General features: G+C 36.8%; 59 protein-coding genes and 1 riboswitch. Of the genes, 25 read left to right on the top strand and 34 right to left on the bottom strand.

Going from position 1 to position 57,310, the window contains the following annotated elements:
* Window positions 1-268 precede the first annotated feature (268 nt).
* Both FFS26_RS18005 and FFS26_RS18010 read right to left on the bottom strand, forming a co-directional pair.
* Complete coding sequence (locus tag FFS26_RS18005) at window positions 269-1,381, bottom strand: 5-(carboxyamino)imidazole ribonucleotide synthase (RefSeq protein ID WP_137905721.1); 1,113 nt, start codon at window positions 1,379-1,381, stop codon at window positions 269-271.
* Window positions 1,382-1,405: 24 nt separating this feature from the next.
* Window positions 1,406-1,957 carry a DUF1543 domain-containing protein gene (locus tag FFS26_RS18010; protein ID WP_110010201.1) on the bottom strand — a complete coding sequence of 184 codons (552 nt, stop codon included), beginning with the start codon at window positions 1,955-1,957 and terminating at the stop codon, window positions 1,406-1,408.
* Between the two features lie 97 nt (window positions 1,958-2,054).
* On the opposite strand from FFS26_RS18010, the gene FFS26_RS18015 reads away from it, so the two are divergent.
* Entirely contained in the window at window positions 2,055-2,885 is an 831-nt protein-coding gene (locus tag FFS26_RS18015) for a sulfite exporter TauE/SafE family protein (RefSeq protein WP_076597404.1), read from the top strand.
* Complete coding sequence (locus FFS26_RS18020) at window positions 2,885-3,268, top strand: DUF1634 domain-containing protein (protein ID WP_110010102.1); 384 nt, start codon at window positions 2,885-2,887, stop codon at window positions 3,266-3,268. The genes FFS26_RS18015 and FFS26_RS18020 overlap by 1 nt, the downstream gene beginning before the upstream one ends.
* A gap of 4 nt (window positions 3,269-3,272) precedes the next feature.
* On the opposite strand, the gene FFS26_RS18025 is transcribed toward FFS26_RS18020, so the two are convergent.
* The gene (locus tag FFS26_RS18025) at window positions 3,273-3,650 is read right to left on the bottom strand and encodes a VOC family protein (protein ID WP_110010103.1); all 378 of its coding nucleotides are present in this window, start codon (window positions 3,648-3,650) and stop codon (window positions 3,273-3,275) included.
* Window positions 3,651-3,683: 33 nt separating this feature from the next.
* Window positions 3,684-4,124 (bottom strand): nuclear transport factor 2 family protein, encoded by a 441-nt coding sequence (locus tag FFS26_RS18030; RefSeq protein ID WP_110010104.1) that lies wholly within the window; start codon window positions 4,122-4,124, stop codon window positions 3,684-3,686.
* A gap of 150 nt (window positions 4,125-4,274) precedes the next feature.
* Between FFS26_RS18030 and FFS26_RS18035 the strand changes: the two genes are divergently transcribed.
* Window positions 4,275-5,315: an endonuclease/exonuclease/phosphatase family protein gene (locus FFS26_RS18035; protein ID WP_228406507.1), complete on the top strand. Its 1,041-nt coding sequence runs from the start codon at window positions 4,275-4,277 to the stop codon at window positions 5,313-5,315.
* A 39-nt stretch (window positions 5,316-5,354) separates the two neighbouring features.
* Here FFS26_RS18035 and FFS26_RS18040 read toward each other — a convergent pair whose 3' ends face one another.
* The 10 genes from FFS26_RS18040 to FFS26_RS18085 all read right to left on the bottom strand — a co-directional run bounded on the left by FFS26_RS18040 (window position 5,355) and on the right by FFS26_RS18085 (window position 15,292).
* The gene (locus FFS26_RS18040) at window positions 5,355-6,413 is read right to left on the bottom strand and encodes a diphosphomevalonate/mevalonate 3,5-bisphosphate decarboxylase family protein (RefSeq protein ID WP_137905723.1); all 1,059 of its coding nucleotides are present in this window, start codon (window positions 6,411-6,413) and stop codon (window positions 5,355-5,357) included.
* Window positions 6,414-6,539: 126 nt separating this feature from the next.
* Window positions 6,540-8,306 carry an AMP-dependent synthetase/ligase gene (locus FFS26_RS18045; RefSeq protein WP_137905724.1) on the bottom strand — a complete coding sequence of 589 codons (1,767 nt, stop codon included), beginning with the start codon at window positions 8,304-8,306 and terminating at the stop codon, window positions 6,540-6,542.
* Window positions 8,303-9,316, bottom strand: coding sequence for an NAD-dependent epimerase/dehydratase family protein (locus FFS26_RS18050; RefSeq protein WP_137905725.1), 1,014 nt, complete (start codon window positions 9,314-9,316; stop codon window positions 8,303-8,305). Before FFS26_RS18050 ends, FFS26_RS18045 begins: the two co-directional genes overlap by 4 nt.
* Before the next feature lie 258 nt (window positions 9,317-9,574).
* Complete coding sequence (locus tag FFS26_RS18055) at window positions 9,575-10,579, bottom strand: MvdD family ATP-grasp ribosomal peptide maturase (RefSeq protein WP_110010109.1); 1,005 nt, start codon at window positions 10,577-10,579, stop codon at window positions 9,575-9,577.
* Window positions 10,572-11,528 carry an MvdC family ATP-grasp ribosomal peptide maturase gene (locus FFS26_RS18060; protein WP_137905726.1) on the bottom strand — a complete coding sequence of 319 codons (957 nt, stop codon included), beginning with the start codon at window positions 11,526-11,528 and terminating at the stop codon, window positions 10,572-10,574. The genes FFS26_RS18055 and FFS26_RS18060 overlap by 8 nt, the downstream gene beginning before the upstream one ends.
* Window positions 11,529-11,599: 71 nt before the next feature.
* Window positions 11,600-11,824, bottom strand: a complete 225-nt coding sequence (locus tag FFS26_RS18065) for a microviridin/marinostatin family tricyclic proteinase inhibitor (RefSeq protein ID WP_110010111.1) — start codon at window positions 11,822-11,824, stop codon at window positions 11,600-11,602.
* Window positions 11,825-11,872: 48 nt separating this feature from the next.
* On the bottom strand, window positions 11,873-12,109 hold the full coding sequence (locus tag FFS26_RS18070) for a microviridin/marinostatin family tricyclic proteinase inhibitor (RefSeq protein WP_110010112.1): 237 nt from the start codon (window positions 12,107-12,109) through the stop codon (window positions 11,873-11,875).
* A 116-nt stretch (window positions 12,110-12,225) separates the two neighbouring features.
* Complete coding sequence (locus FFS26_RS18075; protein WP_110010113.1) at window positions 12,226-13,005, bottom strand: alpha/beta fold hydrolase; 780 nt, start codon at window positions 13,003-13,005, stop codon at window positions 12,226-12,228.
* A gap of 123 nt (window positions 13,006-13,128) precedes the next feature.
* Entirely contained in the window at window positions 13,129-13,848 is a 720-nt protein-coding gene (locus tag FFS26_RS18080; RefSeq protein WP_110010114.1) for a pyridoxine 5'-phosphate synthase, read from the bottom strand.
* Window positions 13,849-14,023: 175 nt separating this feature from the next.
* On the bottom strand, window positions 14,024-15,292 hold the full coding sequence (locus FFS26_RS18085; protein ID WP_110010115.1) for a mechanosensitive ion channel family protein: 1,269 nt from the start codon (window positions 15,290-15,292) through the stop codon (window positions 14,024-14,026).
* A gap of 248 nt (window positions 15,293-15,540) precedes the next feature.
* Between FFS26_RS18085 and FFS26_RS18090 the strand changes: the two genes are divergently transcribed.
* The 3 genes from FFS26_RS18090 to FFS26_RS18100 all read left to right on the top strand — a co-directional run bounded on the left by FFS26_RS18090 (window position 15,541) and on the right by FFS26_RS18100 (window position 17,825).
* A complete protein-coding gene (locus FFS26_RS18090; protein ID WP_228449459.1) occupies window positions 15,541-16,728 on the top strand; it encodes a carboxypeptidase-like regulatory domain-containing protein in 1,188 nt (395 codons plus the stop codon).
* A 79-nt stretch (window positions 16,729-16,807) separates the two neighbouring features.
* Window positions 16,808-17,299: a DUF456 domain-containing protein gene (locus FFS26_RS18095; RefSeq protein ID WP_110010116.1), complete on the top strand. Its 492-nt coding sequence runs from the start codon at window positions 16,808-16,810 to the stop codon at window positions 17,297-17,299.
* A 16-nt stretch (window positions 17,300-17,315) separates the two neighbouring features.
* Window positions 17,316-17,825, top strand: coding sequence for a hypothetical protein (locus tag FFS26_RS18100; protein ID WP_110010117.1), 510 nt, complete (start codon window positions 17,316-17,318; stop codon window positions 17,823-17,825).
* On the opposite strand, the gene FFS26_RS18105 is transcribed toward FFS26_RS18100, so the two are convergent.
* From FFS26_RS18105 to FFS26_RS18115, 3 genes are read right to left on the bottom strand one after another with little or no spacing between them, the layout of a single operon-like run.
* A complete protein-coding gene (locus FFS26_RS18105; RefSeq protein WP_110010118.1) occupies window positions 17,812-18,453 on the bottom strand; it encodes a uracil-DNA glycosylase in 642 nt (213 codons plus the stop codon). The genes FFS26_RS18100 and FFS26_RS18105 overlap by 14 nt on opposite strands.
* A 36-nt stretch (window positions 18,454-18,489) precedes the next feature.
* Complete coding sequence (locus FFS26_RS18110) at window positions 18,490-19,494, bottom strand: acyltransferase family protein (protein WP_110010119.1); 1,005 nt, start codon at window positions 19,492-19,494, stop codon at window positions 18,490-18,492.
* A gap of 39 nt (window positions 19,495-19,533) precedes the next feature.
* Window positions 19,534-20,061, bottom strand: a complete 528-nt coding sequence (locus FFS26_RS18115; RefSeq protein WP_137905727.1) for a GNAT family N-acetyltransferase — start codon at window positions 20,059-20,061, stop codon at window positions 19,534-19,536.
* Between the two features lie 157 nt (window positions 20,062-20,218).
* On the opposite strand from FFS26_RS18115, the gene FFS26_RS18120 reads away from it, so the two are divergent.
* Window positions 20,219-22,366 (top strand): endonuclease MutS2, encoded by a 2,148-nt coding sequence (locus FFS26_RS18120; protein ID WP_110010121.1) that lies wholly within the window; start codon window positions 20,219-20,221, stop codon window positions 22,364-22,366.
* Between the two features lie 62 nt (window positions 22,367-22,428).
* Here the strand turns inward: FFS26_RS18120 and FFS26_RS18125 are convergent, their stop codons facing one another.
* Complete coding sequence (locus tag FFS26_RS18125) at window positions 22,429-23,475, bottom strand: GEVED domain-containing protein (RefSeq protein WP_317129468.1); 1,047 nt, start codon at window positions 23,473-23,475, stop codon at window positions 22,429-22,431.
* A 454-nt stretch (window positions 23,476-23,929) separates the two neighbouring features.
* Between FFS26_RS18125 and FFS26_RS18130 the strand changes: the two genes are divergently transcribed.
* From FFS26_RS18130 to FFS26_RS18140, 3 genes are all read left to right on the top strand, one after another.
* Complete coding sequence (locus FFS26_RS18130) at window positions 23,930-24,592, top strand: ATP-binding cassette domain-containing protein (RefSeq protein WP_137905729.1); 663 nt, start codon at window positions 23,930-23,932, stop codon at window positions 24,590-24,592.
* A 30-nt stretch (window positions 24,593-24,622) separates the two neighbouring features.
* On the top strand, window positions 24,623-25,423 hold the full coding sequence (locus tag FFS26_RS18135; RefSeq protein ID WP_110010123.1) for a hypothetical protein: 801 nt from the start codon (window positions 24,623-24,625) through the stop codon (window positions 25,421-25,423).
* Between the two features lie 34 nt (window positions 25,424-25,457).
* Window positions 25,458-25,639: riboswitch (cobalamin riboswitch) on the top strand.
* 115 nt (window positions 25,640-25,754) lie between these two features.
* A complete protein-coding gene (locus FFS26_RS18140; RefSeq protein WP_002977578.1) occupies window positions 25,755-26,138 on the top strand; it encodes an acyl-CoA thioesterase in 384 nt (127 codons plus the stop codon).
* 58 nt (window positions 26,139-26,196) lie between these two features.
* On the opposite strand, the gene FFS26_RS18145 is transcribed toward FFS26_RS18140, so the two are convergent.
* From FFS26_RS18145 to FFS26_RS18155, 3 genes are read right to left on the bottom strand one after another with little or no spacing between them, the layout of a single operon-like run.
* The gene (locus FFS26_RS18145; RefSeq protein ID WP_137905730.1) at window positions 26,197-26,787 is read right to left on the bottom strand and encodes an HD domain-containing protein; all 591 of its coding nucleotides are present in this window, start codon (window positions 26,785-26,787) and stop codon (window positions 26,197-26,199) included.
* 1 nt (window position 26,788) lies between these two features.
* The gene (locus FFS26_RS18150) at window positions 26,789-27,199 is read right to left on the bottom strand and encodes an XAC2610-related protein (protein WP_410493558.1); all 411 of its coding nucleotides are present in this window, start codon (window positions 27,197-27,199) and stop codon (window positions 26,789-26,791) included.
* Window positions 27,200-27,205: 6 nt separating this feature from the next.
* A complete protein-coding gene (locus FFS26_RS18155; protein ID WP_137905732.1) occupies window positions 27,206-27,487 on the bottom strand; it encodes a hypothetical protein in 282 nt (93 codons plus the stop codon).
* Between the two features lie 523 nt (window positions 27,488-28,010).
* Here FFS26_RS18155 and FFS26_RS18160 point away from each other — a divergent pair.
* The 5 genes from FFS26_RS18160 to FFS26_RS18180 all read left to right on the top strand — a co-directional run bounded on the left by FFS26_RS18160 (window position 28,011) and on the right by FFS26_RS18180 (window position 32,597).
* Window positions 28,011-28,340, top strand: a complete 330-nt coding sequence (locus FFS26_RS18160) for a PadR family transcriptional regulator (protein ID WP_002977573.1) — start codon at window positions 28,011-28,013, stop codon at window positions 28,338-28,340.
* 11 nt (window positions 28,341-28,351) lie between these two features.
* Window positions 28,352-30,073 (top strand): PspC domain-containing protein, encoded by a 1,722-nt coding sequence (locus FFS26_RS18165; protein WP_137905733.1) that lies wholly within the window; start codon window positions 28,352-28,354, stop codon window positions 30,071-30,073.
* 315 nt (window positions 30,074-30,388) lie between these two features.
* Entirely contained in the window at window positions 30,389-30,985 is a 597-nt protein-coding gene (locus FFS26_RS18170; protein ID WP_110010128.1) for a 1-acyl-sn-glycerol-3-phosphate acyltransferase, read from the top strand.
* Window positions 30,986-31,047: 62 nt separating this feature from the next.
* Window positions 31,048-31,476 carry a PaaI family thioesterase gene (locus FFS26_RS18175; RefSeq protein ID WP_002977570.1) on the top strand — a complete coding sequence of 143 codons (429 nt, stop codon included), beginning with the start codon at window positions 31,048-31,050 and terminating at the stop codon, window positions 31,474-31,476.
* A 152-nt stretch (window positions 31,477-31,628) separates the two neighbouring features.
* A complete protein-coding gene (locus FFS26_RS18180; protein ID WP_137905734.1) occupies window positions 31,629-32,597 on the top strand; it encodes a chorismate-binding protein in 969 nt (322 codons plus the stop codon).
* 474 nt (window positions 32,598-33,071) lie between these two features.
* Here the strand turns inward: FFS26_RS18180 and FFS26_RS18185 are convergent, their stop codons facing one another.
* The 11 genes from FFS26_RS18185 to FFS26_RS18235 form a co-directional block, all read right to left on the bottom strand.
* Entirely contained in the window at window positions 33,072-33,272 is a 201-nt protein-coding gene (locus FFS26_RS18185) for a hypothetical protein (protein WP_110010130.1), read from the bottom strand.
* Window positions 33,273-33,277: 5 nt separating this feature from the next.
* The gene (locus tag FFS26_RS18190) at window positions 33,278-33,880 is read right to left on the bottom strand and encodes a MarC family protein (protein ID WP_062674416.1); all 603 of its coding nucleotides are present in this window, start codon (window positions 33,878-33,880) and stop codon (window positions 33,278-33,280) included.
* A 44-nt stretch (window positions 33,881-33,924) separates the two neighbouring features.
* Window positions 33,925-35,664 (bottom strand): BatD family protein, encoded by a 1,740-nt coding sequence (locus tag FFS26_RS18195; protein ID WP_137905735.1) that lies wholly within the window; start codon window positions 35,662-35,664, stop codon window positions 33,925-33,927.
* Window positions 35,664-36,407, bottom strand: a complete 744-nt coding sequence (locus tag FFS26_RS18200; RefSeq protein WP_137905736.1) for a tetratricopeptide repeat protein — start codon at window positions 36,405-36,407, stop codon at window positions 35,664-35,666. The genes FFS26_RS18195 and FFS26_RS18200 overlap by 1 nt, the downstream gene beginning before the upstream one ends.
* A 99-nt stretch (window positions 36,408-36,506) precedes the next feature.
* Window positions 36,507-37,514 carry a vWA domain-containing protein gene (locus FFS26_RS18205; RefSeq protein WP_137905737.1) on the bottom strand — a complete coding sequence of 336 codons (1,008 nt, stop codon included), beginning with the start codon at window positions 37,512-37,514 and terminating at the stop codon, window positions 36,507-36,509.
* A complete protein-coding gene (locus FFS26_RS18210) occupies window positions 37,514-38,506 on the bottom strand; it encodes a VWA domain-containing protein (RefSeq protein ID WP_110010134.1) in 993 nt (330 codons plus the stop codon). The genes FFS26_RS18205 and FFS26_RS18210 overlap by 1 nt, the downstream gene beginning before the upstream one ends.
* On the bottom strand, window positions 38,499-39,395 hold the full coding sequence (locus tag FFS26_RS18215; protein ID WP_051934306.1) for a BatD family protein: 897 nt from the start codon (window positions 39,393-39,395) through the stop codon (window positions 38,499-38,501). Before FFS26_RS18215 ends, FFS26_RS18210 begins: the two co-directional genes overlap by 8 nt.
* A gap of 56 nt (window positions 39,396-39,451) precedes the next feature.
* Window positions 39,452-40,315, bottom strand: coding sequence for a DUF58 domain-containing protein (locus FFS26_RS18220; protein ID WP_076597442.1), 864 nt, complete (start codon window positions 40,313-40,315; stop codon window positions 39,452-39,454).
* Between the two features lie 67 nt (window positions 40,316-40,382).
* Window positions 40,383-40,841, bottom strand: coding sequence for a GNAT family N-acetyltransferase (locus FFS26_RS18225; protein ID WP_110010135.1), 459 nt, complete (start codon window positions 40,839-40,841; stop codon window positions 40,383-40,385).
* Window positions 40,841-41,845 (bottom strand): AAA family ATPase, encoded by a 1,005-nt coding sequence (locus FFS26_RS18230; RefSeq protein ID WP_110010136.1) that lies wholly within the window; start codon window positions 41,843-41,845, stop codon window positions 40,841-40,843. Before FFS26_RS18230 ends, FFS26_RS18225 begins: the two co-directional genes overlap by 1 nt.
* Before the next feature lie 272 nt (window positions 41,846-42,117).
* Window positions 42,118-43,425: a hypothetical protein gene (locus tag FFS26_RS18235; RefSeq protein WP_137905738.1), complete on the bottom strand. Its 1,308-nt coding sequence runs from the start codon at window positions 43,423-43,425 to the stop codon at window positions 42,118-42,120.
* 235 nt (window positions 43,426-43,660) lie between these two features.
* Here FFS26_RS18235 and FFS26_RS18240 point away from each other — a divergent pair, with 235 nt between their 5' ends.
* The 8 genes from FFS26_RS18240 (at window position 43,661) to FFS26_RS18275 (ending at window position 53,021) form a co-directional block, all read left to right on the top strand.
* Window positions 43,661-44,995, top strand: a complete 1,335-nt coding sequence (locus tag FFS26_RS18240; protein ID WP_110010138.1) for a peptide-N-glycosidase F-related protein — start codon at window positions 43,661-43,663, stop codon at window positions 44,993-44,995.
* A gap of 248 nt (window positions 44,996-45,243) precedes the next feature.
* Window positions 45,244-45,717 carry a DinB family protein gene (locus FFS26_RS18245; RefSeq protein ID WP_110010139.1) on the top strand — a complete coding sequence of 158 codons (474 nt, stop codon included), beginning with the start codon at window positions 45,244-45,246 and terminating at the stop codon, window positions 45,715-45,717.
* Between the two features lie 113 nt (window positions 45,718-45,830).
* A complete protein-coding gene (rlmB, locus tag FFS26_RS18250) occupies window positions 45,831-46,580 on the top strand; it encodes a 23S rRNA (guanosine(2251)-2'-O)-methyltransferase RlmB (protein WP_062674398.1) in 750 nt (249 codons plus the stop codon).
* Between the two features lie 3 nt (window positions 46,581-46,583).
* Window positions 46,584-47,705: a serine hydrolase domain-containing protein gene (locus FFS26_RS18255; RefSeq protein WP_137905739.1), complete on the top strand. Its 1,122-nt coding sequence runs from the start codon at window positions 46,584-46,586 to the stop codon at window positions 47,703-47,705.
* A gap of 15 nt (window positions 47,706-47,720) precedes the next feature.
* Window positions 47,721-48,770, top strand: coding sequence for a DUF6263 family protein (locus FFS26_RS18260; protein ID WP_110010141.1), 1,050 nt, complete (start codon window positions 47,721-47,723; stop codon window positions 48,768-48,770).
* Between the two features lie 63 nt (window positions 48,771-48,833).
* The gene (locus FFS26_RS18265; protein ID WP_110010142.1) at window positions 48,834-49,064 is read left to right on the top strand and encodes a hypothetical protein; all 231 of its coding nucleotides are present in this window, start codon (window positions 48,834-48,836) and stop codon (window positions 49,062-49,064) included.
* A gap of 31 nt (window positions 49,065-49,095) precedes the next feature.
* Window positions 49,096-51,636 (top strand): YfhO family protein, encoded by a 2,541-nt coding sequence (locus tag FFS26_RS18270; protein ID WP_110010143.1) that lies wholly within the window; start codon window positions 49,096-49,098, stop codon window positions 51,634-51,636.
* Window positions 51,637-51,719: 83 nt separating this feature from the next.
* Window positions 51,720-53,021 carry a glycosyltransferase family 4 protein gene (locus FFS26_RS18275; RefSeq protein ID WP_137905740.1) on the top strand — a complete coding sequence of 434 codons (1,302 nt, stop codon included), beginning with the start codon at window positions 51,720-51,722 and terminating at the stop codon, window positions 53,019-53,021.
* 54 nt (window positions 53,022-53,075) lie between these two features.
* On the opposite strand, the gene FFS26_RS18280 is transcribed toward FFS26_RS18275, so the two are convergent.
* Entirely contained in the window at window positions 53,076-53,717 is a 642-nt protein-coding gene (locus FFS26_RS18280) for a hypothetical protein (RefSeq protein WP_137905741.1), read from the bottom strand.
* Window positions 53,718-53,847: 130 nt separating this feature from the next.
* On the opposite strand from FFS26_RS18280, the gene FFS26_RS18285 reads away from it, so the two are divergent.
* A complete protein-coding gene (locus tag FFS26_RS18285; RefSeq protein ID WP_137905742.1) occupies window positions 53,848-54,819 on the top strand; it encodes a YpdA family putative bacillithiol disulfide reductase in 972 nt (323 codons plus the stop codon).
* 77 nt (window positions 54,820-54,896) lie between these two features.
* Here FFS26_RS18285 and FFS26_RS18290 read toward each other — a convergent pair whose 3' ends face one another.
* On the bottom strand, window positions 54,897-56,078 hold the full coding sequence (locus tag FFS26_RS18290; RefSeq protein ID WP_137905751.1) for an MFS transporter: 1,182 nt from the start codon (window positions 56,076-56,078) through the stop codon (window positions 54,897-54,899).
* 296 nt (window positions 56,079-56,374) lie between these two features.
* Here FFS26_RS18290 and FFS26_RS18295 point away from each other — a divergent pair, with 296 nt between their 5' ends.
* A complete protein-coding gene (locus tag FFS26_RS18295; protein WP_110010147.1) occupies window positions 56,375-57,253 on the top strand; it encodes an AraC family transcriptional regulator in 879 nt (292 codons plus the stop codon).
* The last annotated feature ends 57 nt before the right edge of the window (window positions 57,254-57,310 follow it).

The raw sequence follows: 57,310 nt of genomic DNA on the forward strand, positions 1-57,310 counted from the left end.
AGAAGTGAGGACATTTCTAAAGCACAATATACTTCCTGAGTTATTTAGCCAAAACTGTTCTCTCACCCCTTTTGCTTTGTATGTAAATTTATTCTTTTGCAAACATAGGAGCCGAAACCTAAAATTAAGTTTTTGATAAAGCCATTTAAATAGATAATTACTACTCTCAGGATTATAGCCCGTTCCTATTGAATGAGTTCAAAAATAAAATAAAAGGGAGCTGTTTTAACTTCAAAAACAGCTCCCTTTTATTTATCTTACACTGATATTACTCAGCAATTACTCTTACCATTCCTTTTACCTGTACAAGCTTTTCCATAAGCTCTTCTCTGGAATCTGCAAGAACGTTGATATGTCCCATTTTTCTTCCAGGTTTGGTTTCCGTTTTTCCGTATAAGTGGATGTATGTTTCGGGAAGCTTAAGAACATCTTCCATTCCTTCATAGACTACTTTTCCGGCATATCCTTCTGCTCCAACCAGATTCAGCATTCCACTGTAAGTGATGGCGTCAGTATCCGCTAACGGTAAATTTTTAACCACGCGGTACATTTGCTCAAATTGGGAATTGGTATTTCCTTCCTGGCTCTGGTGTCCTGAATTGTGCAGCCTTGGAGCAGTTTCATTTACCCATACTTTTCCTTCTTTATCAAGGAATAATTCGATGGCAAATAATCCCGGAGAGTTCACTGCAGCCAGAAATTTTTCAGTAATGGAATCAATCTGGTTCTGAACATCTTCCGTCAGAAGAACCGGACATACATTGAAGTCCAGAAGATTCAGCTTTGGATCAGCTACCATTTCCGTTACCGGAAAAATATTGGTTTCTCCTTTTTCATTTCTTGCGACAATGACAGAAAGTTCTTTTTCAATATCTACAAGGCTTTCAATGACAGAAGCTTCGGTCCACAGATGCTGATAATCTTCTTCTGTTTTAATCACCTGTACTCCTTTTCCGTCATATCCTCCTGTATTCATCTTCTGAACAAATGGCAATGGCATGATGATCTTCTCATCACTGTTCCATACCACCTGAAATTCCGGACTTGGAATATCATGAGCTTTATAAAATTCTTTCTGAAGGATCTTTTGCTGAATTGTTTTGATAATATTGGCATTGGGAACCACTTTTATTCCCTGCTTTTCAAGTTCTGCCAGTGCATCAGCATTCACGTGTTCTATTTCAATGGTTACAACATCTTTATCTTTTCCGAAGTTTAAAACCGTATCATAATCATTGAAATTTCCCTGTGTAAAATACGAGATATTATGACATGGCGCATCAGAAGCCGGATCCAGAGTATAAAACTCATCATCATACTTCAATGCACTTTGTATTAACATTCTTCCCAGTTGTCCGCCTCCCAGAATTCCTATTTTCATTTTTTTATTTTATTAGATTTACTCTTATTGAATTTTATCGATTTTTAAATAGCCAAGCCCCATTGGGTTCTCCTGATTTTCTTCATCAGACTTATGAAGAACGATAGAATATTTTTCTTTCATAGAGGCAGGAAGGATATCACTTACATTGAAAATATCATCAATATCCACTCCATGCTTATCATCAATATGGCTTACAGCACCTTCAAACCCCATGGTCTGATAGAATTCGGTAGCTTTTGCTCTCTTCACAATTTCACCCATAGACTGCCCTACCATCAGGTGCTGCTCATGAAATTCTTCAAAGAAACCAGGTTTGTAGCCGCCTAAATTCAGAAAAAATAATTGATCTTCTGAAGATTTCTCTCCCTTTTCTACAATCTCCACCTTGTACCCATCCGCAAATTTCACTTCCTGATAACAGTCCAGGTGAATTTTTCCTTCTGCTTCCTTCCAGAAGTCTTTCATATCGGGAACCAGATCCTTAAGACTTTCCGCGATTCCGAAGAAAACATCGTGCTGTTCAATATTTCTTCCTTTGGGTGTTGCCCCAAGGATGACATAAAATAATTTCATTACATTTTTCATGCATACAAAAATACGTTAAATTTATCTTTTTCAAATGTTTGGCAGACTATCACAATAATTTTATATTTGTAGTATTATTTGTAGTATGTCAGAAATCATCATACTCTTCCTTGGCGCAATTTCGGCGGGTCTTTTAGGTTCACTTACGGGTTTAGGAGGAGGAGTTATCATCATTCCTTTATTAACGCTGGGATTCGGCGTTCCAATGCATTACGCTATCGGTGCTTCACTTATTTCTGTGATCGGGACCTCTTCCGGTGCGGCTGTAGCCTTTGTAAAAGAAGGTTTTACCAATATGAGAATCGGAATGTTTCTCGAAATAGCTACCACAGCAGGTGCTATTATTGGAGCCCTTGTTTCAGGAATGCTTAACCCAAATACAATCGGAATTATTTTCGCAAGTATCCTTCTTTTAACAGTTATTTTAAATCTTAAAGGGAAACCTGATCACCAGGAACCTTTGGTAAAAGGAAGTCTGGAGGAAAAACTGAAATTGTACGGAACATTCCCTGATAAAGGGGTATTGAAAAGCTATTCTGCAAGAAATACAGTTCCCGGATTTTTGATGATGATGTTTGCAGGAGCCATGTCCGGACTTTTGGGAATAGGTTCCGGTGCATTGAAAGTATTGGCGATGGACAATATGATGAAGCTTCCTTTCAAAGTATCTACAACCACCAGTAATTTCATGATCGGAGTAACGGCAGTAGCCAGTGCCCTGATCTATTTCCAGAGAGGTGAAATTATTCCTGTGATTGTAGCTCCTGTACTTATTGGAGTTGTGATCGGAAGTTTTATCGGTTCAAAAACGCTGATGGTATCAAAGACCAAAAAATTGAAAGTATTTTTTGCCATCGTGATTACCATTCTTTCCATTTATATGATGTATAACGGTATCAACAAAAGTTTCAGATAATGAAAAAGAATTTTACAGATGTAGATCTGAACCGTTCGGTAGGAAATCTTCTGAGACTGGGTGTTATTCTGTCTGTGGCTACATCATTGATTGGTTTTGTCAAGTTATTTATTGAAGGTTTTAAAATGCCTGAAAAATATACAAGCCTTGTGGTAGGTACTTCTTCTGAAAAAGTATGGGGACATTTTTGGGATTCCCTGTGCAAAGGAGAAGGAATGGCTATTATTCAGCTGGGTATTCTTTTGCTGATCTTCACTCCTCTTATGAGAATTGTTTTCGCTTTAATAGGCTATTTAAAAGAAAAAGACTACGTATATGTAGTCATTTCTTCTATTGTTTTAGCGATTATGGCGGTGAGTTTCTTTGCCGGTTACGCGCACTAATTTTTTACATTTCATAAAACTCTAACGGCAGCTGGTCTGGATCCTGGGTAAAGAAAAATTCTTTTCCGGTGAATTCGTCTATGCGGATTTCTTCACAGCTTAATCCTTTTCTGATCAGTTCATTTCTTTTTTCCGTAACATTTTCTACCGAGAAAGCAAGATGCCTTAAACCACATGCTTCGGGACGTGACGGACGTTGGGGAGGATCGGGAAAGGAAAACAGTTCGATCACATAGTGATCTCCTATAGCAAGATCAAGTTTATAAGACTGTCTTTCTTCGCGGTATACTTCACGGATGATATTCAGATCTAAAATTTCCGTATAAAACTTTTTTGAAACGGCATAATCTGAACAGATGATGGCAATATGGTGAATCTTCATTTTTATTTTAACCTGATTTTCAATTGAACTTTATTATTGTATTTCTTTACAGTTATCCTTTCTTCTCGTATCAATAATATACTGGATCTTCCATTCATTATTCTGTTTTACCAGCTGAAAACTATTTGCCCCGCAGTGTGATAATTTTCCTTTTAAATAAAAAGAATAAGGAGTAAACACAGTTGCAAGATTTCCATCCGTATGAATGGCTTCCACTATAATTCTTTCATCCAGATCTCCTTTTGTAAATTTTGAAACCGAAGTGATGAAATCCGAAATACCATCACTTTTTACAGTACCGTCCTTGGTGATGGTTTGAAGTACTGCATTCTCTGCAAAAGCGGATTTTACCAACTCAGGATCTGCATTTTTCATACCAAGGAACAGGTTTCGGATAGGTTTTTCAATATCTGTATTCTGCTGGCCGAAGCACGAAATACTAATCAGAACAAGAAATGCCATTATTTTATTCATAGTATAGATTTAGATAATTAAAAATAGATAAAATAAAATTTAAATTGATTAACAAATTTTAAAATTCATTTTCCTTAAATTGTAACCCAATTATTTCAGAGCTATTATATGTGGATTATTTATCTGATTCTGGCCATACTTCTTATGGTCATGACAATACTGCCGAAAATTCAGCATTCCCACTGGATATTCAGAGTTCCTGAATTTGCTAAAATACAGGTTACCTACCTTATCTTCTTTACTTTTTTATTAGGCTTTTTCACAGATTCTACAGAATATTTCTGGTATTATCAGGGCCTTCTGCTGATCATGTTTATTCATCACGGTCAAACACTCATCAAATACACCCACTTTTATCCTGTAAAAAAACACAGACAACTTCACAGGTCTTCTGATAAACTGCATTTTATTTCGGCCAATGTCTATCAGTTCAATAAAGAGCATGAGAAATTCATCGGACTCGTTAAAAAGTACAATCCCGATTTTTTCATGACGATGGAAAGCAACAGTGACTGGGAGAAAGCAATGAGACCTCTGGAAAAAGAATATTCCTACCAGCATAAAGTGACTCTTGAAAATACCTATGGGATGCATTTTTATTCAAAAGTTGAGATTAAGGAAGCGAAAACCCATTATTTCGTTGCTGATGACATCCCGAGCATTGAGATCCATATGAAAACCGCTGATGGTTTTTCTTTTGTTTTCTTTGGGGTTCACCCGCCGCCACCAAGTCCTACGGAAGAAGAAACATCAAAGGAAAGGGATGGCGATCTTTTGAGTACTGCCAAGCGTGTAAAAGATATTAAAAAGCCTGTTATTGTCGTGGGAGACTTCAATAATGTTGCATGGTCGAGATCATCTGTCTTGTTCAGAAAAACAAGCCATCTGATAGATCCGAGAATCGGACACTCTTTTGTTTCTACTTTTCATGCCAAATACCGTCTTTTAAGATTCCCGATCGATCTGATGTTTCACAGTGAGGATATTTTTATCCAACAGCTGAAAACATTGGAAAATTTTGGGTCAGACCACCTTCCAGTATACTGCGAGTTTTTCATAGATCATCACAACGATGAACAGGAAGAACTGATAGAAACGGCAACTGCTGAAGAGAAAGCTGAGGCTGAAATCATGATCGAGGAAGGAAAGAAAGAAGATGGAGAACGCGAAGCTGTTGTTACTGAGGATTAAAAAAGTGGGCTTTAGCCCACTCCTATTGATTTTTTAAATTTAAAATTTCATCACATCCTTCACTACTCCATTATTCTGGGTGTGTTGTAATAATTCAGCTTCAATGAAGGTTTTAATCTGTTCTTCAGATCCGTTACTCGGGAACAGAAGGTGAACATTCGCTCCGGCATCCAGTGTAAAGAATAATGGAAGACCGGTTTCTCTTCTGAAATCCCAGATTTTATTGATGACTTCCAATGTTCCTGTTTTCATCAGGATAAAAGCAGGATCACTCATCATCATCATGGCATGCAGGGTAAGTGCTTCATGTTCTACCAGCTTGATAAAACGTTCCATATCTCCGCTTTTCAGGATATCTTTTATGGGGACAAAGTTTTCCCTCGCTTCCTGAAATCTTCCTTCTGCATAAGGATTCGTCTTCATCAGGCCGTGTCCTACTGTTGAAGAAACACTTTTCTGCCCTTCATGGATCAACAGAACCCAATCATTAAAATTTTTGAATACTTCATGAATTTCAGCATCGGGATACTGTACTCCGAATAAATCTGAACTTCCTTCTACCTCATCGGTTTCACCCCACACCACAAGTCCATTATATAGACTTCGGCATGCGCTTCCACTTCCTAATCTTGCTAAGAATGAAGCTTTTCTCAAAGATTCTTCTTCAGAAGTTTTTCCTGTAAATGAAACATCCAATGCCATCAGACATTTTGCAATCGCTCCAAATCCTGAAGCAGAACTTGCGATCCCGGAACTATGCGGGAATGTATTCTCTGTTCTGATTATATATTTCCCTTTTAAAATCCATGGAAGATACTGTTCTATATTTCTGAAATATTTTTCAATTTTTTCGGCAAACTTCACTTCTTCATTTCCAGCCAGAAAAGTTTGTACTGAAAAAGGCTCATTCGCAGTAAATTCCATTGAAGTATTGGTCTTACAATGGTTTAACGTGTAGCTGATGCTTGGGTTAGCAGGAATCTGATCAGCATATTTTCCCCAGTATTTAATCAGGGCAATATTAGACGGACAGCTTTCCGAAACCGTTTGGGTATAAATATTGAAATTTTCTTTTCCTATAAAATCCTGTGTTGTCATAGTTTACTTTAAGTCATTATTTTGAACCACCCCGTCAAAAATTCTTTGAATTTTTGCCACCCCTCCAAAAGAGTGGAATTTTCAAATCTTCAATTGTAATTGACATGAAAAGGGAGGTTAAAATTTTTAATACATCTTCTCTATAATATCCGCATATTTTTTGATCACCACATTTCTTTTGACTTTCAGAGTGGGAGTAATTTCTCCTGTGTTGATGTCAAATTCAGCCGGCATTAACGTAAATTTCTTCACTTTTTCATAATCTGCCAGGTGGCTCTGTAATTCTTTGATCTTTTCTTTGTAAAGATCGATTACTTTCTCATTTTTTACAGCATCTTCCCATTTGGTAAAAGGAATATTATTTTTCTTAATATAATCCTGTAAAAATTCGAAATTAGGAACAATCAGTGCTGAAACAAACTGTCTTCCTTCCGCAATCAGCATAATCTGCTGGATAAAATTATTATTGGTCAGAAGGTTTTCAATCTGTTGCGGAGCAATGTATTTTCCGTTGGAAGTTTTCATCAGGTCTTTGATTCTGTCTGTAATGATCAGGTTTCCTTTCTCATCAAACTTTCCGGCATCACCGGTTTTGAACCATCCGTCTTCTGTGAATACTTTTTGGGTTTCTTCAGGTTTATTGTAGTATCCTTTCATGATTCCGTTCCCTTTGGACTGGATTTCATCATTTTCTCCGATACGCATTTCTACTCCCGGAAGAGGCTTTCCACTGGTTCCATGCTCAAAGTGAGTTAAAGGGAAAAGGGTCAATGTTGCCGTAGTTTCCGTTAATCCGTATCCAACAGTCACGTGAATGCCCACTGATTCAAAGAAACGGGTAACCTCTGGCGACAATGAAGCTCCACCGCAAGGTAAAAACCATAATCTCCCACCCATTTTATTTTTAATTTTACTGAAAACCAACATATCAGCTACAGATTCTTTGAATTTTAATCCAAAAGGAACCGGTCTTTCATTTCTTCTTAATTCTGCGGTTTCCCATCCGGTTTTAAGCGCCCAGTCAAAGATTTTCTTTTTCAGAGCTGAACCTTCTTCCGCTTTTTCAAGAACTCCGGCATATACTTTCTGGAAAAATCTTGGTACAGCACACATGGCAGTAGGTTTTACTTCTTCCAGTGCTTTGGCAACATTTTTCGGATCTTCAAGGAAATACACACGGGCACCACCGTACAAACAAAGTAAACTCCAGCTTCTCTCAAAAACATGGCTTAAGGGTAAGAATGCCAGTGAAAGTTCTTCTTCAAAGTTTTTAAACTTAAAAAATTCAAAATGAGAATCGAATGCCTTGATGAAATTTCCATGGGTAAGCATTACTCCTTTCGGGATTCCGGTAGTTCCGGAAGTATAGATCAATGTGGCCGTATCATCATTTTCTTTCTTACAGATCTCCAGCTCCGGCGAGGCTTTTGCGATAAAATCTTCAAGATAAAAACTATTGAACTCTTTCTTGATCCACACTGCTTTTTTAGAAACAATAATGGTTTCAAGATTGTTTTCTTCTTTATGTAAAAACTCAAGACAGGCATCATATTGCATCTGGTTTCCTACCAAAACGGCTTTAGCACCGGAATCGTTGATGATATGTTCTGCCTGTTCAGCATTATTCGTGGAATAAATGGGTACTGTAACTGCCCCGATAGCCATTGAAGCCAGATCCATGATCATCCATTCTGATGAGTTGTCTGAATAAATCGCGACTCTGTCATTCTCCTGAACACCGGATTCTTTTAAAGCATTGGCTGTTTTAAAAATAATTTCACTGAATTTTTTCCAGCTCAGCTCTTTCCAGGCATCTTTCTTTTTAAATCCGATGGCCGCTTTTATAGGATGTTTTTCTACATTTTTAAGGATAATTGCCTCTGCAAGATTCATTTCTTCAGCTTTTTGTCGTTAATATAATTATTCAGGTGAAAGTCTATACTTTCTTTTACGGGAATAAACTGATAGTTCAGTTTTTCTTTGACTTTGTGATTGGAAATGGTGTTGAATGAAGAGATGGCCTCAATATTTGATTTGGTTACCATCCTTAGTTTGGGAATCAGCCATCCGAAAAGGGTGTTGGCTATTCTTCCGATATTGAGTACAGATTGTGAAAGAATTCTCGCATCTTTAAGCCCCAGACGGGTTCTTACCTGTTTGGCAAGGTCTGCATATCTGTTATTTTCAGCAACAATAATAAAGCGTTCTCCGAAAAGGTTATTTTCCATTAATCCTATAGCTGTATTGGCTACGTCCCTTACGTCGACATAAGCAGAGCCTCCTGAAAAGGTAAAGCTATTGTCTTCAAAGGTTGAGAAAAGCTCGCCGCTGCTTTGGTTCCAGTTTCCGCTTCCTACGATCATGCCGGGATTAATGATCACCACATTCAGTCCTTCTGCTGATGCTCTCCATGCCTCCATTTCGGATAAATGCTTAGAGATGGCGTAGGCAGAATGTTCCAGTTTTGGATTAAAGTCAGAATCTTCATCCAGTTCTCCTTTTTCATTAAAATTATCAAGAACGGCGACAGAACTTACATGGAGAAATTTTTTAACCTCCGATCCTTCACAGGCAAACAATAGATTTTCCGTACCCTTAATATTGGTATGGTACATTTCTTTTTCATCTTTCGGATGAAAACTTACTTTGGCAGCACAGTGATACACCTCATCTACGCCTTGCAGTGCAGTTTTTAAAGAATCGAGATCATCAAAATCTACGTTTACCCATTCAATTTTATTGAAAAAATCGTCAGGATTCTCCGTATAAAAGCTGTATGAATGCTTTACTTCGTTTAAATTGCTGCCCGGCCGTTTGGAAGCACGTACATTTTTCCCTCTTTTAAGAAGTTCCAGTACAATTATTCTTCCCAGAATTCCGGTAGCCCCCGTTACAAAAATCATTAATTATTTTACTTGATTGCTGACTAAAATATAACAATATTTTCTATCCGGCAATGCTTCCGGATCGGTAAAAATTATTTGGAAAAACCGTTTTTGCAAATTTGCGATTTTTAAAGCATAATTCAACTTAATTTAACCAATATTATCATTCGAAGCGCAACAAAGCTGAAAATTTCAACTTCAACAGATTACCGAACTGAAAAGTCCTGAAAGAATTAACAACTTTCAGGACTTTTTGTATTTAAAATTCTTTATTGCTTACGCCATTACCTCATTATTTCTTCTTGGCGCTTTGTCGCAGAGAACATCTGCAATGCTTTTGGAAATAAGATTTCCTTCTGTAAGATTATCCAGCCAGAAGAACTCTCCTGCCGCATTGATCTCGATAAAATAATATTCGTCTTCAGGAGAAACAATCATATCTATGGCTCCATAGTCAACATTATAAATATCAAGCAGTTCAAGCAGTTTTGCTTCTACATCTGCCGGAAGTTCTGTTCTGCTCCATTTATCAATCAAATTAACGCCGTCTTTTCTCCAATCAATTTTGGCATCTTCAGACTGCTGGGAATCTATTTCGAATGCATACACATCTCTTCCCACAATGGTAATACGAAGTTCTTTTTTCTTCTGAATCATCTGCTGGAACTGCATCGGACAATACAGCAATGAATCCAGTTCTTCCAGTTTATCTTCGCCAACAACGTTCGTAAACACTACATTTTCCACTCCATCTTCATAAATGGCAAAACCAGTCTGCATTTTAGCCACTACATTCTGATGTTTTACAATAAATTTCCTTGCTTCATCAGGATTATTGGTAAGACAGGTTGCCGGAATAGTGAGACCTAATTTATCTGCAATTTTCAATTGTTCTTCCTTGCTGTCGAGTCTTCTGTAAACACTTGGTTTTCCCAGAGAATAAGCATCCACAGATTCGAAGAAACCAAAAAGGGTATTTCTGATCTCTCCCATAGCCGCACCGTAAAATTTAGAGTCCATTTCTTCCTTTAATCCTTTTCCGATATTGTAGGCTCTTCTGTACCAGATGGCTGAAATATCATCCAAACGATGTTTTGTTTCAGGCGTTTCAAGGTAGCTTACCCATTCTCCATCCTGGAAAATAGTAGACAGTTTGTTTTGTAATGGATAAACGTCTACATCAAAGCGAATGACTTCACAATTATTTTTTTCAATGTATTCTGTTACTTTTTCAATGGAAAAGTTATCTGCGGTATGGGTAATTATTAAAATTTTATTCATGGAAATTAATTCTTTTGATAAGGTTATCGGCAATTTTTTCTGCAATGGGAAATCCCAGTTCTTTCTGAAGCATACCCCATTCTCCCTGAGGATTGACTTCAAGGAAATAATACTCCCCGTTTCTTCCTTTGATCATATCAATAGCTCCTATATAAAGTCCCATTTCTTTCATCATGGAAGTGAGATTGGCTCTAATGGCATCAGGCAACTCGTAGGCTTCCCAGAAATATCCTTCGCGGGCTACTCTCCAGTCCGCATTTTCACTGTTATTGATTTTTCCTGTGAAAAACTCACCATCTACATACACGATTCGTAATTCATATTCTTTTTCAATATAGGGCTGAAAAATCATCGGACAGTAAGCAATATCTGAAAGATGCTCCAGAGATTCTTCCTCAATGATGGTAGTGGAAATCATATTTTCCCCTGACATTGTTTTTGCGGTAACTCCATGAAGCTTAGCAATGGCTTTTCCCTGGCAGTATTGATAGAAAAATGTGGTTATTTTTTCTGCATCATTGGAAAAAATGGTTTTGGGAATGGTTAAGTTATTTCTTTGTGCAATTTTCAGCTGAAAGATCTTGTTTCCATCAACTTTTTTTTCGTTTTCATAAGGGTTGATCCAGGGAATATGTTCTAAAGCCGTTATCAGATTATACCTCAGGCTTCCATATTCGTTGAGAAAGATTTTTTCATAATCCTGATCCAGTTCTTCGGGAGCACTGATCTTCCAGGCTTTTCTGTGCCATACGCCTTTGATATCATCAGAATGGATGGTATTTCCTGCTTCGTCAGTCAATTCAAATGAATCTTCATGAATACTGATTTTCTGAAGATGGTTCAGGCGGTCAGAATTCAGTCTGAAAAAAGGAATATTTTTGGAGCTGAGATATTGGAAAAAAATGTCAATATTATAAAAATCCTTTGAGTGGGTGATGCAGAGAATCATTTGCCGGTTTTATTAAAAAGGGAAACTTACTATTTAAGTTTCCCCTATTATTTTATTGAATATTCTACTTATTATAGTGGAATAGTGATTGTATCATCATCACCGTCAGATGGATATTTCAGCGTGTGCATCATATCATCTTTTGGAGAGGTTACCGTGTCTATTGTCGGCTTTGTAATCAAATCTGTTTCAGCAAGTGTGATGTCACTTCCTCCTTTTACTGTTTCTGGATCCTTCACCTGTTTTTCCAGGAATGATGCGAAAAACGGCTTCTTCTTTGAGTTGTTGCTTTTCATAATGTTTTAGTTTTGGTTGGATTATAATTTAGGTTATGCTTGACATTATCATACTTCTAAAACATCCTCATCACCGTCAGAAGGATATTTCATCGTTACATTATCATTATCAGGCTTGGTAACATTATCCTTAAGAGGAGTCGTGATCTGATCCTGCAGGGATGTAGTAATCTGATCTGCCAATACGGAAGTAATACCTCCACCTTTTACTGTTTCAGGATCTTTAACCTGTTTTTCTAAGAATGATGCAAAAAATGGCTTCTTTTTTGAATTTTTGTTTTCCATAAGTTAATATTTTTATTGTTTTTTGAAAATCCAAAGTACAAAAATTTCAACTCATGGAGAAATAATATATATTTTTAATAAAATTTTAACACTATGATGAAAATCAAAGTATAAAATTAATTTAAACTAAGAAACTCTTTAACAACATTTGCAAAATCAACCGGATTTTCTGCCTGTACCCAATGTCCGGCATTCTTTACTGTTACTATTTTAGCTTTAGGAAATTGCTGCCTGATACCGAATTCATCCTGTGGCAGGATGTAATTGGATTTTGCCCCTGCTATAAACAAGGTTTCACCTTCAAAAACTCCGAATTTAATGGCATTGGAGACAAATTCAGTATATCTTTCAGATAATGTTTTAAGGTTGAATCTCCAGCCCAGTTTTTTATTGTCATCCCAATACAGATTTTTCGTCAGAAACTGTACGGTAGATCTTTCGGGAATATATTGATTCAGGACAGCTTCCACCTCGTTTCTTGAAGTTACCGTATTGAAATCAACCGTTTCCAGTGCTTTGATAATCCCTTGATGATGTGGTGGATATGCTTTAGGTGAAATATCTACAACAATCAGTTTTTCAACACGTTCAGGGTATTTTATGGCAAACTGCATGACTGCTTTTCCGCCTAAAGAATGCCCTAATACATGAGCTTTTTGAATTCCGTAATGATCCATATAACGGGCAATATCATCTGCAAGGTCATCATGAGACATACTTTCTGAGTGAAAACTTCTTCCGTGGTTTCGAAGATCGATCAGGTGTACCGGAAGATATTCTCCCAGATCCTTCCCGAAACTTCCCCAGTTGTCGAGCATTCCGAATAATCCGTGAAATACAAGAAGCGGCGTATTGGTCACATTTTCGCCGAATATTTTTGAGTTTAAAATTTCCATATTTTTAGAAGTTAGATGTGAGAAACTAGAAGTTAGATAAATCATGCATAATCTGTTTATGCTATTTTTAACATGATTAAAGTTGTACTAACTTCTCATCTCTAACTTCTGATTTCTTGTTAATTACCATTTTGCCAGTCTCTTCAGATAAGCCTGAACTGTATTTTCCAATCCCATATAAAGTGCTTCAGAAATCAAAGCATGCCCGATAGATACTTCCAGAAGGTTCGGAATAGTATCTGAGAAATACTTCAGGTTTTCTAAGCTCAGATCATGTCCTGCATTAATTCCCAACCCGAACTTTGTCGCTTCAACAGCAGTGTCGTAATAAGGTTTTATAGCCTGTTCTTTATTGGTAAGATAGTTTTTTGCATAAGCTTCAGTGTACAGCTCTATTCTGTCTGCTCCTGTTTTGGCCGCATATTCTACAAGCTCCGGTAAAGGATCCAGGAAAACAGAAGTACGGATTCCCGCTTTTTTAAATTCTGCAATGATTTCTGTAAGGTAATCGAGATGTTTTTTGGTATCCCAGCCGGCATTGGATGTAATGGCATCATCAGCATCCGGTACAAGCGTCACCTGTTCAGGCTTCACTTCCAATACCATATCAATAAAATCCTGATGAGGATTTCCTTCAATATTAAACTCAGTCGTAACCAACGGCTTCAGATCATAGACATCTTTTCTTGTGATATGCCTTTCATCAGGTCTTGGATGGATGGTAATCCCCTGCCCTCCGAATTCCTGAATTTTTACAGCAGCTTCTGTCACACTTGGGGTTTCTCCTCCTCTTGCATTTCTTAACGTCGCAATTTTATTAATGTTTACGCTTAGTTTTGTCATTTTTTATTGTAGATGTTAGATATAAGATGTTGGAAGCTGGAAGCATGGAGCTGGAAGTACATCCAGACTTCGTACTTTATTGGTCTTCCACATTTATGATCATTTAAAAATTTAATTTAAAATTTGGGTTAAAAGAGACTGGAAATATCCACTTCCCTTTTCAATCTTTCTGCTTCTATACTTTCACACTGATCTGCATCACCTGAAGTTCAAATTCTTTTGAAGCTACCAATAAATGGTCAAAAATATCGGCCTGAATCTGCTCAAAACGTTCCCATTTGGAATCATTGGTAAAGCAGTAAACTTCAAGGGGCAGCCCTTGCGGAGTAATGTCCAGCTGGCGGACCATCCGGGTTCCGTTTTTATCAATATCAGGATCATTTTCAATATATTTCTGTGCATAATACCTGAAAACACCAATATTGGTAAGCTGCCTTCCATTCACAATTTTATCTTTATGTACAAGGCTTTCCTTTTCTTTTTTGATCTCTGATGTCCTTTCATCCAGATAATCTGAGATCAGATTAATCTCCTTTAGCCGCTCAACATCTTCATCCGTCAGAAACTTAAAAGAATTGATATTAAAGTAGATTGATTTTTTTATTCTTCTTGTATTGGATTCAGACATCACCTGCATATTCTTGATCTCAGTGGTCATCAGATCATAGGTTGGAATTGTGGAAACCGTTTTATCAAAATTGGTGATTTTAGTTGTCAAAAGGTTGATCTCCGTGATATTCCCTTCAATACTGTATTTGGGAATACTTACCCAATCCCCGACTTTTAAGTTTTTAGAAGTGGCAACGTGAAGACCTGTGACAAACCCGAGAATAGTATCTCTGAAAACCAATACCAGAACAGCTGTAATAGCCCCCAGACTTCCTACAATGGTGGTTCCTTTGATCCCGAAAATCACACAAAGACCCACCACTGTAAATATGAAGAGTCCTAAAATCTTTACAGTTTCTGAAATGGCATTAAGTGCCATTATTTTGTAGAAATCCTGTTTAATACTGAAATAATTCCTGAAAGCGGTCAGCGATCTGTAGAGCATTCCCGCTACTATCAATACCAATCCTAGATTGATACATCTTATAATAAAAATAGTGGTCTTCGGCAGTGCATTTTCCGGAAATATAGATCCCTGTATCCCCGCAACCGCAATCAAAGCAGCAAAATGGGCTACAGAATTGGTGATTTTCGACTGATAAATAGATTTTACGATCGCGAACTTCTGTTCATTATGAAATAACCTGAATACTGAATTGATAATGAATTTAAAAATAAAATCAGTGATTAAAAACAGGACAAGAAGTAAGCTCAGTTTGACAATGATATGAAAAACCCAGTCGAGCCCGGCTGGTGAAATCCGGGTGATATAGATGTAAAGCTGCTCGCTCAGCTCCTGTATAAAGTTTTTGGTTTCTTGTAACTGGTCATTCATTACAGCAAATTTATGAAATTAAGAATCATCATTTTACTATTCACAATCAATTTTCATCCCAAAAGGTATTCATCAGAAAATATTTAATAAAAATTATAAATCTTCTACAGCCCACCATTACAATTGAAAAATAAACCACAAATAACATATTTAAGTAAAAAAAATTAAAATAAATTTCAATTTTAATGAATTAATATTAAAAATTCATTAAATTTGATTAAAACTAAACCCATCAAAATCAATTAAATATGAAACAAAACTACCTGTTGATCATGCTATGCAGTCTTTTGCTCTTAGCTAATTGTAAAGGAGACGACTCTGCTACTCCCGAAGAAAATCCCACTAAAGTAATATCCACAGGAACAGTGGAAGGCAGAGTATTTGCAAAAAACGGAACCAAACCGATTGGAGGAGCTCTTGTATTTACTACTGACAGCCAGAGCAATATTTACCATACCTATTCCAATGCTGACGGAAGTTTCAGCTTAACAGCTCCTGAAGGCAAGACAACCCTTCACATTCAGACAGGTGACGGTAAAAATTTCAGAACAGAACTTCCTCTTACCATTAAGAAGAATGAAACAGTTACTGTAGCTGCCACAGATTCAAAATTGGATCAGATAGCAAAAATGGCTTATATAAAAGGAAGCTATGATGAAATTGAAGCCATTATAACCTCTCTCGGATATACTGCCACTGAAATTACGTATCAGGATTTAAAAAATATCAATACAATTTCCCAGTATGACATTATCTTCCTGAACTGCGGATCCCGTACTTACGCACAAACAGGAACTTCAATGCCGAGCAATGACAACACTGTATATTCCAATCTTTCTACTTTTGTAACCAATGGTGGGAGCCTTTACAGCTCAGACTGGGCTTCGGCTTATCTGGTAGGAGGAAATACCAATACTGAAAACTGTAATGCTCCGGGAGGTTTTATCAATGATAACCTTCTTTGTCTGCAGGATACAGGCACAGCCACTACTTATATAGGCTGTAACGTTTCAAACACGGCTTTGGCAACTGCATTAGGATTTAATACCCTGGACATTCAATATGATATGGGCGCATGGGAAAAAATTCAAAACTATGATCCTTCATTCTGGGATGTTCTCGTAAAGAAAGGCAATGAACCGCTGATGATAAGAACAGGACATTATACCAATCCTTCTGCCCCACAAACTCCTGTAGGAACTTCTTTAAACAACAATCACATCACCATCTGCCATCACACAGCCAGTGGAAATAACATTACCATTACCATCAACCAGAATGCCTGGAACTCCCACCAGGCACATGGAGATACCATGGGATCCTGCACAGGAAACTCTACCAGCGGAAATATCTACTATACTACCTTCCATAACCACGCAAGCGGAAATATCGGTAAGGCAGGACCGATTCTGGAATACGTAATCTTAAATTTGTAATAAAATTTTATAACTCAGTTCTCAAAGTGGCTTTTTATAAGGCCACTTTTTTTATATTGCATCTTTAATTTTTAAAAGAATGGATACAACGATTATTAATATTTTCTGCCTTATTTTATTATTTATAGGAATATTGGGAACTTTTCTTCCTGTATTACCTGGTCTTTTACTGAGTATCTGCGGACTGTTGATCTATAAATTCGGGACAGATGCGGATCTTCCGATGATTTATATCTGGGCCTTCGGAATTCTTACGGCAGCTTCTGTAGTGTTAAGCTATGTGATTCCGGCAAAGACCAACAGAAAATACGGGGGCACACGTTGGGGAAGCATTGGTTCTGTTATCGGAACCATTGTGGGAATATTTATTCCGATTCCATTGGGATTTCTGATAGGAATGTTTGCAGGGGTATTTATTGGTGAATTACTTCACGACAGTAAGGATATGAATAAGGCCTTACAATCTACCAAAGGAGCGCTGATTGGATTCATTTATGGAACCGGATTCAGCTTTGTGGTAGGAGTGGCAATGTTTTTGGTAGTATTACTTGATATGTTTAACGTCATTTAATTAAATATAAGAAACTATGTTCCATAAAGCTATCATACTCAGTCTGGGGATATTTGCATTAACAGGATGCGATGCCCAAAAGAAATCCAGAATTAATACAAAAGCCCCTGAAATGTCTGCAGGCACAAAATCAACAAATCCTGATAATCAGAAAGATGGTATTATCTACCTGAGTGAAGGCGAGAATAAGTTTTTAAGAGAATACCAGATGAATGTTACATTTAAAGGGGTTTCTGAAGACAGCCGTTGTCCTGAAGGAGTCAATTGTATCTGGGCGGGCGTTGCTCTTGCTCAGGTGGAAGTTATGGGAACTTCTACCCGGCCAATGATTCTGAACCTCGCCAGCGGAGATTTTCCGGCAAGAAATTACCACCAATCGGCAGAATTTAATGGTTACACTATTACATTACAGGATATTGCTCCGTATCCGAAATCACAGGACGGAACAAAAGCACTAGCCGGAAAATATAAAATCGGAATTACAATAAAAAAGGCTGAACCATCAGCTGATTCTACCACGAAATAGGCTTCTTCCCTTTGGAAACAAGATATTCATTAATTTTTGAGAAAGGCTTGCTTCCAAAAAAACCTCTGTGCACAGAAAAAGGTGAAGGGTGTGCCGATTTCAGAATAAAATGTTTAGCCGGATCTATGAGTTCGGCTTTTTTTTGTGCAAAAGCGCCCCACAATACAAACACTACATTCTCTTTTTTATCTGAAATCTCCTTAATAATAAAGTTGGTGAATTTTTCCCAGCCAAGGTCTTTATGGGAATTGGGTGAATGAGCACGAACCGTTAAGGTAGCATTCAACAGTAAAACGCCCTGTCTTCCCCAATCATCAAGTTCTTTGGAAGTTCTTACAACTCCCAGATCATCTTTTAACTCAATAAAAATATTTTTAAGGGATGGCGGTGCTGCAACCTGTTCGGAAACAGAAAAGCATAAACCATTCGCCTGATAATCATTATGGTAAGGATCCTGCCCAATAATCACGACTTTAACATCATCAAAAGCAGTAAGTTCCAATGCTCTGAAGATCTGATTTTTTGGTGGAAAAACTTTGGTTGTTGCATATTCATTCTTCACTTTCTCCCAAAGGGTTGTAAAGTATTCCGTACTTTTTATCGGGGCTAAAATTTCTGTCCAGGTCATAGTGCAAAAATAATAATATTAAAATAAGGGCTTACATTATACCTTAAATATCTTCACTTTTCTTTCAATCAGCATATAGGAAAAGTAAGACAGTAATAATGAAAAAGAGATTAACAACAGATTATTAAGATGATAATTATTCACAATAACAAAATCCTGTTTCTTCACCATATAATGTATAATATATAATGAGTAAGAGATATTTCCCAATAAATAGATGGCTTTGGTTTCTAAAAATGCTTTTAGGTGATTTGACTTTCCTTCATAAAGGTATTTGATCATCAATGCTGATAGCAAAGGAATAAATAATAATCCTTTTTCCACAAACAACATGGATGCAAATAATATGAGAATGATATACATGATCAGATTTTCTTTCTTCATTTTAAATTGTGGTAAAAGGGCAGCCCCAATACCAAGAAAATAAGAAGAAATTGTCCTTATAAGAGAGACAAGGCCGTATGGAAGATCAAGGTATCTTGGTGATTCTCCTACTTCCATGGGATGCTCAGAACCTATATATAAATGGCCGGGTAAATACGGAAGTGCAAACCTCAAAACCAAACTGGTAATAATTAAAATTTCGCTCCGTATTTTATACTGCAGAACAAACCATAACATAAAGGGGAATACCAGATAGCAAATCCATTCTGTGCTCAGCGACCAGTAGACAACATTCAACAGATAATCCGGATTAAAAAAGCATTGTAATAAGGAAGCATTAATGAGAAATCCTGCTACAGAAGTCTTCACTAAAAACAATGCAATAAAAATAACTGATACAATATACACAGGATAAATCCTGTTGATTCTTTTTTTATAAAAAACCTCAACTCCTTTGTAGTTCAGATCCTTCAACTTTCCGGAATAGGAAACCGTCAGTAAAAAAGCGCTTAATACAAAAAAGATATCAACCGCTACATATCCTTTTCCTACTATATCCTGAATAAATTCGTTCCTGAAAAAACTAAAATGAAAAAAAGCTACCCATAATGCAACAACTCCTCTAAGCCCCGTTAAAGATTTTACTTCATTTTTCATATGTACTTTCAATCGGCAATAAAGATAGAGAAAAACCGGCTAGATTTGATAAGGGCTGCGAGAGGCTTTTTGCAGTCTGAAAATAATATTATCCGGAAAACCTTCATCCTGCTTTCCTTCCTGCAAAATGAAATGATGTTTTAAAAGAAGTCCTTTTGAGCTTTCATTGAATTTGTTGGTAATGGCTACAATGTCCTGTAAATGCAATTCGTTAAATCCAAAATCCAAAACGGTCTTCAAAGCTTCAGACATGATTCCCTGTCTATGATAGTCTGGCAACAGTTCATAACCAATCTCTGCTTTCTGCCGGTCTTCAGAAAAATTCCAGAGACAGATGGTTCCGATAAGGTTCGGCTGATCTTTTAAAGAAATTCCCAGATAGATGGTTTGGTTATTTTTAGTTTTTTCTTTAATCGTCAGAATAAACTGGAGCGCATCGTAGTTATTTTCAGGAGATTTCCTTATAACGAACCGATTGATCACCTCATTGCTTCGGATTCGCAAAATATCATCAACGTGGCTTTCGTTGATATCTCTCAGTACTATTCTTTGGGTTTCAAGTTTCATATCTCAAATGTAATAAAAGAACGTTTAAGAAAACATTTTTTCGATATTTAAAAATTTTCAATAAAACATAACACTAAAATCATCAAATTCAAAGGTAATTTATTCTGTAAATCTCTCAGATATACGTAATAATCAAAATTCTCACTAAATTTGCACTGTGTATATAGATAAAGAAGATTTAGACGAATTAGAGTTTCCGCAATTGCTCGCGGAAATCTCCCCATTTGCGTATTCTCCGAAAACAAGAGAAAAAATTCTTCAACTTCGTCCGATGGAAATTGACGAGGCGGAACTTTCATTAAAAAAAACGTCAGAATATCTGTCGAGTTTTGAAAGTTCAAATGCGATTCCGTTTGATGAGTATGAAGATATTGAAAGTGAGCTGAAATTGATGCTGATCGAGAATTACCGTCTGGAAAATGCTGCTTTCATCAAAATAAAAACCATCACGGAACAGATCGGAAGACTTCAGAAATTCTTCCCAACCATGCCGGAAACGTTTCCTACTTTATTGGAAGAAGTTTCTGTACTGGAATTCAGAAAAGAGATCATTGAGAAGGTGGATAAGGTTTTTAACCGTTTTGGTGAAGTAAAAAACGAAGCTTCCCCAGCTCTGAAAGGGATAAGAACCGAAATTCAGCTTGCTAAAAAAGCAATTCAGGAAAATTTCAACCGTGCGCTTACTACGTACGGACAGAGTGACTTTCTGGATGATATCCGGGAAACGATTATTGACGACCAGAGGGTTCTGGCGGTAAAATCAGGATTCAAAAAAAGAGTTGCCGGAAGAACATTAGGAATTTCCAAAACAGGTTCCATCACATATATTCAGCCGGACAGTGTTGTAAAGCACTATTTCAAACTCCGTGAGAATGAAGAGGAAGAGAAAAAAGAAATTGATAAAGTTCTCCGTAAGCTTACAGCAGAACTAGCGGAATTTCAGCCTCAGCTGTGGAGATATCAGGTGTATATTTTTGACCTTGATCTTACGAGAGCTAAAGCGAAATTTGGTGAACTGATTAACGGCGTTCTTCCGAAAATCAATCATCATAAAACACTGAGATTAAAAGATGCCTATCATCCTCTTTTATGGTTAAGAAACAAAGTAGAGAACAAAATCATTCACCCTCAAACACTTACCTTAACAGAACATAACAGGATTATCTGTATTTCCGGTCCGAATGCCGGTGGAAAGTCAATTACCCTGAAAACGGTAGGATTATTACAGCTGATGATTCAGAGTGGTATTCTGGTTCCGGTTCACCCAAAATCTGAAATGTTTTTCTTTGAAAAAATTATGACGGATATTGGCGATAACCAATCTATTGAAAACCACTTATCAACCTATTCATCGAGATTGAAGAAAATGTCAGGAATCATCCGTGAAGCAGACGCCAATACGCTTTTGCTTATTGATGAGTTCGGTACAGGTTCTGATCCGGAACTTGGAGGTGCGCTGGCAGAAAGTTTCATGGAGTTTTTCTATGATAAAAAGAGTTTTGCCATTATCACAACGCACTATACCAATATTAAACTGGTGATAGAACAGCTTCCCAACGCCCAAAATGCAGCTATGCTCTTCAATGAAGAAACACTGGAACCGATGTATAAGCTGGAAGTGGGACAGGCAGGAAGTTCATTTACTTTTGAAGTTGCAGAAAAGAATAAAATTCCAAGATTTATCATCCATTCTGCCAAGAAAAAGGTAGAGCATGATATTGTGAATCTTGATAAGACGATTGTAAAACTGCAGCAGGAAAAATTTGAGGTTGAGAAACTGAAATCCGATCTTGCCGAAAGAAAAGAATCCGTAGAAGATAAACGTGATAACCTTCAGAAACTGAATGACCAGCTTCAGCAGAAACTTTTCAATTTCCAGAAGCTGTATGAAGAGGAACACCGCAAACTTCAGTTCGGAAATAAGATTGAGGCATTCATCGACAGCTATACCAAAGGAAAATCCAGAAAAGATGTTGTGAAAGATTTTGTAAAGCTTCTTGAACAGGAAAAATTCCGAAAACTGGGAACAGATAAGGATGAATCCAAGCGCCTGCAGGTTGTCAAGAGAAAAATCACTCAACAGCTGAAAAAAGAAGAAGTAATTGAAAAAATTGCTGAAACCAATGAAAAACTGGAAGAAAAGCGTAAAACCGATCGTGCCGTATGGATGAAAATCGGACAACGTGTCCGTATTACAGGAAGTACCAGTGTAGGAACCATTGAGAAAATTTCCAGAAACAAAGTGATTGTCAATTACGGAACTTTCAAAACCACGATTGATGCAGATGAGCTTGAGAGAATTTAATGAATAGAAATCAAATTAACGCAAATACAGAGAGAGCACTTTTCAGAGCTCTCTCTTTTTTATTATTTTTTAATGAATTTTAATCGGGTTATCTTTTCTTTATCTTTCAGCTGGATAAAATAAACTCCTTTTGATAAATGGTTAAGGTTTAAAAGGTGTTTTGAAATTTTTCCTTCGTCAATTTTCTGTCCTGCTATATTATAAATTTCATAATCGGCGGCTTCTGAAATTCCGGAGATATTTAAAATATCAGATGTGGGATTAGGATAAATTTCAGTTTTTACAGACCTTCCTGAGTCTTCCACTCCAAGGGTGAGATTGATTAAATCTACTCCATAATCTTCAACTTCCCCATAGGTAAATGTACTGCAGGCATCTAAAGGTATTGTTTGACTGGAAATAACCCTCATGGTAACGCCACATAGTGTCACTGCTGCCAAACTTGGAATCGTAAACACAGATACAGCCGGAGCAGCCTGAGTAACATTATTGGCTACCATCACTCTTTCGTTGGATTCAAAAATTCCGTTGGCATTAAGATCAATCCACGCCGTTACTGTTGTTGTCCCAGGTGTCCCCATCCAAGTATTGGTTACTGAAAGCTTATTTCCTGTACTTCCTATAAAAAATTTAACTCTACGACTCAGATCACTTCTGTAATCTGTATAATTGGAAGGTCCGGAGTCACTTACCATTGGTGTGTTAACTCCTGTAGAATTTACGGTCACATTGGAAATATGCATCATCGTGGTATCTGTAGAAGCACTTGCACAATAATTAATGGTAGTGGTAAAAAATATAGGATTAGACCATAATCCCTGTGTCGTACACACTTCCACTACCTGTACTTCATACGTTGTACAAGGTTGCAAACCTGTAATTGTGAAAGAATTTTGTCCTGGTGCAACATCAGCTGCCATCCATGTAGTACTTCCCGGTATTCTGTATCTGATCCTGTTGTTGGGTGTATTGGGATCTGCAGTCCAGGTAACTGTTCCCGTTGTAAGCGTTATATTCGACATCTGAAGCCCTGTTGGAGCATTGGTATCACAGAAAAATAAAGATTGGGATTCTTCATCTATTTTGTGAGTTGCCTGAAAGCTGGATATTCCCTACATAAAAGAGAATACAAAAAGTAGTTTTTTGGTCATGTTTATTAGTTTTAAAATTTTCTTGAAAAATAGGGTGTTTTTTCGAATATAGCTTATACTTTCTCCATATAGCATTGTATTTTTTAATATTTTTGACAATAAAGTGTAAAACACACAGAAACTCTATGCTTTAATATATGTTCAAAAGTATTTCTACTCTCTGGATTTTTTATAAAAAAATAATAATTCCCACCTTGATATTTTCTTTATTAGCTTCTTGTTTATCCTCTTTCAATATTGAGAACTTTGGATTGAGTTTTCTTTTAATATCTCCTGTCCTTCATTATTTTATATATGAACTCAGATTTAAAAGCGAATATTACTTTTATGCCAATTCAGGCTTTTCAAGGATGTTTCTCTGGACAGGAACAATAGTATCGGGGATTATTGTAAAAATTATAACATTATTTTTATGAGCAGACTGCATGTTGATAGCGTAACCAAATCTTTTAATGAGAGAAAAATTCTGCAGGATATTTATATAGGATGCGAAACAGGACAAATCATAGGCCTGCTGGGCAGAAATGGTGCTGGAAAATCAACATTATTAAAAATTATTTTTGGAACTGTCAGTAGTGATACCCAGTTTATAAGATACAATGACAAAGTTCTGAAAAGTATTTCCGACAGAAAAAACAGAATTGCTTACTTGCCACAAGATCTTTTTTTACCCAAAAATATAAAAATAAAAAACCTGGTTCCTCTTTTTTGTAATCAAAAGAATACTGAGCTGCTTTTTACATCAGAATTCGTACAGCCTTTCCTTCATGAAAAGCCTAAAAATCTTTCCAAAGGTGAACAGAGAATTATTGAAACTTTGATGATTATTTATTCTGAAGCTGATTTTGTTTTACTGGACGAACCTTTCCATAGCCTTTCTCCGAAAATTTCTGCAGCATTGAAAGCTGCAATCATTGAACAGTCTGCGTATAAGGGATTCATTATTTCTGATCATAATTATCAGGAAGTTCTTGATATTTCACACCAAATATTTCTTTTGCGTGAAGGCTATCTGAAACAAATACAAGATTTAAATGAACTGCAATGGTATAATTATCTTCCGAAAAGCATTTAATTTATATATTTGAGGGATCAAAAAATTTTCATGATGACTTTCATAAACAAAGCATTCTATTTATCCGCTTTCAGTATTTTATCTATTGCTTTTGTAAAAGGACAGACTAAAGTTCCTTTTGGAGTGGTAAAAGCTGAAGAAGGATATGCCAACGTACGTGTACATAAAGACGATTATCGAAAAATTGTAGATAAGATCCGTATGCGTAAAGGCGATGTATTCGTTTATGTAAAGCCAGCTCCTGGAGAAACAGAATGGATATGGATCAAATATCCTGAGAAACAGGATGACGACAAGCCTTTTGTGCGTTATGAAACTCTTGATAAAGAAGGAATGGTGAATAAAGGACGTATTGCCTATGTAGACCAGCTTCCCGCCTATACTCCATCCAGATCTAAAAACGGAAGATCCCTGATTTTCACAGACAATTCTGATCCTAAGATTCCTACTGCCCAAAGAAGCAAAGTGGTGATTGATATTTATCCTTCCAATGCAGGATACCGTAAAAAGGAAAAAGATGCAGATGGAAAAATTCTTACGATTGATAAAGTAAAACCATGGGGAATTGGAAATGATCTTCCTGAAGGAATGACCGAAATCAAATCCATCAGAGTGCAGCAGCCCGGAAGAGGTTCTGTTTTTGTAAGAGAGGCCATCAAAAACATGTTCCAGCCTACCATGGATTTTGAGAACATCGGAGTAACTTCTCTCGACAATGATAATATTTTCCTTTATATGATCAATGGTTCAGGAGAAAACAGATATACAACACTCTGGACAATTAAGAAGGGAAGAGTAATCAGCCAGATTATTTATCATAATCCGGAATAAATTCATTATTTTTGCATTCGAAAAGTTTTTACGCTTATTCATCACAGAAATTGGTTCTGCATCACTGCAGATTAAAAGGGAACCGTGTGAAAATCACGGACTGTCGCGCAACTGTAAAGTAACTGAAGTCTTTATCAAAGATCCACTGTGCGAGGCATGGGAAGGAGATAAATGATGTTACAAGTCAGGAGACCTGCCTTTTTCTTAAACATGTAACTTTCGCGATTTGAAGTTGTATTGATCTGATGGATTGTTTCAGGAGTTCTATCAATTCCTGTCATTATTCTGTTGTTTTAGTATCCTTTCATTTCGCTTTAATTAATAATGATATATGACTACAGAAGAAAGAATTGAAGCATCCGAAACCAGAATCTTTAAAGCGGTTTTTCCTAACACAACCAATCATTACGATACCCTTTTTGGAGGTACTGCGATGCAGCTGATGGATGAAGTAGCTTTTATCACCGCAACCCGTTTTGCCAGAAAAAGAGTGGTAACCGTGAGCAGTGATAAAATTGATTTCAAAAAACCTATTCCTGCCGGAACTATTGTGGAACTGATCGGAAAAGTTTCATACGTGGGAAAAACCAGTATGAAGGTGAATGTTGAAATTTACACTGAACAGATGTACTCCTATGAAAGAGAAAAAGCTATTGTAGGTGATTTTACTTTTGTAGCCATCGACGAATTCAAAAAACCAATCCAGATACTATAAATTATAAAAAATTCGGGCGGCCTTTGGCCGCCCGAAGCTTTAAATATTTTCATTGACATTATTTCAATACCTTTTCTGTTTCCAGACTTCTGTTCAATAAAAGTTCAAAAGCCTCTCCCATTTCGTCTGATGCTCTGCTGATTGCATTTTCAAGCATATTCCGGATCTGTCTTTCCGTCACTCCGGCTTCTGTCCAGCTCTTTCCTGTAGTATGGGAATTTAAAATAAACGGCATAATTCTATCGATTCCACAGGCAAAAATAGCATCCGGAGTTTTCTCTTCTTCAAACTCGAGCCACAGGTTAAAAAATTCTGTACGTAAAGGCTCATCCAGAATTCCAAAGATCTTTTGGGCTGAAGCTTTTTCTCTTTCAAATTTCCCTACCATAGCTTTTTCATCAAAAATAAAAGTGTCTCCGGCTTCTATTTCCACAAGATCATGAATGGAAAGCATTCTTATCACTCTTAACAAATCAATATCAGCCCGGTTTTTAGCATATGGATAAAGGATCTGGGCAAGAATAATGATCTGCCAGGAATGTTCAGCCGTATTCTCTCTCCGGGAATCGTCTGCATTATAATTTCTTCGTTGTACATTTTTAAGCGCATCTACTGCCAGAATAAAATCTATCTCTTTCTGAATTTTCATCTTACTTTTTATTTCTGTTATATTGATCTGCCGGATATACCTTTGTTCTGGTAATCCATTTATTATTGATCTTTTCTTTCGTTATAACCTTTACCTGATCCTCATTGGTCATATCTTCCTCTTTTTCCAGCACTCTATCCAGTCCTTTGTTCGGAATAACGGCATATTCTGTTGTAAAAATCCTGCAACAACCGGACTTACCGTAGGAAATAAGACGCTTTCGTTTAGCATCTGTTTCAAAAAAATCAAAACCGTTTGAGCCCAGGTCTGTAAGTTCTTCACTTTTTACAAATGCCATTCTTGTAGTATTGAATACATAAACATCATAAGAAGCCGAACTGTAATTTCCCATATTTCCGTTTCTTATCGCTACATCTTCGGTGCCGTCAAAATTAAAATCATCTACAATAATACTACGCTAATCCTTTGAAAGCGGAATCAATTTCCCTCGAACCAGTTTCTGACCCTGCTCCGCATATACAACAAGATCATCAGAAACAAAAGTCTGTACTTTGCTGTTTTTATGGTCAAACAGTTCCACCGTTCCTTTTCCTCCACATCGGTCATCGTAACAGTTTTCTGTCTGAATGACTGCATCATAGTTTTTTGATACATTTTTAATTTCAAACTGATATTGCCCGAAACAGAGCGGCCCCAAAAGAAATGTTAATAAGTGCCTGTACTTATTTAAAATATTCATGGTAATAGGAATGATTTGGGTGTTTTTTTATTTCTAACAAAAGTACGAATCATAATACCGATCTCAAAATCCATGTCTTATTATCTGCCAGAATTTCCCTTTCTATAAAACAGTATTCACAGATAAGAAGCTTTCTCCCGCTATCCGCTCATACTCCTCGCGCCTTTCTTATATCAGTGCTGCTGTGGGGTAACCGCTTCTATCGGGGCTATAATATGAGTAATGGGTAATGAGTAATAATAATTAATAAAAGTTTATTTTTTTCTCTTCATTTCCCTCAAACCCATTAAAAAAATTTAAATTTTTCAGTCATTTTCAACCAAAATTCATTTTACTTAAAAATCATAATAAAAATTATTTATCTGATTATCAATGTTTTAAATTATTTATTTTAAAAATTTCACTACTTTGTATTGCATAATACCATTTTATTTACATATCTTTGTAATGTAAAATTAGAATAGGCTCAGCTAGCTAGGGGCATTTTTCTAAAAATATAACTAATTAACAAAACTTATCAAAGATGAATACCGAAAATACCAAAGCGCAAATGCGAAAAGGAATTCTGGAATTCTGTATTCTAAGTCTCATCAATAACCGAGAAATGTATGTTTCTGATCTTATTGATGAACTGAAAAAAGGAAAACTGGATGTAGTGGAAGGCACCCTCTACCCTCTTCTTACAAGACTTAAAAACGGAGAATTTCTCTCTTACAGATGGGAAGAATCTACCGGAGGACCACCCAGAAAATATTATCAGATCACAGAAAAAGGAAAACTTTTCCTGGATGAACTTCTCAATACATGGAATGAACTGACAGCCTCAGTAAACCAAATCACCCAACAAAATTAAAAAACAAAGCTATGAACAAGACACTCTCAATAGGACTCGCAGGTTTTTCTTTTACCATAGAAGAACACGCATATATAAAGCTCAGCGATTACCTGAACGCACTGAGAAGCTCTCTGGATGCTTCTGAGGCTGATGAAGTAATGCATGACATAGAAATAAGAATGGTGGAAATTTTCAAAGATTCTTTAGGAAAACGTGAAGTGATCAACGATACCGATGTAGAAAGGGTAATCGCACAGATCGGAAGCCCTGAAAAAATCGAAGAGCAGGAAGAAGCTTATTATTCTGAAAAAACATCTGCCAGAAACTATAATTCAGGAACTCATTATACCGATAAAAAGCAGTTGTTCCGTGATCCGGAAAAACAAAAAGTTGCCGGAGTCTGCGCAGGCTTAGCTCAGTACGTAGGAATGGATATTACTACCATGAGAGCAATCTGGCTGGGAATCTTCGTATTAGGAATTTTTACAGCAGCCATTTCTTCTTCATTAATAGGTCTTCTATATGTAATCCTTTGGATCGTACTTCCAAAAGCTGAAACAGCAGCAGATTTCCTGAAAATGCAGGGAAAGCCTATGAACTTCGACAATCTTAAGAATGAGTCTAATAAATTGGTACAGTTTGCCAATGAATCTACTCAGAGGGTCGGAGAAATCTATAACGAAAACAAGCCGTACATCAACAATGCAGGAAGCGGAATCTGGAATGTATTTAAGTATATTGTAGGAGGGTTCTTCGTATTGATGGCTGTAAGCAGCATTATCGGAGTATTTGTATTATTTGCCCTTTTCGCAATGGACACAGACTTCCCGGGAGCTAATGAGATCAGATTCTATATGGATGATCAGGGATTGGATAAAGTACTGGCTGCGATGATGGTGATCGGAAGTTTAATTCCGGCAATCCTTTTCAGCTTGTTAAGCATCAAAATATTCTCTCCGAAAACAAAACTGAGAAATATCGGATGGGTAGTAGGAGGTTTATTCCTTCTTCTGATCGGACTTGGAACTTACTTCGGTATCAGCATGGCCAAGAAAGATATGATCTACAGAGGAAGTAAGGAAGATGTAGAGAATGTTGCCATCAATACTACTTCAGATACTGTTTATGTGGATGTAAAACAGATCAACATTCCTCAGAGCTTCAAAGCGTATGACAATGATATTTATTCTGATAAAAAATCAGTGTATGAAGAAGATTATATTTCTGTAGATGTAACCAGAAAACCGGACATTAAAACACCGTATCTGATCATCAAAAAAGAAGGAAAAGGGTATAACTTCCCTATCCAGCTTACAGTTCCTGTAGAAGTGGTAAACAATAAAGTATTACTTCCGAACTACATCAAGTATCCATATGAACACAGATTCAGAGATTACAGCCTTGATTATGAACTTGTAGTTCCTCAGAAAATGGTGGTTATATCGATGAAAAAAGACCGTATCAACATGGATGGAGACTTAGACGGAGACGGAATCAATGATAATGATCAGGACAGTGATGAAGACAGCAACGGTGTCAGAATCGAAAAAAATAAAATCACGGTAAACGGTTCCAGCATTGAGTACAACTCTGACGACAAAGACAGCATCATTGTAAACGGTAAAAAAGTTCCGAACAATCAGGCAAAGAAAGTAATTGATTCTGCAGTGTCCAATATTAAAAAATCAAATAAAGATATGGACATCAAAATCAAAGACGGAAAAAACGAAATTTCCATACAAACTAAATAATTAACTTCAGAGAGTGGTAGAAGGTGTGGGTGGATGGCAACCGTTTGAAATTCACACCCTTCTTCTCTCAGAAAAGTGAAAATAAAGCTCCATTTAGTTTCTTATGTGAAAAAAAAGTTTTAATTTCGTAAAGCTAAAATTTAATAACCAACCAATCAAAAACGCAGCCTTATCATGATACAATTTGCAATGGAATTCGTAATGAAAATCGTAGATTTAATTAGCGGTTTGTTTTAAGAGCGATAATATTTCAATATATTTGTAAAGTATAACCAAAGTTTGGTTATACTTTTTTGTTTTTAATCCGGGAAATCTATGAAAAAGCTATTAGGCAAAGCAATGTTAAAATTATTAGGTTGGAAGGTCGTCCTGCAGGGCGATGTCAACAACCTGAACAGGTGTATCCTTGTGGTTGCACCACATACTCATAATATGGAGTACATTTTAGGAAATTTCGCCTACTGGTCCTTGGAAAAACCTTTAAAAATTATCATTAAAGATGCACATACCAAAGCTTGGTATGGAAGTATCGTAAAAGGACTTGGAGGTATCGGAATCGACAGAAGCCAGAAAAACGACCTTGTGAATTTCGTGGCCAACCAGTTTTCAAAGGAAGATTTCAGTCTTGTTATTACTCCTGAAGGAACCAGAAGCTGGGTACCGAAATGGAGAAAAGGATTCTATCATATGGCTTTGGCTGCAAAAGTTCCTATCGTTCTGGCAGCAGGGGATTTTAAAAGAAAAATTGTGTACCTGGGTTACACCATTCCTTATGAAAGAATAGCCTCAGTACCTTTTTCAGAAATCATGCAGGAAATCCAGGACTATTATGTAAAAAATGACATTGTTCCAAAAGTTCCGGCCAACTGGAATCCCAATATTATGGGAACCGAGCTGGAAGCTAGAAGCTAGAAGCTAGAAGCTAGAAGCTAGAAGCTAGAAGCAAAATTAATCATCATTTATCAACTATTAAAATGAAAGGTCAGACAAAAGAAGAAATATTAGCATTCATCAATAATTGGGGAGACGTAACTCTTGCTAAAACGCTTGAAATCAAATTCATCGACATTGATCTGGAAAATGAAACCCTTACAGCTACAATGCCCGTTCTCCCAAGAACCCACCAGCCGTTTGGCATCATGCATGGAGGAGCAAGCTGCGTTTTAGCGGAAACATTAGGGTCAAGCCTGTCTAATATTTTTATCGATGGTGAAAAATATTATGGAGTAGGAACCAATATCAACTCCAATCATTTAAGAAGCAAAAAAGATGGTATTGTAACCGCCACGGCACGTTTTATCAGAAAAGGCAAAACCATGCATGTCTCTGAAATTGAAATCCGTGATGAAAAAGGCGTTTTGATCAATCATACTACAATGACGAATAATATCATTCACAGATAAGTTGCAACAACATAAAATAAAAAGAGCTTAAACTGAATTTAGGCTCTTTTTATTTTGACATCTTTAAGACTAGTAATACCTTTGTAAAAAGGAAAATCACAACGGGAATTTCTATGTATTCCATGATGATTTTTCAAAATCTTTCATAACTCATGATTTATTTCAAACTTCCTTTTGACGAAAGACTCCTGTCTGCTGATGAAAATAATACAAAAAATGCTGTCAATTTTTTTTCTTATAACGGTCTGGACCAAATAAGCTTCAGCGGAGAAATTTGTGAAATTGATGCTGCTGAATTTGCTCATACTTCTATTACCAATGAAAACCTGATCAGTGATTCTACAAATTCTTCTGCCGAAACAAAAGAAGAATACTGCGAAACATTACAGAAAGTGATCGAAGTGATTAAAGAAAATCACCTGCCAAAGCTGGTTTATTCCAGAAGAAAGATTTTCAAAGACTTTAGTTCCATCGATTATAAAAAGAGCTTCAAAAATGTATGTGATACTTACCCCAATGCTTTCAGATATCTGATTAATGATGGAAAAAATGCATGGATGGGAGCTTTCTCAGAAGTATTAGGGAAGTTTAATAAAACGACTCACGAATTTGAAACCATGGCTCTTGCCGGAACTCTTCCGGTATCTGAAGAATGGTCTGAGAAAGAAATTGAAGAACAAAAGCCGGTTACTGCCTACATTCAGGATATTCTTAAAAACTATTCTGACAAAGTAGAACAATCGGAAACCTATGACCATATTTCCGGTAATATCAAACATTTACGAACAGATTTTAAAACCAGTATACAACCTGAAGATCTTGATAAAATTATTCAGGATCTGCACCCTACTCCAGCTGTGTGTGGTATTCCAAAAGATTTTTGCAATGAGAATATCCGTAAATATGAAAAATTTCCCCGTGAATTTTATGCAGGTTATATCAAGGTTGAAACGGATGAGAGTATTCTGTACTTTGTCAATCTTCGTTGTGCAAGACTTTATAAAGACTCTGTACATGTTTTTGTAGGAGGCGGAATAACAGCTCAAAGTGACCCGGAAAAGGAATGGAGAGAAACAGAACTGAAGTCTGAAGCGATATTGAAAAACCTGGTTATTTCCTGATATTTTTAGATTCTCCCATAAATTCCGCAGATTTTCAAGGATAAAATATATTTCCTTCTCTTGAACGGGCTAAAGCCCACTCATTTTGAATTAATCAGGTCAATTATTTATGTAAAATAGGCATTGATATTGATAGATTTCCCCACAGATTGTACAGATTTTCACAGATGTTTGTATCTATTTTCTTTGTTGAGTGCAACGCCTTTGCGAACAAATTTTAAAGCCATTTATCGTCCTTCTGCGGGCTTTGCGTGATAATATTAGGATTTGGCTGAAGTCAATTGAATCATATGTTTTATTTAAACGGACTAAAGTCCGTTCCTATTGATACAAAAAAACAGTATTGCATTTAAGACACCTAATTTCTAATCCCTTATTCCTAATCGCTGCTACCTAATTCCTATTATCTACCACCTAAAAAACAAAACCTCCTTCAAAAAGAAAGAGGTCTATATCTATATTGAAATAATCAATTTATTTCTTTACACCGATTCTGCTCCAGGTATCCATTACAAAAAGCAGGATAAGGCCTATGGCAGCAGCGCCAGCAGAGAATACAAACTTGATATTATCTTCATCTCCAAGGATATCTGTCGCTTGCCAGTTGATAGCATAAAGATTGATGGCGATGAATACGATAAACAGTACTAAAAATACTTTATAAAACTTCTTCATGACTCTTAAAAATTAATATAATTCTGCACGAGTTGAGCAAAATTTGCGGTGAATAATTTAATTGAAATTGCCAAAAGGATAATTCCGAAAACTTTCTGAAGGATCATCAAAGTAGCATCCCCAATTTTCTTCTCCAGCCATTTTGCTGATTTCAGCACCAAATATACGAAAATTGTATTAAGAATGATTCCGCAGATAATATTAATATCATGAAATTCAGCTCGCAGAGACAGTGCGGTTGTTAGGGTTCCAGCTCCTGCAACCAGCGGAAATGCGATGGGTACAATGGATGCAGCCTTTGCTTCAGTGGTTTTATTGATTTCAATTCCTAAAATCATTTCCAGGGCTATGACAAAAATCACAAAAGCTCCGGCAATGGCAAAGGAATTTACATCAACTCCGATAAGCTTCAGAATCTTATTTCCTACGAACAGGAAAACGATCATAATTGCTCCCGCAGTAATGGCAGCCTTTCCGGCTTCAATCTGTCCAAACTTCTGCTGAAGGCTTACGATAATAGGAACTGAGCCGATGATATCGATAACGGCAAAAAGAACCATAAAGCTGGTAACAATTTCTTTAAAAGAAAAACCATCAAAAATTTCCATCTCTTTGTAATTAAAAATTTCGCAAAAATATGAAAATAAACTGATTATTTGCTAATTTGTGAATATAAATTAACAATAGTTTTCAAAAGTTCTTCCAAAGCTTCAGCAGATTTCACAGGATTGTATTTTTCCATCTGAACTTTCTGCTGCAGTCTGCTATATTCTTCCGCAACTGAATACCCTTTGTGCTTTTCAAGAAAAGTTTTAAACTCGGGATTAGAGCCTTGGAAATACTGGCTTCTTACTTCCTCGTCCAATTCTTCCAGCGTTACAAAGAACTTTTCATACTCTCCGTTATCTTTAAGATTTTCCAGATATCCAAAATAATCATTGATATCTGTTTTCATCAATTCTCTGATCTCCTTTTCCGTTTCGGCCACTGAACCTAAAGGTTTTGAAGGTACAGTTTCCCTAACTAATGTACGTTTTTTTTGCCAATTTTTAAATAGCAGATACGCAACAAATAAGCTGATCAGAATAGCAATATTGGTCAGAAGAATATTCCAATGGAATTTGCTTTTTTCTTTTACTTTAAAAGAAGTGGTTTTTAATACCGGAGTATTTACCGTCTCCAAAAGGTTATTGGTATATTCATTTACTTTCTCCACTGTAGAACGTGCTTCCAAAATCTGGTCGTGGGAAAATGCATTCAGATCCAGTGTTTTCTGTCCAAGATCTACATATTCTTTGCTTGCTGGATCAAAGAAAGCAAATTGTTCCGTTTTAATTGAAATTACTCCTGATTTTTTAGGAATAATCACATAGTTAGCCAGGATTTCACCTTTCATTCCGGAAGTTCCCGGAGCAACTTTTGAGGTAATTTTCGGGGCAAAAACTTCATAATCCGGGGAGGCGGCAATCTTAGGAAGTTCCATATCAGGTAAATTACCTTCTCCTGAAACTTTCACCACTACATTCAGAGGTTTTTTGGCTTCCGGTTTTTCTTTGGAAGCATTGTATACGTTTACATTAAAGTTTCCAACAGCATTTTTAAAGCATTCTGGAGCTCCTTCAGGAAGCTTTCTTACGTTGATTCTGACTTTATTGGAAACAATTTTTGTTTTATTGGAATAGGTACTTACTGAAGCAGATACTCCGGGAACTTCCACATATCCTGCTTCATTAGGAAATACCATAAACATGGCCAGAACCTGCGAAGGCATATTTCCATATCCGGACGGATCTATCTCAGACTTATTAAAATTAATAGGATGCACGTTGATATTGTCCTGCTGCGGAAGGTGGATATTTTTCACCTTTCTCAGGTTATCCATATTTCTGGAATAGACTCTCAAAACAGCTACAGTAGGCTGATCCTGATATACATCCCTGTCATCAATTTCCATATTCAGATACACATCATTGGAAGTATTTGCTGCCAGAGATCTTCTGTCGACAATATCACGGATATTGACATCAAAAGGTTCTGTTTTATAGATTCTGTTGTTGACGGTAACGAGAACGGAACCGATTTTTATTTTTCCTTTTTTCTTAGGTTCCAGAGCAATTCTGGAAACTTTCTGGGTAATTAAAGTATTGGTAGCAGGATCAATCACGGTATTCGTAACAGACCCGCTTCCTATGATATTAAATTTTGAAAGATCCGGAAGCTGGAAACCTGTCTGCTGTACAAGGTCACTTCCGTTAAGTTCAAGAACGATGGTCAGGTTGATGATATCCTTACCAGCATATTCCGTTTTATCTGCATCCATAGATAGATTTACCTGTCCGTAAGTAATTACGGATGCCAGCGTTAGCAATATGTAAATCAATTTATGCTGCATCACCAATCTTTCTCGTTGCTTTCAGGCATCGAATAAGAATTTTTGTTTAAAATTCTTCTGGCGGTTTCTTTTTCTTTTTCGTTTATTTTATCTAAGATCGCATTTTCAAGATTCTTTGGCATTCTGCCTTCATTATTTTGATTCTGCTTAGGATTGTCACCCTGGTCACTTTTACCTTCGTTTTGCGGGCCATTACCCTGATCCTTTTTTTTGTCCTTGTCGCCTTTCTGATCATCTCCTTTGTTCTGATCATTTCCGCCGCCACCTTTTCCTGAGTTATTCTGTTCGTTTTTTTGCTGTTGTTTTTCTTTCTCTTTCAGTTTGGCAATCTCATAATTTTTTCTGGTTACCTCGCTGTGGGGGTCCTGCTTCAAAGCTTTTTTATAATAGTCGGCCGCTTTTTCCGGCTGATTCATCTGCATATAAGCATTTCCTAAATTATGAAGAGCAGCGGCTTTATCAGGCAGGGTCTGTGAAAGTTTTTCTGCTTTTTCAAACTCAGCCTTTGCTTCTTCGTATTTTTTACTTTTATACAATGCATTCCCCATATTATAGTGAGCGGTAAAATCTTTATCATTGGATTTTATCGCTTCCATATATTTTGAAGAGGCACCTTCATAATCTTTACCGTCAAATTTCTGATTGCCTTCATACACTAAATTCTTATAGCTTTCCTGCCCAAACATGAAGCCTGAGAAAGAAATGGCAACAATAAACGATAAAAATATGATTTTAGTATTCATCACTTGCAAAATTATTCCTTTATATGTTAAGAAACAGAGTTTTAATTGTTAAAGTTCGGTTAAAGTACTTGTAGAATTTCTTCTATAAATAAAGGAATTCTACAGATTAAAATCTTTTTTAGGATTAAAAATATAAATTAAAAAGAAAAACAGAAGAGATACTGCAAGAAAATACTGATAATAATGATTGGCATTCTGTGATTTTACCATAGTTTCCGCACCGGCAGATTTTTTATTTACTGCATCTACAATCCTGTCTGGAGCTTCATTGATATTATTTCCGTCAATATAAGTTCCGTCTGTAGATTCCGCCATTTTCTTTAATGCTTCTGTCTGCCTTTTTGAAATCACCGTACCTCCGTTGGCATCGGTTTTATACCCCATCAGCTGTCCGAACACATATTCAGGAACCGGTGCACCTTCATCTGTACCTACTCCTACAGAAGTAATGCTTATTCCTTCTTTATTAGCTAATCTGATGGCAGCATTATCATTTCCTTCATTATCTTCACCATCACTCAGCAGGATTACTTTCCGGGATCCTTTGCTTACATTTTTAAATTTTTCAGCAGCAGCCTGCATTCCTTTCAGAAAATCTGTTCCCTGAATCTGCATAGAGCTGGTTTCAATACCGCTGATATAAGTTTCCGCAGAATTATAATCCGTTGTAAGAGGCATAATAGACATGGCATTCCCAGCAAAAATCACTATACCTACTTTGTCATTATTCATTTTCTTCATGGTAGCCAGCATCAGGTTTTTAGCCTCTGTCAGACGGCTTGGATCTATATCTTCAGCATTCATAGAATTGGATACATCCAGGATAAAAATGACATTGTTCAGTTTCTGGGTACTTTTCACTTCTTCAGAACCGTTCAGAAGATCAATGATAGAAAATATCAGAAATAATGTTCCCAATAAATATAATGCAGGAAAAAACTTTGTAAATCCTGATTTTTTTTCAAATAAATTCTCATGAAACTGGCTCGCAGCAAAAATTTCTCTTTTTTTATTTCTCCATTGTAAAAAACGGATTAAAAAAGAAGCTAACAGCGGCAGAAGCAACAGTAAAAATAAATACCAATAATTTCCTAAGGACCAACTCATCAGCTTAAAATTTTATAAAACACCCATCTCAACAATGCATCCAGCACCAACATAGCAAGCCCAATCCAAAGGAATATTTTGAAATACTCTTCATAATTGTACAGCTTGGAAACTTTCACATCAGATTTTTCCAATTGGTTGATTTCATTGTATACTTCTTCCAGGCTGCTGTTTGAAGTAGCTCTGAAATATCTGCCTCCCGTTGTCTGGGCTATTTCTCTCAAGGTATTTTCATCAATCGTCACCTCTGTTTCAGTAAAAATAAGATCACCAAAAATATCCTGCGATGTCGGCATCAGTGCGTAACCATTGGTTCCAATTCCGATTGAATATACCTTTATATTATTATTTTTTGCCAGTTCGGCAGCAACCTGTGGAGGAATTGCATTCTGAATATTGCTTACCCCATCCGTCATCAGGATCACCACTTTACTTTTGGCCTTGCTTTTAATCAAATGATTCACTGCTACAGAAAGGCCTTCCCCAATGGCTGTTCCAGGTTCCAGACCTGCAGAATTCAGATTTTTAATTTCATCAATAACAACCTGGTGATCTGAGGTTACCGGAACTTTAGTAAAAGCTTCTGCAGCATATGCTACCACTCCTATCCTGTCATTCGGGCGTTTCTGAACAAATTTTACGGCAATATCTTTCAGGGCGGTAATTCTGTCCGGGCTCAGATCCTTCGCCAGCATACTAAGAGAAACATCAATTGATAACATAATATCGACTCCCTTTGTATCATCTCTATCCTGAGAAATGGTAAACGTTCTCGGCCTTGCCATGGCAATAATCAACGCAGAAAGAATGATATATTTTGATATTTTCAGCAAAAAAAGCACACCCTGGATACTGCCGCTGTGATCCATATTTTTTATGGTAGGAACTTTTATACCTTTTCTTTTATTTTTTCCAATATCTTTAATTAAAAGTGGAATAAACAGCAGAAAAAGCAGCAAAAACCATGGGCTGTAAAACTCAAAATTAAACATCCTTTCTTAAGTTTTCGAATTCTAAATCTTTGGATGATCTTTTCACAAAATCCCTGATATTGGCAAAATCTCTTTCCATGGTTTCCTGATCCGGGAAGGTTTTGGCAAATTTCACCAGGTCTCCCCTAAGAAATACGTCTTCTATTATTTTTTCGTTGTCCTGCGAGATGGTATTATTTTTTTTCATAACATCAATAAGATCATCAGTAAGAAGTACATCTGCAGGAAGGCGGTATTGTTTTGTAATGAAGGTTCTGGAAATATCGATCAGTTCCACATAAAACGAACGGAAGTTTCCTCCTTCAATATATTTTTTCTTTTTAAGAGAGTCGAGCTCTTTTAAGGTCTGGTTGGTTGCCACTACAGGAGAACTCTTTGATTTTCTTCCCCATTTTACAAACATAATAATGGCAATAACCAGTGCAATACCAGCCAATGCTGCAAGAATATAAAACTTATAAAGCTCCCAGTAATCTTTGGGTTCAAGTTTCACTTGCTTATTATTCATGATATCATTAATCTGATCTGCTTTTTGAGCCGTATTAATAACATCTATTTCGTAAGGAATTGTTTTAAGTATTCTGTCACCTACTTTGAATTCCAGTTCCGGAATGGTAAATTTCCCTTCTTCAAAAACAGCAAATTCTATCTTCCTTTCATAGGTGTTAGCCGTTTGTCCGATACTGTCTTTGGTTTCTTCAAAATGAAAAGGGAGCAGCTCATTTTTGGCTGCTGAAGTTACCTGCTGCTCATTAAGGTTATCAATCTTTATGGTAAGATGATTGATTTCTCCGAGAGCAAGGGTTTTCTTTTCTACGTTAGAGGATAATATCTGTGAAAAAGCATTTGCACAGATCAGAAAAGATAATATTAAAAGTATTTTTCTCAATGTTAAATAATAAGGCAAAACGCCTGATGTTTTTTAGTTACGGGCTCAGCCCGATGTTATTTTTTCTGAAAGTAATTATACAATAATTTTGAATAATCCGAACCGGTATTGATATTCATAAAACTGGCAGAACTGTTGGCGAAGTCTTCTTCCAGCGCTCTGAGTTTTTGTTTTTGAGCTTCTGCGAAGGTATACCGCCATCTTGCACTGGAAGTATTGGCCCAGATCTCTTTTCCGGTTTCTACATCAAGTAAACGGGCATATCCGACATCAGGAATCTCATTATCTTTTTCATCATAAATCCTCATTCCCAGCAACTGATGCTTCTTTGAAGCTACTCTCAGCATTTTGGAATCATAGGCATCCTCAAAATCTGAAAACAGAAATACCAGAGATTTTCTTTTAAAAATTCCCATCATATATTCCATTGCCTTGTCTATTTTAGATTCTGCCGGAACATAATCTGCAGTGAGAATATTACTGATAATGGAAAGAATGTGTTTTCTTCCTTTTTGAGGAGGAATGACTTTATATACTTTATCAGCAAACAGAATCAATCCTACTTTATCATTATTACCAGCTGCTGAAAATCCTAAACTGGCGGCAATTTCAGCTACATATTCCCTTTTCAGCTGGACTTTTGTTCCATAATCCATGGAAGCGGAAATATCCACAAGAATCATCATTGTCAGTTCCCTTTCTTCTTCCATTACTTTTACGAATGGTTCACGGAAACGTGCGGTTTTATTCCAGTCGATTCTTCTGATCTCATCTCCAAACTGATAAGGACGAACTTCAGAGAAAGTCATCCCCTGTCCTTTAAAAGCGCTGTGATATTGCCCCATCAAAGCAGCCTCCGTCTTTTTTCTGGTACGGATTTCAATCTGCTTTACTTTTTTTACAATATCTTTTATCTGCATAGACGAGTTCAAAATTCAAGGTTTAACATTCAAAGTTTAATGTTGGGTGAGGTATCCGGGTTTTGGGTTAGTCATTAAACTCAATGGATACATTCGACCACTCATTATCAAACTTTGTGTTGTATTTTTTATAAAAATTGATGGCTGGCTCATTCCAGTTCAATACCTGAAACACCATTCCACTGTAATTATTGGTTTGACCATATTCCAGTGTTGCATCAAATAATTTTTTTCCAATCTGCTTTCCTCTTAGCTTTTCAGTTACTACAAGATCTTCAAGATACAGCCTTCTTCCTTTCCAGGTTGAATATCTGTCGTAATACAGGGATATTCCAACTATTTCTCCTTCATATTCCGCTACAAAAGCTCCCCACACGGGAGAAGTTCCAAAACCATCCTGAGTAAAATCCTCTAAAGTCACGGTTACTTCATGCAGTGCTTTTTCATATTCTGCCAATTCTTTTATCAAATCCAGCATAGCAGCACAATCCTGCTGAACTGCTTTTCTTATGATCACATCACTCATTACGGCGCCTGTATTTTTGCTAAAATCCTGTTAATAATTTCTTCCGTTGAAATTTCTTCTGCTTCAGCTTCAAAAGTTAAGCCTATTCTGTGCCTCAATACGTCTTTTGCCAATGCTTTTACATCTTCCGGAATGACAAATGCTCTTCCTTTTAAGAAGGCGTAGGCTCTTGAAGCAATAGCAAGGTTGATGGATGCTCTTGGAGAAGCTCCGAAGCTGATATAATTTTTAAGTTCAGGGAGACCATAATTTTCCGGATAACGTGTTGCAAACACCATATCCAGGATATATTTTTCAATTTTCTCGTCGAGATAAATCTGATTGATCAGTTCTTTTGCATCTACAATATCCTGAAGAGATATTACAGGTTTTACTGTTGGCTGGTGTGAGGTTGAAACCATTCTCATCACCTGTCTTTCATCTTCAAAAGCGGGATAATCGATGGTACACTTCAGCATAAAACGGTCACTTTGAGCTTCAGGCAGCAAGTAAGTTCCCTCCTGATCAATCGGGTTTTGTGTTGCCAGTACCAGGAATGGTTTTGGAAGTTTCATGGTTTCATCACCAATGGTCACCTGTTTTTCCTGCATGACTTCCAGAAGCGCTGACTGTACTTTTGCCGGCGCACGGTTGATCTCATCCGCCAACACAAAGTTCGCAAATACAGGTCCTTTTTTTATAGAAAAATCATTGTCTTTGATATTGAAGATCATCGTTCCCACAACGTCTGCAGGAAGTAAATCCGGCGTAAACTGAATCCTTGAAAAATCTCCATGAACAGCATCTGCCAATGTTTTTATCGCTAAGGTTTTAGCCAGTCCCGGTACTCCTTCAAGAAGAACGTGTCCATTTCCCAAAAGCCCTACCAAAAGACGGTCTACCATGTATTCCTGCCCAATAATAACTTTGTTGATTTCCTGTCTCAGAAGAGTAAATAAGTAGTTTTTTTCTTTTACTTTTTCCGTCAATTGGCGGATATCTTCAGCTTGATATATCTCTGACATAGCTCGATTTAAAATAAGTGGTAAATTTCTGATAAATACTTGCATTAATCAACATAATAAATGCCATTTTTGAGTTAAAGTTTGTTAAAAATTCCGGCATTGACGAGATATTCAATGCTATAATGTTGAATTTCTTATCTATAAACAAATCCAGAAATTCAAATTCCCTTCATAAAACAATCCCGTTTTTTCTTCTCATTATCCATAAAAAAATGTCACAAAATCACTTTTGCAACATTTTTATTTTTAATCAGAAACTTGATTATTTAATTTTAAAGCTTGGTTATTGTAATGGTGAATATATTTTCAGGAGCATCAGTAGTATCTTCATACGCTCCGACATTTACAAAATATTCTGTTCCTGATACTGTGGTAATCGTAAGGGTTTCCGCAGCACCTCCGCCACCATTGTCTACAGTTCCTGTACATGACAAATTACTACAGCTGCCACTATATACACCTATCTGCGGATCATAGCTGCTGCCTGAAGGCATAGTCACTTTAATAGTGTACTGACTGCCATCACCAGTCAGTGTAAACCATGTCCCATCATTCATTCCTGTGTCTCCATTACTTGTACATACGCTTATATTTCCGGCATTATTAGTGGTCGATACAGCATCATTCTGAGTATAAGAATAGGGAAATACCAATGCCTGCAATGCTCCAGTACATGCATCGTTTACAGGTATTGGAGGAACAGTCTTAAAAACAAGTTCAGAACATCCTGAGGATTCTGTATTCCCCGACACTGATGTTACTTTTAAATAATAAGTTGTTCCGGCTGTAAGTGCCATGGAAGGGGTAAAGTTATTTCCGGATACGGTTTGCTGATTAATAATATCAGAGCTTCCAGAGCTTGTTCCTAACGAAACTTTGTAGGATGTAGCCCCTGAAGCCGGAAGCCAGCTGAAATTGGGAGTTAAAGAAATATTCTGACTACTATTTACCGGATAAACGACAAAAGGACATGCCGGTCCGGCACTTGGTATAAGGCCTGAAATGGTAACTGACGATTTATAATCCGCCCTGATTCCTCCGGGAGGAGATGCAATATCCACTACTGCACGATCTCCTTTATAATACAGCGTTGAGTAAGGGATATGTGAATAAACATGAAAAGCTTCATCAAAATTATTGATATCGATATTCGGAGAATTCTCTTTTGCTGCAACAATCAGGTTATCAACATTATTATAAGTAAATGGTGTTGTAAAAACAACTTCAACTTTATTATTATTCTTGCTTACGGCTCCTGTGAACACCTGAGTCAACTGTGCTGCAGGAATCCAGTCTGTACCGGAAGCAAAGGCAGTTTTTGACGTATGTCCGAGATATACCGTCCAGTTTGAAGATTCAGTAATTGTAGAGGAAGGATCCACATAAAATGTAAGCCCTGTAATATTGCCTGCAGCATTGGCGTTAATTTCCTGCTTAGGATATATCTGCTGTACATAAGAATAGGAAAAAAAACTGCTTATAGGAGCAACACCAACATTTGGACTCCCAATATTGATATTGATTTGGGCATTAATCACCACCACTACAAAAAACAAAGCTAAAAGTAAAAATCTTTTCATTATTAATAACATTAATCTGGTATACCATGCTAATTTAATAATAAATACTATGATTATAGCAATAAAAAAAATATTTCATTATTTAATTCAACGCAAAAAAAAATTTAAACAAAAACACATCCGATATTAAAAATAATACATATTTAACAACAAAACAATAACAAGACATAAAAATAAAATAAATTAAAAGTATTTTCAATACATATTTCATATATTTACACTAAACATCAATAACATGTATAAAAAGCTATTCTTTTCCAGTTTTTTGATTACCCATCTCGTTTTCGCCCAAACGACAATGACCAATATAATTTCAGATGCAGTATACTACGATGGCTATGCTACTATGGTATCCAACCCTGTACCTGCCGGTTTGACAAGACTGACGAATGCCAGGTATACCAGAAAACTTACTGATGTAGAACTAGATGCTTTTAAAGCTAAAATTGCTATGCGTGTAACCATTGCTCCTTTATGTGACAATTATGACCGTCTTGGAGAAGTCTTCTTAGCAATGGTTCCTAAAAACCAAACTACTTATACAATCAATGACACTAATGTCAAAAGAATTGAAATAGGCAGATATATTACTCCTTTCATGAATAAAAACAGGACTCCTTCTGAAGTTCCTTATACTTATGATGTCAGCAATTTATACAGCATATTCCATGACACAACATTGCGCAGCATGTATGATCTCTATATGGAACTGGATGTTTTCGGGGTTCCCTATGCAGCACAAACGCAGGTTTCAGGCTGTGCAAACAGAATTGATGTTTTTTCAGGAACTCTTACCTTTTTCTCAACGGATACAGGAGCCACTCCTACAGACACCAACAGCATTGTACCTATATTAAGTTATAACACCCTTAACAACTATAACAACACTGATGTTACCGGGGAAACCGTTAGAATTGTCACTTTTAATCTTCCAGACCCTGTTACCAATGCCCGCTTCTTCGTAATATCAACTCCTCATGGCGCTAACAGTGGTGGTGAAGAATATATCAGAAGACAAAATTACACCTATATAGATGACGTACAAGTACTCACCTATACTCCCGGAGGTATTTCATGTGAACCGTACCGTGTATACAATACTCAAGGAAACGGAATCTATGGTTCTACTCCTAAAACTTTTGCTGACTGGACTTCATGGAATAACTGGTGTCCCGGAAATTCTGTTCCCATCAGAGAATTTACATTACCCAACTTAACTGCAGGTAATCATACTTTGAAACACACAATTCCAACTGCAGTTTTCAACCAACAGCAGGGATATGTCATGCTATCCGTTTATATGCAAGGAAAAAGCAATACAGCATTGAATGTAAAAGAGATCAAAACAGTGGATGTGAATATTTACCCCAACCCTACTGCTGACTTTGTGAATGTAAAATCAAAAGTAGAGGTCAGCTCAATAAGCCTTTTCAATATGGAAGGAAGAAAACTTTCCGAAACTTATAAAGAGAACAGAATAGATCTTTCCTCATACAGCACAGGAGTTTATTTTTTACATATTGTTTTAAAAGACGGAACTGCCTTTAAACACAAAATCATAAAAAAGTAACTTTAACACATCTTTTAAAAACAAAATAACAAAACCCTCTCTGAAACTTCCCTCAGGAGGGTTTTTATATTAACCATCCTGCACAGCTTAATATAAAAACATTCCGATTTCGATAAGAATTTGTTAAAAAACCACCTTAATTCACTCTTTTTTTCAATAGTTAAAAAATTTTAACTTCAATCCTCTACCCAAAAAAATTGTCATTTCCAGTTTATTAAACTATTTTTGGTGATTAAAAATTTTGCAAAATGAATTATCATTTTCAAGCACACAGACAGGTAAGAAAAAACCTTTTAGATATCCTTCAGAACACATCTCATGAAGATCTGATCCTGATTCCGGATGGTTTCAACAACAATATTTACTGGAATATTGCCCATACTGTTGCCACACAGCAGCTACTGCACTATTACCTGAGCGGAAATCCTTTCCGTATAGACAAGTATTGGATTGAAACCTATAAGAAAGGGACTTTGCCCAACTTAAATGTTCAGAAATCAGAAGTGGAAGATTTAGAATTTTTACTTACCGAAACTTCAAAGATTTTAATGAAGGATTATGACAGTGATTTCTTCTCAGACTACACTCCTTACACCACAAGTTTCGGAATGGATCTGAAAAGCATTCAGGATGCCATCATCTTCAACAATATGCACGAAACCCTTCACTATGGATATGTGATGGCACAAAAAAGAGCAATTTTAGGAGAGAAAGGGAGATAGTGAATCTTGCTACGCAAGTCAATGGTCAGAAGTGAATAGGCATCCAACCAATTGACTTACAAAGTAAAATTCACGATTGACCATTCACTCTATAACTATATAATACATTTTCAATGAAAGACGATTTTATTTTCGGGCTACGTCCCGTGATTGAAGCAATTGAAGCGGGAAAAACGATTGACAAGATCTTTGTGCAGAATGCACTTCAGGGTCCTATTTATGCTGAATTAAAAGCCATTTTAGCGAAAAATAAAATCCGTCCCAATTATGTTCCGGTTGAAAAACTGAACCGTTTTACAAGAAAAAACCACCAGGGTGTGGTTGCTTTTATTTCGGACGTACCGTTTCATAAAGTGGAGGATATTGTTCCACAGTTATTCGAGCAGGGCAAAACACCTTTCCTTTTAATTCTGGACAGACTTACCGATGTAAGAAACTTTGGAGCCATCTGCAGAACAGCGGAATGCGTAGGAATAGATGCAGTTATTATTCCTGAAAAAGGAGCTGCTCCTATCAATTCCGATGCGATAAAAACTTCTGCCGGAGCAATCTATAATATCAAAATATGTAAGGAAAACAATCTTGCCCACACGGTAGACTTCCTTCAGCAAAGCGGAATTTCCGTATATGCAGCCAGCGAAAAAGCTCAGAAGTTAATCTATGATGTAAATATGACTGAGCCATGTGCTATCGTTATGGGAAATGAGGAAACCGGAATTTCTAAAGAAGTATTGCATCATGCTGATGAAAAAATAAAACTTCCTATTGAAGGAAAAACCCAGTCTCTGAATGTTTCTGTTGCATGTGGAGCGATTTTGTATGAAGCGGTAAGACAGAAAATGTCAGTGATACCCAATCCATAAACCATGAAAATACAATCACTTTTACTTTTATTTTTTGTCCCGTTGGTTTTTAATGCCCAGACAAAAAAAATAGCAACAGACAACCGTCTTACCACTGATCTTGATAAGATGGTTCAGAAAGAAGCTGTTGCTTATATGCAGGATCCTGCACGTGTAGGAATTTCAATAGGCATTTTTAAAGATGGTAAAAGTTATTTTTATAATTATGGGACAACAGAAATAGGAAAATCAGAACTTCCAACCTCTAAAAGCCTGTACGAGATTGCATCCATCACCAAAACATTTACAGGAACACTTCTGGCTCATGCTTTAATAGATGGAAAAATCAAAACGGATGATGATATTCGAAAATATCTGGATGGAAATTATCCTAACCTTGAATTTGAAAAACATCCGATAACGATCGGTAATCTAACCAATCATTCATCAGGATTGCCTCAGTTTTTACCGGATCAGTCTGAAACATTCAAAAAACCGATGGACTCTGTCGCTCTCGCACTGTCTGATTTTTATAAGAACTATTCAAAAAAGAATTTTTATGAGGATCTTCATCAGGCTAAAGTGGATTTTGTACCCGGAACAGAATATAAATATTCCAATGTCGGAACACAAATTACGGGGGATATCCTGGAAAAAGTGTACCATAAAAGCTATGCAGATCTCCTTTCAGAGTATATTACAAAGCCATTGGAAATGAATCAGACCATTGTTGGTACGAATTCTGCACAGCTATTGACTTGTTATAACGAAAAAGGAAAGATAATGCCGAAAAATTTCACAACAATCTTTGCTCCTGCCGGTGGAATTATGTCCACCACGGAGGATCTCGTGAAATATATGCAGTATCATCTGGATGAGGGTAATATGTATGTAAAAGCATCCCATACTCCTCTTGTAAATAGTAAAGGAGATGGCATTGGATTGTATTGGAGGCTGCACACTTATGAAGACGGAACGCAAACTGTTTATCATACAGGAGGTACATTTGGCTTTTCAAGCGTACTTCAGATATATCCATCAAAAAACATGGGAGTCGTAGTACTTTCCAATGAATCGGATGGAGAATCCCAGGGGAAACTGCATGATATTGCAGATAATATATTAAGAAACAGTAGTAAAAAATAAAGTTAAAAAAATCAAATGAAGAACATTGCAGCGCTTGCGCTTATATCATCAATAGCTCTTGTATCTTGTAAAAAAGAAACAGCAAAAATAACGAAAGTAGATCCTAAAACCGGAAAAACAGTAACGGTAGAAGTTCCTGCTGATTCTGTAGCGAAAGTTTCAGAAAACCCGGCTATCAAAGATTCTGCGGGAGTTATTACACAGACTTTCAAGCTGGAAAAAGGTAAAACATATCCTCTTACCACTTATCAGAGAGATGTGAAGACTATGACTGACCCTCAGGGGAAATCCATCACCGCTACCAGCGAATCTACAGATGAAATGAATTTTGTAGTGGATGACATCAAAGGAAACGTATATGAAATGACCCTTAACCTTGTAGCAAAGAGAAGTTCTCAGTCGGCACAGGGAAAAACGGTAGTAGTAGACACCAAACTTCCTCTTCCTAAAGAAGATGATCTTAAAATGATCTGGAACGTCAACAAAGCGCTTACCGGAAACAAACTTCAGATGAAGATGGATACAAAAGGGAATGTGATTTCTATTACAGGATTTGATGCTGTTTACACAAAAGTAGGTAACGCAGTTGGTACACTTATCAAAGATGCCAATGAAAAAGCAAGCGTAGTAGCAAGCCTTAAGCAGTCATTCAACGAAAAAGTACTGAAAGACCAGTTCCATAAAAACCTGATGATTATTCCTAAAAAAGGAGTTAAAATCGGAGAAAAATGGTCAACTTCTGAAAATGCTGACGCCAGCGGAGCCGTTAAAGTAACCTCCAATTATGTAATGAAAAGCTTAGGAAACGGAGCTGCAGAAATTGCAGTAACCGGAGGTATTCCCAAGAAAACAGAAAAGAAAACTCAGGGACCTATCACCCACAGCCTGAGCAGTGAGCTTGTTCAGAACGGAACCATTAAGTTTGACGAAAGCACAGGATGGATAACCAACCAGAATATCAACGTAAAAACCACTCAGATAGAAACCATTTCCGATGGAAAACAGTCTCAGTCTATGAAAAGTATTTCCAATTCTTCGGTAATGGTCAACCCATCTGCTAAATAACTTGAATAAACATTCAGGGTTTAAAGTTCACATGTTAAACCCTGAACTTTAAACAAAAAAATTATGAAGTACATTCTTGAGTTAGTACTCACTGCCATTATTATTTTCTTTGTCTGGAATATTCTGAAAAGAATTTTCTTTAAGACATTCTATAGTTACCGTTTTAATAACAATAATCAAAACAACGGGCAGCAGGACATCAACAACTCGAATAAGAATAACAAAAAGAACCTTAAGTGGGATGCAGAAACGGTAGACTACGAAGAGGTGAAAGAGAGTAATGACAAAAGGTAAAAATTCCAAGAAATAAAAGATAATAACCAGCATGGCAAAAAATAAAAACTTAATTTATATTGCAATTTCATTAGTAGTATTTATAGTTTTAGCATTTTTATATTCCACTCCTGTATTTTCAGGAAAACAGCTTTTCCAGCATGATATCGTACAGTACAGAGGAGGAGCAAAAGAACTGCTCGACTATAGAGCCAATACCGGAAATGAAACCTATTGGAGTGACTCCATGTTTGGGGGAATGCCGACTTATCAGATGGGAAGCCAGTTTAAAGGTGATATCATCAAAAAAATCGACAGCAATCTGAATTTCCTGCCAAGGCCGGTTAATTATCTCTTCCTGCTGTTTGCAGGTTTTTTCCTTTTGGGAATGGTAGTGGTCAGAAACTGGAAATATGCTCTTTTGGGAGCTACTTTCTTCGGACTTTCGACTTATTTTTATATCATTATTGCAGCCGGACATAATGGTAAAGTAAATACCATTGAATATTTCGCACCGCTGTTAGCCGGAATTTTACTGGTGTATATCAGGAAACAATACATCTGGGGATTCATCGTCACTACCCTTTTTATGGGGCTTCAGATCGCTGCCAATCACCCGCAGATGACCTATTATCTGTTTCTTGCTTTAGGATTCTTATTCCTTTCTGAACTGATCAGAGCCATCCAGAAAAAAACACCGATGAAGCACTTCCTTATTTCATCAGGAATTATCGCAGCGTCATGTGTTATCGGGGTTGGAATGAATTCACAAAGAATCATGGCCAATTCAGAATATGTAAAAGAAACGGTTCGTGGAAAGCAGATTTTAAATTCCGACAGCCATACTTCAGGAAAATCCGGAATGGACAAAGAGAGTATGCTGATGTGGAGCTACGGGCAACTGGAAACGTTAAACCTTTTCATTCCAAGATTAATGGGAGGCGGAAGCCAGGAACCCGAGGGAAAAGAAATCATGAACAGAGTTCAGGAGCTGGTTCAGGAAAATGTGGGTTCACAGGCTGAAATGGACAGAATTTCCAAAGGTTTCAGCGGGGTTACTTACTGGGGAGACCAGCCGGGAACTTCAGGACCTGCCTATCAGGGAGCAATTGTTTGTTTTCTTGCTTTATTGGGATTCTTTTTTGCCTCGAAAAAATACCGTTACTGGATTTTAGGAGCTTCCATCCTGACCATTTTACTGGCCTGGGGAAGTAACTTTATGCCATTATCGGATTTCTTTATCGATTATGTACCGTTCTATAATAAATTCAGAGCTCCTTCTTCAATCTTAGTGGTAGTAGAGTTATTATTCCCATTAATTGCCATTTTGGGATTATACAGATTCTTTACAGATGAAAAGTTGACTGAAGAATATAAGCAGAAAATTCTGATGTATGTAGGAGGTGGAACGTTAGGATTTTTATTGATTCTTTTAATCTTTGGAAAATCATTGTTAGGTTTTGCTACAGAAAACGAGAAAACCTACTTCCCTCCTTTCCTGCTTGATTATCTTGTAGATGAAAGATATAAATTATTCAGAATAGATGCCATAAAAGCATTCATTTATGTAGCGATTACTGCGGCAGCTCTATTCTTAACTTTAAAGAAAAAGCTTAATCAGAATATTGCTTTGGTAGTGATTGGGCTTGTAAGTTTATTTGATCTTTGGTCGGTAAACAAACGTTACTTAAACGATGAAAACTATGTAGATAAAATCTTTGCTGAAAATCCTTTCCAGACAGAAAGTTCAGATCTGCTGGCTGAAAAAGTACAGGGAAATCCAAATCTTGAATCTATTTTATCCAATGTCAACATCAACAAAACATTGGAGACTATTGCTGAGAAAGACAAAACACACTACAGAATTTACAACCAGACATTAGGAGTTACCAGCGAAACCAATACCTCCTATTTTAAGGCTTCCATCGGTGGTTATCACGCTGTAAAATTAAGAAGATATGACGATGTACTGAATGAATACATCAATAGTATTGATAGTGTAAAAACACCTAATGTATTAAACCTGTTGAATGCCAAATACATGGTTTTCGGAGGTCCTGAGCAGCCACAGGTTGTTCCTAATCCTAAAGCTAATGGCAATGCATGGTTTGTAAGTGATTTAAAATTTGTGGATACTCCTAATCAGGAAATAAAAGCGATCGGGACTATTGACAACAAGAAAACAGCTGTCATTGCTTCATCTGACAAATCATATTTTGATAACAAACCTGTTCAGGCAGATTCTACCGCATTCATCAATCTTACGAAATACCAGCCTAACGAACTTGAATTTAAATCTCAGTCGAAAACACCTCAATTGGCCGTATTCTCTGAAGTTTATTATCCTCATGGATGGAAAGTGTTAGTAGACGAGAAAGAAGTTCCTTATATCAAAGCAGATTATTTGCTTCGTGCCGTACATGTTCCGGCAGGAAACCACCATATCAGAATGGTTTTTGAACCTGAAGTGATTGAAAAAGGAAAATGGCTTTCTCTTCTTTCATTCGGATTATTTATCCTGTTGGCTGCATTTGGGCTTTTCTGGATGAATAAGAACAAGAAAAAAGAGATTGTAGCTGAACAGAATGCTTAAACAATATAAATAGTGTTGCGCAATGAGATTCTTCACTGCGCTACGCTTGGTTCAGAATGACAGAAAGTATTTAAGCTAAGCAAATGGAACAGAAAAAAATACTGATTATCACCTATTACTGGCCTCCTGCGGGAGGTCCTGGTGTTCAAAGATGGCTGAAGTTTGCAAAATATCTACCTGATTTTGGTTGGAAACCGATCATCTATACTCCGGAAAATCCAAGCTATCCATTGCTGGACGAAACACTGATGAAAGATATTCCGGAAAATATCGAGATGGTAAGAACCAAAATCTGGGAACCTTATCAGCTTGCTGAAAAACTGAATAAGAGCAATAAAAAATTCAAAGCCGGACAATTTGATGTAGGCAAAAACCAAAGTTGGAAATCTAAACTTTCAATTTGGGTAAGAGGTAATTTTTTCATTCCTGATGCCAGAGTTTTTTGGGTAAAACCATCCGTTACATTTCTGGAAAAATACCTGAAAGAAAATAAAATAGACACCATCGTTACTTCCGGTCCGCCACACTCTCTGCATCTGATTGGTTTAGGGCTTAAAAATAAAATGCCGGACCTGAAATGGGTTGCTGATTTCCGTGATCCATGGACAGAGATTTCCTACTACAAACATCTGAAATTAACTAAAAGTTCAGATAAAAAACACCGGCAGCTGGAAAGTGCTGTATTTAAGAATGCAGACATCACTTTGGCTACAAGTTACACTGATGCTGAAAACTTCAGAAAGGCCGGAGCTAATGCATTTTGTATTACGAATGGATTTGATGAAAGCGATTCAAGCAAAAAAGCAGTTGAAAATAAAAATTCACAAATTGAAAAAGCATTTACGCTAAGCTATATCGGAGTTTTGGAACAGCTGAGAAACCCTGAAAATCTTTGGAAAGCACTCGACGAACTGGTGAAAGAAAATGCTGAATTTGCGGCTGATTTTAAGTTGAAATTTGTAGGACGAATAGATGATAAAGTCCTCCACTCCATTGAAAATTCAAGTCTGAAAAATCATATTCTGAATCTTGGATATCTTGCCCATGGGAAAGCTGTTGAAGAAATGCAAAACTCGGATATGCTTCTTATTACCAATTTCCCGAACGAAGCTTCAAAAGGAATTATCCCCGGAAAAATATTTGAATATCTGGCTTCAGGAAAGCAGATTCTATCTTTCGGTCCGGACAAAGCGGATGTCGCAAAAATTCTGGAAGAAACGCAGGCAGGAAAACATTTCAGTTATCAGGATACAGAAAACATTAAAAAGTTTATTCTTGAAAAATATGAACTGTGGAAAAATGACAGCCTTATTGAAAATACCCAGCATATTGAACAGTTTTCAAGAAAAAATCTTACTCAACAGCTGACTGAAGTTTTGAAATAAAAAAGAAAGGAAGTTAGAGGCTGGAAGTTTATTCCAGTCGCTAACTTCTAACTTCTATATTGTCCACTGGTCATTCACAACGGCAATCAGATAATATTTACCCTCAAATTCTTCGAATACGAAACGAACCGTTTTCCAGTCCATATTACCGGATTTTTCGGTTCCTTTAATATAGTTTTCTGTGAAATCAGCTTTAGGGTATATCTCTTTTAAATTATTCAGGGAGTTTCCTCCGCCGATAAATTTATTCACTGAATATTGTGAAGCTGTAAAGTCTTTAGAAAAAACCCATTTGCCAAGATAATCGTTGATGGTTGCTTTATAAGGATCTCCTGAACCATCCTGTGTCCCCCATGTAAACAAGGTTTTAGTAGGCTGGTATTTTTCAAAATCTGCTTTAGAAAAATGTTTATCTTCTTTCAGATTAACAAAAGCATACATTGAAAAACGGATCCCTTTTTGCGGGTGAATGAAGGAGGCAAAAGCAGTATAATCTTTATCTTTCAGTGCTTTCAAGACCTCATCATTAGCCAGCTTTAAAGCGGCTTCTTTATCCGCATGGGTCTGAACCGTACCTGCAGTGTCTGTTTTATTTTGTGCAATAGAATCTATTTCGTTCGGAACAGGTTTCCCGGCCTCTTTCTTACAGGCTGTAACAAGGCTCAAAACGAATACCGTGATCAGTAATTTTTTCATATTTTACATTTTGCAATAGGTAAAAACACCAAAACTGATGCCAAGCGATACATAATCTAAAGAGATAAAGACGATGAAGGTTAAGAGGTTTCGGCTTCTCATTTTAAAAATTACATCGTACATTTGTTAGATGGAAATGTTGGATATTCTGATTATCGGGGCCGGACCCATCGGTTTGAACTGCGCCCTTGAAGCTCAAAAAAACAATCTTAGTCATGTAATCATAGAAAAAGGAACCATTGTCAATTCACTGTACAATTATCCTTTGTACATGCGTTTTTTCTCCACTGCTGAAAAGCTGGAAATTGATGAGATTCCCTTTATTTCTACTGCTCCAAAACCTGGAAGGCAGGAAGCTCTGGAATACTATCAGGGAATTGCCAGACAAAAAAGCCTGAATATTAACCTGTATGAAAAAGTTCTGAGCGTTTCAAAGAAGGATGAGATATTTGAGATCAAAACCACCAAAGCAAATTATCAGGCTAAAAATGTAGTCATCGCTACGGGGTTTTATGATATTCCTAACCTGATGAATATTCCCGGTGAAGACCTTCCTAAAGTTAAGCATTATTATACGGAACCTTACCCTTACGCAAAGCAGAAAATTGTGGTGGTAGGCTCCAGTAATTCTGCTGTAGATGCAGCCCTGGAAACGTACAGAAAAGGAGCTGATGTAACGATGATTGTCCGTCATGCCGAGATTTCCAAAAGTGTAAAATATTGGGTAAAACCCGATATTGAAAACAGAATTGCAGAGGGCAGCATTAAAGCTCATTTTAATGCAGAAATGATCGAGATTAAAGAAAATTCTGTTGTTTTTAAAGATGAGAACGGAGCTATTCATGAAATTGACAATGATTTTGTACTGGCCATGACAGGCTATCTTCCTGATTTTGATTTTCTGAAAAATTCAGGAATAGAACTCAATGGAGACTGCCTGAATCCTTTTTACCATCCTGAAACCATGGAAACCAATATTTCCAACCTCTATCTTGCCGGTGTGGTATGCGGAGGAAAAGATACTCACCTTTGGTTCATTGAAAATTCAAGGATTCATGCGAATATGATCATCAATTCGATTCTTTCCAGATCTTCATCGTAAATGATTACAGATATTAAAAAAAGTTTCGGGCAATTTCTACGAAATTGCCCGAAACTTTTTGCTTTTAATCAAAAGCGCTATATCATCTCTTTTTCTACCTTATTTTTATCCTTAAGCATCCATGGAACGATAAAATAAAAACCAATAGCGATAACTGCCGCCAGAACTCCTGTTCCGATCCATAATGTATTGAAACCTAATTTTTCTGCTATCAGTGTTCCTATATAAGGTGTTACAATAAACGCAATGGAAAATGACATTCCGTTCAGTCCCATGTAAGCGCCTTTATTGTTCTCTCCCGAACGTAATGCCGTAATCGTTGACATAAAAGGAAGTGTCCATATTTCTCCCACGCAAAGCAATGTCATAGACAGCACAAGGGTAATCAGACTGTAATCGAAAGCGAGCATGGCATAGGAAATACCACACAGGAAAGTCCCGATCAGCATAGTAAAAGCTAAAGTAAAATACTTCTCAGCAATCTGTACCAGTCCCATTTCGAGCAGTACAATCAGAAAACCGCTGTATCCCAGAATATATCCGATATTCTGCTGGCTCAGATGAGCTGTATCCTTATAAAATATCGTCAGGGTACTGAACAGCTGGAAGAAACATATGGAAAACAGCATACAGAATACACAATAAATAAGGAATTTACTGTCTCGGTAGGGTGAACTTTCTTTTTTAATAATAATAGCTTTTTTTACTTTTTTTGCTTTCAGTTTAGCTAATCGCGCCCGGTTTTTAAAGAACCAGATATACATCAATCCTGCCAGCAAAGCAGCCAATGCATTGCTGAAAAACAGAAATTCATAAGAAATAGCCGACAAAATACCACCCAGTGCAGGACCAATAGAAAACCCAAGGTTAACGGCCATACGATTGAGCGAGAAAGCACGGGTAATATTTTCAGGTTTTGCATATTTGGTAATCGCCACCGAGTTTGCGGGACGGAACGTTTCACTTACAATACTTTGGGCTAAAATAATTCCTGCCAATCCGGCTTCTGTTGTAAAAAGCGGAATCAAGCAGAATAAAGGAACGCTGAGCAGCAAACTCAGACTCTGCACCCTGTACTCTCCTATTTTATCCGTAATCATACCTCCAAGCCATGATCCGATAACCGAACCTATTCCAAAAAAGCTCAGTACAATTCCGGAATTTTCAATACTGAAATGCAAATGATTCGTCATATAAACTCCCAGAAACGGAAGTACCATAGAGCCGGCCCTGTTGATGAGCATTACCAACGCCAGCATCCAACTCTCCTGCGAGAGTCCTTTGAAAGAACTCGTATATACGTTAATTAATCTCACAATAATATTTTGGGGAAATTTGACAGTGCAAAATTAGATAAAAATAACCCAAAAGTCTTTGTTTAAACCCTATTTTTATCAATAACCTTCAACAGACAATCAACTTTATCTTAAAAAACAGTTTTATCTGCTATATAAAAACAATAAACTTTTATAAAAATCGTAAATTGCAGTAACAACAGATGCTTTTATACTAAATTCACTTAGAAACATAATAAAATTTTAACCAATACTGAAGAATGATAACCTACGAAAATTTACATGATACGCTATCTTTTTACAGTATTGACTGCTGCCAATCCTATTACATTTCTTCCGGAAAACCCATTTTTGAATTTCCAAAAGCTCCTTTCAGAATGGATTATTATGCACTATGTATATGTACTGCCGGAGAAATCAATATTGAAATAGACCGTCAGAAATATAAAGTAGATGCTGACAGCTTTCTTATTGCAGCCCCCTCTACCATTGTGAAATTTGGAAAAACCAGTGATGATTTTACGATGAAACTGCTGTTCTTCGACAAGAACTTTCTGATTAAAAATATTTCCAATCCTTTTATCATTGAGAAAATGAATCTTTTCTCCAAAGGCTCATACAGCATCGTAAAAACTACGGCAACCAATTCTTCACTTCTGCAAAATCTTCTGGATTACCTCGATAAAAAATCGAAAAAGCAGGGAAAATTTACAGAGGAGATTATCCGTACCATTATTTTCAATCTGCTGCTGGAGACTGCTGAGATTATGGAACAGGAAAATGCTGCAAATCCGGAAAAGGAAGAAGGAAAAAAAGACCTTTATCTCAAATTCAGTAAACTGATCCGTGAAAATATCACCAGGGAAAGAACGGTTCAGTTTTATGCGGATCAACTTCATATTTCCAATAAATACCTCATCGAAATCATTAAGAAATCAAGCGGAAAAACACCTCATGAAGTGATTGATGAAGCATTACTGAAGGAAGCGTATGTCATGCTTGGAAATCCTGAGGTCACCATATCGGAGATCGCCTTTGAGCTTCAGTTTAACTCAGCATCAGCTTTCGGCCGTTTTTTCAAAAAACATACGGCACTTTCCCCTTCGGAGTACAGAACTAAAGAAAATATTCAGTCATGAGAATTTGGGGATAATAATTCTGAACTTGAGGATATATATCGCTTTCTGAATAGAGGT

The organism is Chryseobacterium sp. 2VB (assembly GCF_005503635.1).
GTDB lineage: Bacteria > Bacteroidota > Bacteroidia > Flavobacteriales > Weeksellaceae > Chryseobacterium > Chryseobacterium cupriresistens.

What these genes read in the sequence shown, in the direction of transcription:
- FFS26_RS18005 (WP_137905721.1), bottom strand. Translation starts at nt 1,381, where the DNA reads ATGAAAATAGGAATTCTGGGAGGCGGACAACTGGGAAGAATGTTAATA.
- FFS26_RS18010 (WP_110010201.1), bottom strand. Translation starts at nt 1,957, where the DNA reads ATGAAATTATTTTATGTCATCCTTGGGGCAACACCCAAAGGAAGAAAT.
- FFS26_RS18015 (WP_076597404.1), top strand. Translation starts at nt 2,055, where the DNA reads ATGTCAGAAATCATCATACTCTTCCTTGGCGCAATTTCGGCGGGTCTT.
- FFS26_RS18020 (WP_110010102.1), top strand. Translation starts at nt 2,885, where the DNA reads ATGAAAAAGAATTTTACAGATGTAGATCTGAACCGTTCGGTAGGAAAT.
- FFS26_RS18025 (WP_110010103.1), bottom strand. Translation starts at nt 3,650, where the DNA reads ATGAAGATTCACCATATTGCCATCATCTGTTCAGATTATGCCGTTTCA.
- FFS26_RS18030 (WP_110010104.1), bottom strand. Translation starts at nt 4,124, where the DNA reads ATGAATAAAATAATGGCATTTCTTGTTCTGATTAGTATTTCGTGCTTC.
- FFS26_RS18035 (WP_228406507.1), top strand. Translation starts at nt 4,275, where the DNA reads ATGACAATACTGCCGAAAATTCAGCATTCCCACTGGATATTCAGAGTT.
- FFS26_RS18040 (WP_137905723.1), bottom strand. Translation starts at nt 6,413, where the DNA reads ATGACAACACAGGATTTTATAGGAAAAGAAAATTTCAATATTTATACC.
- FFS26_RS18045 (WP_137905724.1), bottom strand. Translation starts at nt 8,306, where the DNA reads ATGAATCTTGCAGAGGCAATTATCCTTAAAAATGTAGAAAAACATCCT.
- FFS26_RS18050 (WP_137905725.1), bottom strand. Translation starts at nt 9,316, where the DNA reads ATGATTTTTGTAACGGGGGCTACCGGAATTCTGGGAAGAATAATTGTA.
- FFS26_RS18055 (WP_110010109.1), bottom strand. Translation starts at nt 10,579, where the DNA reads ATGAATAAAATTTTAATAATTACCCATACCGCAGATAACTTTTCCATT.
- FFS26_RS18060 (WP_137905726.1), bottom strand. Translation starts at nt 11,528, where the DNA reads ATGATTCTCTGCATCACCCACTCAAAGGATTTTTATAATATTGACATT.
- FFS26_RS18065 (WP_110010111.1), bottom strand. Translation starts at nt 11,824, where the DNA reads ATGAAAAGCAACAACTCAAAGAAGAAGCCGTTTTTCGCATCATTCCTG.
- FFS26_RS18070 (WP_110010112.1), bottom strand. Translation starts at nt 12,109, where the DNA reads ATGGAAAACAAAAATTCAAAAAAGAAGCCATTTTTTGCATCATTCTTA.
- FFS26_RS18075 (WP_110010113.1), bottom strand. Translation starts at nt 13,005, where the DNA reads ATGGAAATTTTAAACTCAAAAATATTCGGCGAAAATGTGACCAATACG.
- FFS26_RS18080 (WP_110010114.1), bottom strand. Translation starts at nt 13,848, where the DNA reads ATGACAAAACTAAGCGTAAACATTAATAAAATTGCGACGTTAAGAAAT.
- FFS26_RS18085 (WP_110010115.1), bottom strand. Translation starts at nt 15,292, where the DNA reads ATGAATGACCAGTTACAAGAAACCAAAAACTTTATACAGGAGCTGAGC.
- FFS26_RS18090 (WP_228449459.1), top strand. Translation starts at nt 15,541, where the DNA reads ATGAAACAAAACTACCTGTTGATCATGCTATGCAGTCTTTTGCTCTTA.
- FFS26_RS18095 (WP_110010116.1), top strand. Translation starts at nt 16,808, where the DNA reads ATGGATACAACGATTATTAATATTTTCTGCCTTATTTTATTATTTATA.
- FFS26_RS18100 (WP_110010117.1), top strand. Translation starts at nt 17,316, where the DNA reads ATGTTCCATAAAGCTATCATACTCAGTCTGGGGATATTTGCATTAACA.
- FFS26_RS18105 (WP_110010118.1), bottom strand. Translation starts at nt 18,453, where the DNA reads ATGACCTGGACAGAAATTTTAGCCCCGATAAAAAGTACGGAATACTTT.
- FFS26_RS18110 (WP_110010119.1), bottom strand. Translation starts at nt 19,494, where the DNA reads ATGAAAAATGAAGTAAAATCTTTAACGGGGCTTAGAGGAGTTGTTGCA.
- FFS26_RS18115 (WP_137905727.1), bottom strand. Translation starts at nt 20,061, where the DNA reads ATGAAACTTGAAACCCAAAGAATAGTACTGAGAGATATCAACGAAAGC.
- FFS26_RS18130 (WP_137905729.1), top strand. Translation starts at nt 23,930, where the DNA reads ATGAGCAGACTGCATGTTGATAGCGTAACCAAATCTTTTAATGAGAGA.
- FFS26_RS18135 (WP_110010123.1), top strand. Translation starts at nt 24,623, where the DNA reads ATGATGACTTTCATAAACAAAGCATTCTATTTATCCGCTTTCAGTATT.
- FFS26_RS18140 (WP_002977578.1), top strand. Translation starts at nt 25,755, where the DNA reads ATGACTACAGAAGAAAGAATTGAAGCATCCGAAACCAGAATCTTTAAA.
- FFS26_RS18145 (WP_137905730.1), bottom strand. Translation starts at nt 26,787, where the DNA reads ATGAAAATTCAGAAAGAGATAGATTTTATTCTGGCAGTAGATGCGCTT.
- FFS26_RS18155 (WP_137905732.1), bottom strand. Translation starts at nt 27,487, where the DNA reads ATGAATATTTTAAATAAGTACAGGCACTTATTAACATTTCTTTTGGGG.
- FFS26_RS18160 (WP_002977573.1), top strand. Translation starts at nt 28,011, where the DNA reads ATGAATACCGAAAATACCAAAGCGCAAATGCGAAAAGGAATTCTGGAA.
- FFS26_RS18165 (WP_137905733.1), top strand. Translation starts at nt 28,352, where the DNA reads ATGAACAAGACACTCTCAATAGGACTCGCAGGTTTTTCTTTTACCATA.
- FFS26_RS18170 (WP_110010128.1), top strand. Translation starts at nt 30,389, where the DNA reads ATGAAAAAGCTATTAGGCAAAGCAATGTTAAAATTATTAGGTTGGAAG.
- FFS26_RS18175 (WP_002977570.1), top strand. Translation starts at nt 31,048, where the DNA reads ATGAAAGGTCAGACAAAAGAAGAAATATTAGCATTCATCAATAATTGG.
- FFS26_RS18180 (WP_137905734.1), top strand. Translation starts at nt 31,629, where the DNA reads ATGATTTATTTCAAACTTCCTTTTGACGAAAGACTCCTGTCTGCTGAT.
- FFS26_RS18185 (WP_110010130.1), bottom strand. Translation starts at nt 33,272, where the DNA reads ATGAAGAAGTTTTATAAAGTATTTTTAGTACTGTTTATCGTATTCATC.
- FFS26_RS18190 (WP_062674416.1), bottom strand. Translation starts at nt 33,880, where the DNA reads ATGGAAATTTTTGATGGTTTTTCTTTTAAAGAAATTGTTACCAGCTTT.
- FFS26_RS18195 (WP_137905735.1), bottom strand. Translation starts at nt 35,664, where the DNA reads ATGCAGCATAAATTGATTTACATATTGCTAACGCTGGCATCCGTAATT.
- FFS26_RS18200 (WP_137905736.1), bottom strand. Translation starts at nt 36,407, where the DNA reads ATGAATACTAAAATCATATTTTTATCGTTTATTGTTGCCATTTCTTTC.
- FFS26_RS18205 (WP_137905737.1), bottom strand. Translation starts at nt 37,514, where the DNA reads ATGAGTTGGTCCTTAGGAAATTATTGGTATTTATTTTTACTGTTGCTT.
- FFS26_RS18210 (WP_110010134.1), bottom strand. Translation starts at nt 38,506, where the DNA reads ATGTTTAATTTTGAGTTTTACAGCCCATGGTTTTTGCTGCTTTTTCTG.
- FFS26_RS18220 (WP_076597442.1), bottom strand. Translation starts at nt 40,315, where the DNA reads ATGCAGATAAAAGATATTGTAAAAAAAGTAAAGCAGATTGAAATCCGT.
- FFS26_RS18225 (WP_110010135.1), bottom strand. Translation starts at nt 40,841, where the DNA reads ATGAGTGATGTGATCATAAGAAAAGCAGTTCAGCAGGATTGTGCTGCT.
- FFS26_RS18230 (WP_110010136.1), bottom strand. Translation starts at nt 41,845, where the DNA reads ATGTCAGAGATATATCAAGCTGAAGATATCCGCCAATTGACGGAAAAA.
- FFS26_RS18235 (WP_137905738.1), bottom strand. Translation starts at nt 43,425, where the DNA reads ATGAAAAGATTTTTACTTTTAGCTTTGTTTTTTGTAGTGGTGGTGATT.
- FFS26_RS18240 (WP_110010138.1), top strand. Translation starts at nt 43,661, where the DNA reads ATGTATAAAAAGCTATTCTTTTCCAGTTTTTTGATTACCCATCTCGTT.
- FFS26_RS18245 (WP_110010139.1), top strand. Translation starts at nt 45,244, where the DNA reads ATGAATTATCATTTTCAAGCACACAGACAGGTAAGAAAAAACCTTTTA.
- rlmB (WP_062674398.1), top strand. Translation starts at nt 45,831, where the DNA reads ATGAAAGACGATTTTATTTTCGGGCTACGTCCCGTGATTGAAGCAATT.
- FFS26_RS18255 (WP_137905739.1), top strand. Translation starts at nt 46,584, where the DNA reads ATGAAAATACAATCACTTTTACTTTTATTTTTTGTCCCGTTGGTTTTT.
- FFS26_RS18260 (WP_110010141.1), top strand. Translation starts at nt 47,721, where the DNA reads ATGAAGAACATTGCAGCGCTTGCGCTTATATCATCAATAGCTCTTGTA.
- FFS26_RS18265 (WP_110010142.1), top strand. Translation starts at nt 48,834, where the DNA reads ATGAAGTACATTCTTGAGTTAGTACTCACTGCCATTATTATTTTCTTT.
- FFS26_RS18270 (WP_110010143.1), top strand. Translation starts at nt 49,096, where the DNA reads ATGGCAAAAAATAAAAACTTAATTTATATTGCAATTTCATTAGTAGTA.
- FFS26_RS18275 (WP_137905740.1), top strand. Translation starts at nt 51,720, where the DNA reads ATGGAACAGAAAAAAATACTGATTATCACCTATTACTGGCCTCCTGCG.
- FFS26_RS18280 (WP_137905741.1), bottom strand. Translation starts at nt 53,717, where the DNA reads ATGAAAAAATTACTGATCACGGTATTCGTTTTGAGCCTTGTTACAGCC.
- FFS26_RS18285 (WP_137905742.1), top strand. Translation starts at nt 53,848, where the DNA reads ATGGAAATGTTGGATATTCTGATTATCGGGGCCGGACCCATCGGTTTG.
- FFS26_RS18290 (WP_137905751.1), bottom strand. Translation starts at nt 56,078, where the DNA reads ATGCTGGCGTTGGTAATGCTCATCAACAGGGCCGGCTCTATGGTACTT.
- FFS26_RS18295 (WP_110010147.1), top strand. Translation starts at nt 56,375, where the DNA reads ATGATAACCTACGAAAATTTACATGATACGCTATCTTTTTACAGTATT.